Origin of the sequence: Moraxella sp. CTOTU47618, assembly GCF_032017425.1 — a bacterium.
In the GTDB taxonomy this organism is placed as follows: domain Bacteria; phylum Pseudomonadota; class Gammaproteobacteria; order Pseudomonadales; family Moraxellaceae; genus Faucicola; species Faucicola tetraodonis.
Genome location: NZ_DALZPW010000001.1, coordinates 403,701 through 461,371, shown reverse-complemented (window position 1 = coordinate 461,371; position 57,671 = coordinate 403,701). Strand labels below are relative to the sequence as shown.

48 protein-coding genes (2 of these 48 cut by a window edge) are annotated in these 57,671 nt (G+C 44.4%); 16 read left to right on the top strand and 32 right to left on the bottom strand.

Features of this window, described 5'->3' with window-relative positions:
- Together RTS09_RS02035 and RTS09_RS02030 are read left to right on the top strand one after the other, a co-directional pair.
- Positions 1-261 carry the 3' portion of an NAD(P)/FAD-dependent oxidoreductase gene (locus RTS09_RS02035; protein ID WP_312533813.1) on the top strand. 783 nt of this gene lie to the left of the window's left edge, so only the last 261 of its 1,044 coding nucleotides appear in the window; its start codon lies off the left edge, out of view; the stop codon is at positions 259-261.
- 3 nt (positions 262-264) lie between these two features.
- Positions 265-996, top strand: coding sequence for an SDR family NAD(P)-dependent oxidoreductase (locus RTS09_RS02030; protein WP_312533810.1), 732 nt, complete (start codon positions 265-267; stop codon positions 994-996).
- Between the two features lie 62 nt (positions 997-1,058).
- On the opposite strand, the gene RTS09_RS02025 is transcribed toward RTS09_RS02030, so the two are convergent.
- The 5 genes from RTS09_RS02025 to RTS09_RS02005 are packed head-to-tail and all read right to left on the bottom strand — an operon-like array spanning position 1,059 to position 6,441.
- On the bottom strand, positions 1,059-1,475 hold the full coding sequence (locus RTS09_RS02025; RefSeq protein WP_312523025.1) for a DUF2177 family protein: 417 nt from the start codon (positions 1,473-1,475) through the stop codon (positions 1,059-1,061).
- Between the two features lie 58 nt (positions 1,476-1,533).
- Positions 1,534-3,018, bottom strand: coding sequence for a class I SAM-dependent methyltransferase (locus RTS09_RS02020; RefSeq protein ID WP_282849525.1), 1,485 nt, complete (start codon positions 3,016-3,018; stop codon positions 1,534-1,536).
- Between the two features lie 29 nt (positions 3,019-3,047).
- On the bottom strand, positions 3,048-3,974 hold the full coding sequence (locus RTS09_RS02015; RefSeq protein ID WP_312533807.1) for a DUF1365 domain-containing protein: 927 nt from the start codon (positions 3,972-3,974) through the stop codon (positions 3,048-3,050).
- Between the two features lie 6 nt (positions 3,975-3,980).
- Positions 3,981-5,642: an NAD(P)/FAD-dependent oxidoreductase gene (locus RTS09_RS02010; RefSeq protein ID WP_312533804.1), complete on the bottom strand. Its 1,662-nt coding sequence runs from the start codon at positions 5,640-5,642 to the stop codon at positions 3,981-3,983.
- 49 nt (positions 5,643-5,691) lie between these two features.
- Complete coding sequence (locus tag RTS09_RS02005; protein ID WP_312533801.1) at positions 5,692-6,441, bottom strand: SDR family NAD(P)-dependent oxidoreductase; 750 nt, start codon at positions 6,439-6,441, stop codon at positions 5,692-5,694.
- A gap of 223 nt (positions 6,442-6,664) precedes the next feature.
- Between RTS09_RS02005 and RTS09_RS02000 the strand changes: the two genes are divergently transcribed.
- From RTS09_RS02000 to thiE, 5 genes are all read left to right on the top strand, one after another.
- The gene (locus RTS09_RS02000) at positions 6,665-7,264 is read left to right on the top strand and encodes a TetR/AcrR family transcriptional regulator (protein ID WP_312533798.1); all 600 of its coding nucleotides are present in this window, start codon (positions 6,665-6,667) and stop codon (positions 7,262-7,264) included.
- 70 nt (positions 7,265-7,334) lie between these two features.
- Positions 7,335-7,637 (top strand): polyhydroxyalkanoic acid system family protein, encoded by a 303-nt coding sequence (locus RTS09_RS01995; protein ID WP_007115308.1) that lies wholly within the window; start codon positions 7,335-7,337, stop codon positions 7,635-7,637.
- A 249-nt stretch (positions 7,638-7,886) separates the two neighbouring features.
- Positions 7,887-8,819, top strand: coding sequence for a lantibiotic ABC transporter permease (locus RTS09_RS01990; RefSeq protein ID WP_096488939.1), 933 nt, complete (start codon positions 7,887-7,889; stop codon positions 8,817-8,819).
- Positions 8,820-8,850: 31 nt separating this feature from the next.
- Positions 8,851-9,312, top strand: a complete 462-nt coding sequence (locus tag RTS09_RS01985) for a GNAT family N-acetyltransferase (RefSeq protein ID WP_312533793.1) — start codon at positions 8,851-8,853, stop codon at positions 9,310-9,312.
- Positions 9,302-9,964: a thiamine phosphate synthase gene (gene thiE / locus RTS09_RS01980; RefSeq protein ID WP_312533790.1), complete on the top strand. Its 663-nt coding sequence runs from the start codon at positions 9,302-9,304 to the stop codon at positions 9,962-9,964. The genes RTS09_RS01985 and thiE overlap by 11 nt, the downstream gene beginning before the upstream one ends.
- A 9-nt stretch (positions 9,965-9,973) precedes the next feature.
- On the opposite strand, the gene RTS09_RS01975 is transcribed toward thiE, so the two are convergent.
- From RTS09_RS01975 to RTS09_RS01935, 9 genes are all read right to left on the bottom strand, one after another.
- Entirely contained in the window at positions 9,974-10,879 is a 906-nt protein-coding gene (locus RTS09_RS01975) for a pseudouridine synthase (RefSeq protein WP_312533788.1), read from the bottom strand.
- A gap of 62 nt (positions 10,880-10,941) precedes the next feature.
- The gene (locus RTS09_RS01970; RefSeq protein WP_312533786.1) at positions 10,942-12,516 is read right to left on the bottom strand and encodes a hypothetical protein; all 1,575 of its coding nucleotides are present in this window, start codon (positions 12,514-12,516) and stop codon (positions 10,942-10,944) included.
- A gap of 25 nt (positions 12,517-12,541) precedes the next feature.
- A complete protein-coding gene (locus tag RTS09_RS01965) occupies positions 12,542-15,565 on the bottom strand; it encodes a penicillin-binding transpeptidase domain-containing protein (RefSeq protein ID WP_312533783.1) in 3,024 nt (1,007 codons plus the stop codon).
- Positions 15,566-15,640: 75 nt separating this feature from the next.
- Positions 15,641-17,866 carry an FtsW/RodA/SpoVE family cell cycle protein gene (locus RTS09_RS01960; RefSeq protein ID WP_312533780.1) on the bottom strand — a complete coding sequence of 742 codons (2,226 nt, stop codon included), beginning with the start codon at positions 17,864-17,866 and terminating at the stop codon, positions 15,641-15,643.
- Between the two features lie 50 nt (positions 17,867-17,916).
- Positions 17,917-18,792 (bottom strand): RDD family protein, encoded by an 876-nt coding sequence (locus tag RTS09_RS01955; protein ID WP_312533776.1) that lies wholly within the window; start codon positions 18,790-18,792, stop codon positions 17,917-17,919.
- A 41-nt stretch (positions 18,793-18,833) separates the two neighbouring features.
- Positions 18,834-21,362 (bottom strand): hypothetical protein, encoded by a 2,529-nt coding sequence (locus RTS09_RS01950; protein ID WP_312533774.1) that lies wholly within the window; start codon positions 21,360-21,362, stop codon positions 18,834-18,836.
- Between the two features lie 3 nt (positions 21,363-21,365).
- Positions 21,366-23,468, bottom strand: a complete 2,103-nt coding sequence (locus RTS09_RS01945) for a PP2C family serine/threonine-protein phosphatase (protein WP_312533771.1) — start codon at positions 23,466-23,468, stop codon at positions 21,366-21,368.
- A 64-nt stretch (positions 23,469-23,532) separates the two neighbouring features.
- A complete protein-coding gene (locus tag RTS09_RS01940) occupies positions 23,533-24,315 on the bottom strand; it encodes a vWA domain-containing protein (protein ID WP_312533768.1) in 783 nt (260 codons plus the stop codon).
- A gap of 291 nt (positions 24,316-24,606) precedes the next feature.
- Entirely contained in the window at positions 24,607-25,803 is a 1,197-nt protein-coding gene (locus RTS09_RS01935; RefSeq protein ID WP_160001820.1) for an amino acid aminotransferase, read from the bottom strand.
- Between the two features lie 382 nt (positions 25,804-26,185).
- Between RTS09_RS01935 and RTS09_RS01930 the strand changes: the two genes are divergently transcribed.
- The 3 genes from RTS09_RS01930 to RTS09_RS01920 all read left to right on the top strand — a co-directional run bounded on the left by RTS09_RS01930 (position 26,186) and on the right by RTS09_RS01920 (position 29,136).
- Entirely contained in the window at positions 26,186-26,761 is a 576-nt protein-coding gene (locus RTS09_RS01930; RefSeq protein WP_312533762.1) for a hypothetical protein, read from the top strand.
- A 209-nt stretch (positions 26,762-26,970) separates the two neighbouring features.
- The gene (locus tag RTS09_RS01925) at positions 26,971-28,227 is read left to right on the top strand and encodes a putative DNA modification/repair radical SAM protein (RefSeq protein WP_312533760.1); all 1,257 of its coding nucleotides are present in this window, start codon (positions 26,971-26,973) and stop codon (positions 28,225-28,227) included.
- An 84-nt stretch (positions 28,228-28,311) separates the two neighbouring features.
- Positions 28,312-29,136 (top strand): TIGR03915 family putative DNA repair protein, encoded by an 825-nt coding sequence (locus tag RTS09_RS01920; RefSeq protein WP_312533758.1) that lies wholly within the window; start codon positions 28,312-28,314, stop codon positions 29,134-29,136.
- Between the two features lie 11 nt (positions 29,137-29,147).
- On the opposite strand, the gene RTS09_RS01915 is transcribed toward RTS09_RS01920, so the two are convergent.
- Both RTS09_RS01915 and RTS09_RS01910 read right to left on the bottom strand, forming a co-directional pair.
- The gene (locus tag RTS09_RS01915; protein WP_062330541.1) at positions 29,148-29,495 is read right to left on the bottom strand and encodes a DUF3147 family protein; all 348 of its coding nucleotides are present in this window, start codon (positions 29,493-29,495) and stop codon (positions 29,148-29,150) included.
- 20 nt (positions 29,496-29,515) lie between these two features.
- A complete protein-coding gene (locus RTS09_RS01910; protein WP_312533756.1) occupies positions 29,516-30,571 on the bottom strand; it encodes an RluA family pseudouridine synthase in 1,056 nt (351 codons plus the stop codon).
- Between the two features lie 249 nt (positions 30,572-30,820).
- On the opposite strand from RTS09_RS01910, the gene RTS09_RS01905 reads away from it, so the two are divergent.
- Both RTS09_RS01905 and RTS09_RS01900 read left to right on the top strand, forming a co-directional pair.
- Positions 30,821-31,912: an outer membrane protein assembly factor BamD gene (locus tag RTS09_RS01905; RefSeq protein ID WP_312533754.1), complete on the top strand. Its 1,092-nt coding sequence runs from the start codon at positions 30,821-30,823 to the stop codon at positions 31,910-31,912.
- Positions 31,913-31,999: 87 nt separating this feature from the next.
- On the top strand, positions 32,000-34,234 hold the full coding sequence (locus tag RTS09_RS01900) for a DNA primase (protein ID WP_312533752.1): 2,235 nt from the start codon (positions 32,000-32,002) through the stop codon (positions 34,232-34,234).
- Between the two features lie 12 nt (positions 34,235-34,246).
- Here RTS09_RS01900 and RTS09_RS01895 read toward each other — a convergent pair whose 3' ends face one another.
- From RTS09_RS01895 to RTS09_RS01880, 4 genes are read right to left on the bottom strand one after another with little or no spacing between them, the layout of a single operon-like run.
- A complete protein-coding gene (locus tag RTS09_RS01895) occupies positions 34,247-35,560 on the bottom strand; it encodes an ABC1 kinase family protein (protein WP_312533749.1) in 1,314 nt (437 codons plus the stop codon).
- A gap of 13 nt (positions 35,561-35,573) precedes the next feature.
- Positions 35,574-36,368 (bottom strand): HesA/MoeB/ThiF family protein, encoded by a 795-nt coding sequence (locus RTS09_RS01890; RefSeq protein ID WP_312533747.1) that lies wholly within the window; start codon positions 36,366-36,368, stop codon positions 35,574-35,576.
- A gap of 55 nt (positions 36,369-36,423) precedes the next feature.
- Positions 36,424-37,278, bottom strand: coding sequence for a peptide chain release factor N(5)-glutamine methyltransferase (prmC, locus tag RTS09_RS01885; RefSeq protein WP_312533744.1), 855 nt, complete (start codon positions 37,276-37,278; stop codon positions 36,424-36,426).
- Entirely contained in the window at positions 37,271-38,869 is a 1,599-nt protein-coding gene (locus RTS09_RS01880; protein WP_312533741.1) for an AmpG family muropeptide MFS transporter, read from the bottom strand. Before RTS09_RS01880 ends, prmC begins: the two co-directional genes overlap by 8 nt.
- 322 nt (positions 38,870-39,191) lie before the next feature.
- Here RTS09_RS01880 and RTS09_RS01875 point away from each other — a divergent pair, with 322 nt between their 5' ends.
- The 3 genes from RTS09_RS01875 to RTS09_RS01865 all read left to right on the top strand — a co-directional run bounded on the left by RTS09_RS01875 (position 39,192) and on the right by RTS09_RS01865 (position 41,397).
- A complete protein-coding gene (locus RTS09_RS01875) occupies positions 39,192-39,341 on the top strand; it encodes a hypothetical protein (protein WP_157797021.1) in 150 nt (49 codons plus the stop codon).
- 57 nt (positions 39,342-39,398) lie between these two features.
- The gene (locus tag RTS09_RS01870) at positions 39,399-40,325 is read left to right on the top strand and encodes a LysR substrate-binding domain-containing protein (protein WP_144917669.1); all 927 of its coding nucleotides are present in this window, start codon (positions 39,399-39,401) and stop codon (positions 40,323-40,325) included.
- Between the two features lie 70 nt (positions 40,326-40,395).
- A complete protein-coding gene (locus RTS09_RS01865; protein WP_312533734.1) occupies positions 40,396-41,397 on the top strand; it encodes an LLM class flavin-dependent oxidoreductase in 1,002 nt (333 codons plus the stop codon).
- A 57-nt stretch (positions 41,398-41,454) separates the two neighbouring features.
- Here RTS09_RS01865 and kdsB read toward each other — a convergent pair whose 3' ends face one another.
- The 10 genes from kdsB to ppsR form a co-directional block, all read right to left on the bottom strand.
- A complete protein-coding gene (kdsB, locus tag RTS09_RS01860) occupies positions 41,455-42,249 on the bottom strand; it encodes a 3-deoxy-manno-octulosonate cytidylyltransferase (RefSeq protein WP_312533732.1) in 795 nt (264 codons plus the stop codon).
- 21 nt (positions 42,250-42,270) lie between these two features.
- Complete coding sequence (gene lpxK, locus RTS09_RS01855; RefSeq protein ID WP_312533729.1) at positions 42,271-43,374, bottom strand: tetraacyldisaccharide 4'-kinase; 1,104 nt, start codon at positions 43,372-43,374, stop codon at positions 42,271-42,273.
- Entirely contained in the window at positions 43,374-45,137 is a 1,764-nt protein-coding gene (msbA, locus tag RTS09_RS01850; RefSeq protein WP_312533726.1) for a lipid A export permease/ATP-binding protein MsbA, read from the bottom strand. Before msbA ends, lpxK begins: the two co-directional genes overlap by 1 nt.
- 63 nt (positions 45,138-45,200) lie before the next feature.
- The gene (locus RTS09_RS01845; RefSeq protein ID WP_312533723.1) at positions 45,201-45,656 is read right to left on the bottom strand and encodes an ExbD/TolR family protein; all 456 of its coding nucleotides are present in this window, start codon (positions 45,654-45,656) and stop codon (positions 45,201-45,203) included.
- Between the two features lie 30 nt (positions 45,657-45,686).
- Positions 45,687-46,310 carry a MotA/TolQ/ExbB proton channel family protein gene (locus tag RTS09_RS01840; protein WP_312533721.1) on the bottom strand — a complete coding sequence of 208 codons (624 nt, stop codon included), beginning with the start codon at positions 46,308-46,310 and terminating at the stop codon, positions 45,687-45,689.
- A gap of 63 nt (positions 46,311-46,373) precedes the next feature.
- Positions 46,374-47,525, bottom strand: a complete 1,152-nt coding sequence (locus tag RTS09_RS01835) for a ParB/RepB/Spo0J family partition protein (protein WP_312533720.1) — start codon at positions 47,523-47,525, stop codon at positions 46,374-46,376.
- 178 nt (positions 47,526-47,703) lie between these two features.
- Positions 47,704-48,504 carry a ParA family protein gene (locus RTS09_RS01830; RefSeq protein WP_312533718.1) on the bottom strand — a complete coding sequence of 267 codons (801 nt, stop codon included), beginning with the start codon at positions 48,502-48,504 and terminating at the stop codon, positions 47,704-47,706.
- Positions 48,505-48,605: 101 nt separating this feature from the next.
- A complete protein-coding gene (gene rsmG / locus RTS09_RS01825; RefSeq protein ID WP_312533716.1) occupies positions 48,606-49,253 on the bottom strand; it encodes a 16S rRNA (guanine(527)-N(7))-methyltransferase RsmG in 648 nt (215 codons plus the stop codon).
- Positions 49,253-50,947, bottom strand: coding sequence for a Si-specific NAD(P)(+) transhydrogenase (sthA, locus tag RTS09_RS01820; protein WP_253852173.1), 1,695 nt, complete (start codon positions 50,945-50,947; stop codon positions 49,253-49,255). The genes rsmG and sthA overlap by 1 nt, the downstream gene beginning before the upstream one ends.
- Before the next feature lie 93 nt (positions 50,948-51,040).
- The gene (gene ppsR, locus RTS09_RS01815; RefSeq protein ID WP_007116642.1) at positions 51,041-51,925 is read right to left on the bottom strand and encodes a posphoenolpyruvate synthetase regulatory kinase/phosphorylase PpsR; all 885 of its coding nucleotides are present in this window, start codon (positions 51,923-51,925) and stop codon (positions 51,041-51,043) included.
- A gap of 445 nt (positions 51,926-52,370) precedes the next feature.
- Between ppsR and ppsA the strand changes: the two genes are divergently transcribed.
- On the top strand, positions 52,371-54,737 hold the full coding sequence (gene ppsA, locus RTS09_RS01810) for a phosphoenolpyruvate synthase (RefSeq protein ID WP_309595911.1): 2,367 nt from the start codon (positions 52,371-52,373) through the stop codon (positions 54,735-54,737).
- Between the two features lie 105 nt (positions 54,738-54,842).
- Here the strand turns inward: ppsA and RTS09_RS01805 are convergent, their stop codons facing one another.
- Both RTS09_RS01805 and aceE read right to left on the bottom strand, forming a co-directional pair.
- Complete coding sequence (locus RTS09_RS01805) at positions 54,843-56,975, bottom strand: 2-oxo acid dehydrogenase subunit E2 (protein WP_312533710.1); 2,133 nt, start codon at positions 56,973-56,975, stop codon at positions 54,843-54,845.
- Between the two features lie 81 nt (positions 56,976-57,056).
- Positions 57,057-57,671: the final stretch of a pyruvate dehydrogenase (acetyl-transferring), homodimeric type gene (gene aceE, locus RTS09_RS01800; protein WP_312533708.1), read on the bottom strand. The gene runs 2,199 nt beyond the window's last position; only the last 615 of its 2,814 coding nucleotides appear in the window; its start codon lies off the right edge, out of view; it ends in the stop codon at positions 57,057-57,059.

Genomic DNA, 57,671 nt, shown 5'->3' with positions numbered 1-57,671 from the left:
AACCATTTGACACAAGCGGCGAGTCAACTATTGGGTATCGATTTATCGACTGCAGCACACAAAGACATACACCACTGGCGCTATGCCACAGGCGAAGCGGTTAACCTCCCATCAGGTGACCACCAGTTAGGCTATCTACTAGATAGCGAGCAAAACATCGGTGTTTGTGGGGACTGGCTACTTAAGGGTGATGTCGAGTCTGCCTACTTAAGTGGTAAAAAACTGGCAAAAGCGATGATTGAATTACTAAAAAGCGAGTAGCATATGCAACATATCGCCATATTTGGTGCTTCTGGCGCGATTGGAAAGGCATTTTGTGATTGTTTGACTATCGCCTATCCAAATGCCACCATTCATGCCATTGCCAGAAAAACCTCGGCATTTAGCCACCCTCATATCCTCCCTCATCAGCTTGATTTTGATGATGAACTGGCTATCGCCGCACTTATCAAAAAGATAAGTAGCATTCAAGCGTTAGACAGTGTCATTGTGACGATTGGGTTATTACATGACTCTAAACTCGGGGCTCAACACATTGCGCCTGAGAAATCGCTGCGTGATATCACAGCCGACCAGCTGCATCAATATTTCCATGTCAATGCGGTATTACCAATGATGATTGCCAAATACGCCTTGCCCGCCTTAAACAAATCCTCGCAATCCCTATTTGCCGTATTGTCGGCACGGGTAGGGAGTATTTCAGATAATCGCTTGGGCGGGTGGTATGGTTATCGGATGGCAAAAGCAAGTTTACATATGGGCATTAAAAATTTAAGCATCGAACTGCAACGAAAAAACCCCAACGCGATTATTGTTGCTTTGCACCCCGGCACGGTAGACAGTAAGTTATCCAAACCATTTCAAAAAAATGTAGCAGAAGGCAAGTTATTTACCGCAGCGTTTTCCGCGCAAAGTTTACTTAAGGTTTTGCATCAGCTCACACCCAAAGATTCGGGGAAAATTTGGGCTTGGGACGGCAAAGAAGTTTTGCCTTAAATCAGCCTTAAAATTGTGCCTTAGCCTTGTATTAGGGTTGTAGCTGCGTACCTAGCTTAAGGCTAATCCATCAACCAGTTTTTGTAGATGACGCCCACAATCACGCAAGTTAATCCTGTAACCAAACCGCCCCAAATAAAATCAACCAGTGCCGCAGTTTTATCATAACCTTTAAGTAATGCTAAGCTTGTAAAATCATACGTTCCATATGCCATTAGCCCAATGACCACCCCATATCCTGCCAATACTGCCAATGACGCGTGAGATTTTAGCTGCGGGTAAATGACCACCACACAAAGCGCAAAAACATAAAATAGATAAAACACGCCTGCTGCGGTCATATTGGGTGATTCACTGAGTAAATGTCCAATGCGCGGTGCATAAAAGCGTTGGGTCATGGTTTTAAGCCATACGGCATCAATACCCAAAAATACCATGACGGCGATCAGATATACCCACAGATAGTTTAATGGTGCCATTGCTAAATCCTTGTGTCCTGTTATTAATTATCATGAACCCCTTGCCGCGCGAATTGGGTTAACGGTACTGGGCTTTTTCAAGGCGTACTTGCACCACGCCAATGGTTTTTTCCAAAAATCCTGCTTCACAGTACGCAAAATAAAAATGCCACAAACGCATAAACGCATCGTCATAGCCAAGTGCCTTGAGCTGCGGTAGCGCCTGCATAAAATTATAGCGCCAATCAATCAAGGTACGGGCATAGTCATAGCCATAATCAACCAATGACGTTACTTGCATATCGGTATGGTCGCGCGCTTGGCTAAGAATTTCACTGTTAGACAATAAACACCCGCCTGGGAAAACATGGGTTTGGATAAAATCCACACTATGCAAATATTTTTGATAACCCCGATCATTAAAGGTAATCGCTTGTAATACCATCAGCCCATTATCTTTGAGCAGTCGATTACATTGGGCAAAAAAATCTGGCAGATATTCATGACCCACCGCTTCAATCATCTCAATACTGACCAGCTTGTCATACTTGCCGGTAAGCTCACGATAGTCTTGTTTTAGCAGGGTGATTTTGTCGGTTAGATTGGCAGCGGCAATGCGCCGTTTCGCTTCTTCATACTGCGCGTCTGAGATAGTTGTGGTGGTGACACGGCAGCCATATTGGGTCGCGGCATAAATAGCAAACCCACCCCAGCCCGTGCCGATTTCAATAATATGGTCGTCAGCTGTTAACTCAGCTAATTCACAAATTTTTGCCAACTTGTGGGTTTGGGCTACCGCCAAGCTTGATGAGGGTGTCGGATAAATTGCCGATGAATACATCATACGCTCATCCAAAAATAATGCATACATCGCATTGCCAATATCATAATGGGCTAAAATATTGGATTTGGCATTGCGTTTATCATTATGCCGATTGCGGTGTTGGCGGTGTTCCCAGCGTTTGGTCACATTGGCAAATTTGGCTTCGATGGTATTGATGAGGGTCAAATTGCGGGCAATCAAGCGTAAAAATGCTGTTAAATCATCGGCTTGCCACAAACCATCAATATAATCATCAGCAAAAGCAATCGAACCGCCTGTTAATAGGTGTTGATACACCTGCGGTGAATGGATGGTGAGTGTCACTGCCAAAGGATGATTGCCAATTTGTTCCCCTAGCGTTCGTTGTGTATCGCTCACTGGCGACTGTGTTACAGGCTTAGTATTCATCACGCTAACACCGAAGGTTTTGTGAGTCGCTGCCTTAGTCGCCACCTTAGTTGCTACAGGGTCAGACTGATGAAAGGTTTCAATCACGGTTAGATGACCCTGTTTGAGCTTTGATAGCAATAAAAATATTATTTGCCGCGCCGCTTTTGCCGCACTTTGTTGAACGGGCGTGAGCAGATGATCAACAATTGGGTAGGGTAGGAAATCGGTAAACGAGCGCCGCTTGGCTAAATCGGATTGACGGCGTTTAACCAAGGTCTCCTTACCTTTTGATAGGTGATTTGACGGGTGAGAGGTTGCAGTGTTTTTAGCCTCTAAAGAAGACGGTGTCATAGTCAGTTCCCATAAAAAATTTCAGTAAATTATTGGGGTAAACGTTGGTTATAAGCTTGATAAGGGACACGTTTTAGCACGTATAATTTAAAAGCCTGCCAGTAAATTCGCAGTAATGATGTGGCACTCATCCAAGGTCGGCGCTTAATCGCCGTTATCACCGAAGCCTCATCTAATTGAACGCCTGTTAGACTCACGCCTGCATTAAACACTTTGCCGCGGCTATCTGTCAGTCCAATATCAATCACAACATCAAAGCCATTTTGCTCGGGATTGTCATTTGCCGATGCATAGCGTTTAGGGTGAATCTCAACACGCCAATGATATTGCTGATTGATGGGATTAAAAGGCGATACATGAAAACCTTTGTCATGTTGGTACAAGGTCTTTTCACCTGTGAGTAAAAAACCATAGTAATGGCGTTTGTTCCAAGGGGTGTTAGAGACTTCTGCCAAAAAATGGCTTGGTTGGTGGTTCTCATCAAAGCCAATATAAAAATTGACAGGGCTAAAATACCAACCGATATTACGTAACACGACCAAAGCCACCACCTCGCCAGTCGGCTGACTGCCAGTCAATTGCTGCCAAATTTGTTGGGCTTTGACCAATAAACTAGCCGATGGCGCAGGTTGTCCTACTGAAGCGGTTAGGCGGTTATCCAAAGAGGGGTCTAATCGATTGACAGCAAAATAATCTGCTTGATGGAATTGATAAAGCGCCCAATGGTGCTGCGATAGCAGAGGAATCGTCAATGATTGTTGTAGCGATTTTTTCAGCCATTTGGGCAACCATGTTGGCACATCACTAGCGCCTATATTGACCTTAGGTAATGGATTGTCCGCTAGCTGGGTTAAATTGACTGCCCAAAACCGATAGGGGTAATGAAATTCATGATTGGTAGGGATTTGTCTGGCATGCCAAGTCACACCTTGCAGGATTTGATGGGCAAATGTCATGATGATTTACCTTTGATGGGTGTTGCACAAACCATCATGCGCTAGGTTTTGGCAAAACGCATGGTTGGTCTTGGCGGTTACTTGCCGTCGCTGCGGCACCGAGCGTTTTTTATCAGCGTGGCTCGGTAACTTTGATACGGTAAATTTTGCCGACGGTTTGCTGGGCTTAGACAGCCGTTTTATTTGAGGAGCGGTTGAGGCAGCTGTGGTATTGGTAGTGACCAAAATGTCGATATCCAACCCCAAACTTTGGCATACCCGTAAGCCACTTTTTACCCCATCTTCATGAAACCCATTAAACCAATAAGCACCACAAAAATGGGTATGCCGCTTCGCTGAAATTTCATGCCAGCGTTTTTGGGCCTCGGTCATTTTGTTGTCATATACAGGGTGGCGATAATCCACACGTTTGATAACATGCGCCTCATTAATCGGCGTGTTAAGCGTCACCAAATAGTTATGTTTTGCCGTCAATCGCTCAAGGATATTCATGTGATACGTCAATATGGGTTTTTGGTCAGCCACGCGCGCGGTGGGTTTATCTATCGCGTAATTCCAACTTGCCCAAGCCAGCGGTTTTTTGGGTAGAACTTGGGTGTCAGTATGCAAAACCGCTTCGTTATCTGTATACTCAAAAGCCCCTAAAATAGCCGATTCTGTCTCAGTGATATCAGCTAGTAGACGTCTTGCTACATCGGCATGGCAAGCAAATACAACGTCATCAAACACTTGGGTTTGACGCTTACCTTGATGAATAAATTCAATGCTAACGCCATCCTTGCCACGCGTGACCGATTGCACTGGGGTATTGATATACAGGGTTGTACCTGCTGCAACAAGCCGAGTGATTAAGGCATTGACGTATTGCTTTGAGCCGCCCACTAAGGTAAACCACTGTGGGCGATTGACCACATCTAGCAGACCATGATTATCAAAAAACTGGGCAAAAAAGAGTAGGGGAAAACGCTTGGCGTCATTCATTCCCATCGACCATATCGCAGATACCATCGGCACCAAGTAGTTGGTTTTAAACAACTCGCCATAGTCATGACTGTCTAAATAATCCCCGAGTGTTTGCTGGCTTAAAGCCGCTTGCTGCATTTTATCGGCTTGGCGAAAATTCGCTAATAGTGATTTGGTCTCGCGATTAAAGCGTAAAATCTGCTGAACAAATTGCCAAAATCGAGGGCTTAGCACATGGCGACGCTGAGAAAAAAGACTGTTTAAAGTGTGACCATTGTATTCAAAATTAATATAAGTATTTTTAACCGAAAAACTCATCTCAGCTTTTTGAAACGGCACATTGAGTTCATCAAGCAGGCGAATAAAATTGGGGTAAGTACGCGCATTAAATACAATAAACCCTGTATCGATGGCGACTTTTTCGATTGATGATCTAAACGGGTTTTTAAAAGCTGAGCGCTCGGTAACAGTGACATCCAGCGTGTTGACATGCCCGCCCAGATAATCATTGCTTTCAAACATCGTCACTGCATGACTGTCTTTGAGATAATACGCACACGTTAGCCCTGATACCCCACTGCCAATAATGGCAATCTTTGGTGGGGTGCTATTTGGCTTAGTAGGCTTGGCTGCTATAGGATTAGCCACCACAGTCTTGGGGACTGTATGAGTAGAGTGCGGGGATTTTTTTGTAAACACTGCCATGTGCGGATATACCTTTAAAGCCAAGTCAAATGATTAACAAGTCAAATGATTAAGTCGTATGAGAAAGTTTTGAACCCACAAAATGCCATACGGCATCAGGTAACTGCGCCAACAGCTTGAGGGGCTGTACCAATGTCTGCGGAAATTCAATGACATTATCATCATTGGCAATCCCTTGTTGAATAGCTTGGCTGGCTTGCTGTACGGTTTGCAAAAAAGGCATTGGAAAGTCGTTCTGCAGCGTCATCGGTGTTTTAACAAAGCCCGGTACTACCAAAACCACTTTCACCCCATAAGGGTGCAGGCTCATTTGCAAGGTTTTGCTCAGATAATGGATTGCCGCTTTTGAGCTACCATACCCCTCTGCACGCACAAAGGGCACCAAAGCAGAAGCAGAGCCGACGGTGACAATTTTGCCTTTAGTTGCCTTGAGGGCGGGTAGTAGCGCTTCGATGGCATGCACTAACGAGCCGTAATTTGCGTTCATCACCCTCATGATAGACCGCGAATCAAAGTTTGGCATGTCAATGTATTCGCAAACACCTGCTGCCGCGATGAATAAATCCAGCGTTTTAATGTCGCTAAATGCTTGCATCACGGCATCATACTCGGTTAAGTCAAGCTGAATCGTTTTTGCCCCCATCGCTGCCAACGTGTGCAAAACATCGCTGTTTCGACCCACGGTATAAACCTCATGCCCTTGGCTTAGATAATCCATCGCCAACTGTAAACCGATGCCTGAGGTTGCACCTGTAATCACGATGGATAAAGGCTTTGAGGAATTGGGGGTTGACATCATAGCGACTCAATATAGTAACTCAATACAAAATTTTGAAAACGGCTTAGCGCATACTATAAAAGAGTAGCGGATGGTTGGCAATAGTTTTTATACTATTTAGTATAAAAATATAATTATTGGTATATAATTAAATAATAAGTATCATAAAAACATTTGTAGTATAATATTAGCTAATTTTTAACCTCATAAATATTAGAAACCTGAAGAACATTAGAAACTTGTGATGAAAAAGTTAACGTTTAAACAGCGAATGATGCTAGAGCGTGAGTCGCTGATTATTGAAACGGTCAACCATTTGTTAGCCACCAAAGGCTATGACGCGATGACCGTCGATGAGATTGCTGATACAGTGGGTATTGCCAAGGCGTCATTGTATCGACATTTTCCCAGTAAAGAAGCGCTAGGCATGGCTGCGCTGGTTGATATCATGCACAAGGCGCTTGAGGTCATCAATCAGCTAAACGCGACCGACCGAATCGCCATTGATAAGCTAAAAGCGCTGACACAGTGGGCGATGCGACTAAAACTGGCGCAAAAAATGCCAAATCTGCCGAGTGAAAACTCCCAGCTGCGCGAGCTGCTAATTGCCAATGACGATTACACCAACAACTTGGTCATGTTGTCAGATAGCATCGGTGAATGGATTGAGCAAGCGCAAGCAGAGGGGAAGTTGCAAAGCAACATACCAGGACTGGCAATTTTATACACCTTATATGCCAGAGCTTGTGACCCTGTACTGGGGTTTTTACGCTCATCGCAGCTGTATGACGATGATGAGATTATCGCTATCGTGACCCGCACGTGTTTTGAAGGGCTAACCTAAATTCAGCAAACGCAGACCACTAAAAATAGACAGCTAAAACCCAAGATAGCGTAGAAAAAAGTAGAAAAGTATGAGTAATTTTGTGATTCATCGTGAGCATGGCATCAGTAAAGCGCAAGCCTTTGAGATAACCGAAGACTGGATTGTCTCAGCAGAAAAAGACTATAAAATGCATTGCGATGTAGTGCGCAGTGATGAGCAAATACGTGTCAACTTTTCTCGTGCCGGTGTGACAGGTACGTTAACAGTGGATGATAAAGTATTTGATATGCAAGCAAAGCTTGGGTTTTTATTCAAAAGTTTTTTGCCGCTGATAGAAAAGACGGTGAATCAAAATCTTGATAACGCATTGCAAGCTGTAAAAGACCGTTAGCAGACACGGTGAGCTTTGAGTGACAGTTAGCGTTTAGCTTGAATTATTTTATTTAACATAATATACATTATGCGAAATAAAAGCTATCGGCGTCAAAAATGGTATATATGGCACAGTGATTAATTTAATGATGAAATGACAATTAGCAGCAAAACCATTTGCATTTATCAATCAATAATGAGTAGTATGCTCACTCAATTATTTATTTATCGTTTGTTTGTTTATCATTAAAATCGCCAAGGATTTATCATGATTGGATTTATTGCCCGTCACAGTACGATTTTTATGCCATTGTTTGGTGTGATTGGATTTATATTTCCTGACTTGTCGCATTTTGTCCTTGGGCTTCTGCCGCAGATTTTATTTTTCTTGATGTTTTTTACCTTGTTGGGCATTGACCAAACCCAGTTAATTAGACGCATGACGACCCAATATGTTTGGGGATTTGCCATCTTCCAAAGTGCGCTGATGAGCTTGGCGATGACCTTGATTGCTTATTTACTAGGTGTCCGTGGTGATTTGTTGTTGGCTATCGCGGGTCTGTCAGCCACCGCACCGCTATTTGGTACGGGCGCTATTGTGAATGCAGTTGGTTTTGATGCGCTGCTGGCCATGGCAAAGACCATCACAGCCACGTTGGTCATGCCTGTTAGCTTACTGGTGATATTGTGGTTACTTGGCAGCAAGGACGCCCATTTAGACTTTGTCCTGTATATTAAGCGGTTATTAATTTACATTATCGCTCCCATGATTTTGGCGGTCGCAGCACGCCAATACATTCCCCGTGATACGCTCAATACTTATTATCCAAAAATTGCCAAGTTTAACATTATTCTACTGATGATGTTTCCGCTTGGATTGATGTCGGGCTTTAGACATACCTTTGACACCAATCCCATGCAGGCGTTAAGCTTATTTGGTTTGGGCACTGCCTTGTCGTTAGTATTTTACTTTTCTGCCTATTTTTTATACCGCCGCTTTGGCTATGAAAACGCCATTATCTCTGCGCTGGCTTGCGGTGGCCGCAATGTGTTATTGGCGTATACCATCACCACGCCGTTTATGGGTGCGATGTTTTTACCGCTGATTGGGGCATACCAATTGCCTTCGTTTTGCTTGCCGTTATTGGGTAAAAAAATGGTCAAATGGCATACTATCGACAGCCAAGCCAGCCTGAAATAATACTGATGTTTAATCCGTTTGATTTATTCGTATGCTAACGTTTCAACTCAATCTACTGCCACAGTTATCATCACAAGCCTTATATGGCATTTTTAAGGCGCGCTGTGAGGTATTTGTTGTAGAGCAACACTGCGCCTATCCAGAAATTGATGATACCGACTTGGTGTGTTGGCATTTACAGGGTTTTATTAATAATAATCTGGTGTGTTATGCGCGGATTATCCCAGCTGATTATCATTATTTGGGTTATGTCGCGATTGGTCGCGTGTTAACGGTTGGCGATTTTCGGGGTCACCATTATGGGCGTGATTTGATGCAAAAAGCCATTGAAATTTGCCAGCAATACTACCCTAGCCAGCCGATTTTTATCGCTGCTCAAACTTATCTGATACACTTTTATCAAGCGCTCGGCTTTTGTATACAAGGTGACTGTTACCTTGAAGACGGCATTGAGCATGTCAATATGATATTGGAAGTCAAACATGATGCATAACCGTGCTGATTATCGGCTGTATTTGGTCACAGATCGCAATTGCCTGCAACAGCAAACGCTTGAACAAGCCGTTGAACAAGCGATATTGGGCGGCGTGACATTGGTGCAGCTTCGAGAAAAAGCGATTGCTAGCAAAGAGTTCTATGAGCGCGCGCTGCGTATCAAAGCGATTTGCCACCACTATAACGTGCCATTACTGATTAATGACCGCGTCGATATCGCCCTAGCAGTTGAGGCAGATGGGGTGCATATCGGTCAAAGTGATTTGCCTTGTGGCGTGGTTCGGCAAATTTTAGGTAAAGATAAAATCATTGGGGTTTCCGCGCGCACTGCCCAGCAAGCCATCCAAGCGCAAGCAGACGGCGCAGATTATTTGGGCGTTGGCGCGATGTTTGCCACATCCACCAAACAAGATGCACAAACAGTTACCATAGCGAGCTTAACCCATATACGACAAGCGGTAACGATTCCAATTGTCGCCATTGGTGGTATCAATCACACCACCCTGCCCGCCTTACAACAATCGCTGCAAGCTGCCGAAACGTCCACTAGTGGTGTGATTGACGGCGTGGCAGTCGTTTCTGCAATTTTGGGGCAAAAAGATGTCAAACTTGCCAGTCAGCAGCTTAAAGAAATGATAAAAATTAAATAAATCAATCAGTTAGAATTTTTTTATCAGATGTAACTGGCTATCAAAACGCCTTGCTTGCTGAGTGATAGGGTCAATAAACGCAATGGATTTTGCCAGCAATTTTAACGGTTTTGCAAAATCGCTACTGCCTTGGGGCTTGACAGTGGGATAAAAATTGTCATTTAACAGCGGCATACTTAAACTTGCCATATGTACCCGCAATTGGTGTTTCTTGCCTGTCACAGGGGTTAATCGGTATAAGCTAAACGCCCCGTTATTTTCAATCAATTCAATTGTGGTATGCGCATTCGGCTCACCTTGGGTCATCTTGGTCAAAAAAAACGGCTCGCCACGCTCAAGTCTGGAATGAATGTGAAAGGGATAACATAAATCGCTGCGAGTCGGCGCTATGGCGTGGTAAGTTTTGTGTATGTGTCTATCGGCAAACAGCGCATGATAGCAAGCTCGGCTACTTGGATTAACCGATAATAACATCACGCCTGCCGTATCCTTATCCAACCGATGCAAAGGTGAAATATCATTCACGGCTAACTGCTGTAAGTCTGGATGATTTCTTAATTTGGCTAGCAGGGTTTGGCTGACATAGCGACCTGACGGTGTAACGGGTAAAAAATGCGGTTTATCGACCACCAGCAAATGTCCATCCAAATGAAGAATATTGGGCTCAAATGGAATGATAGGCTCATTCTCAACCTGCCTATAGTACAAGATGGTTTGCCCTGCCAAATAGGGCGAATCTTGTTTAAGTGGCTCACCACGCTCAAGGCTAATTAAACCGCTGTCAAATCGTCGTTGCCAGCTTGCTAAACTAATATGAGAAAAATGCGCTGCCAAATAATCGATAAGCCGCCCACCCATATACGACTTATCATGGGGTAAATATAACTTACTGTGTTTTATGCCGCGCTCTATCATGTTAAATCTATCATCTTAAAAAATCACTTTATCGATATTGTTTTAGTTTACGCCCATTTAATTTAATGGGCTAACAACAACTGCACAGTTATCGCATGATTAATGCTTAGCACATCATTGGGCAGCAAAACATCATGTTGTTTGATAGGTTGACCGTTTCGGGTAATGCTGATGTTGGGATCAATCTCATCAATCAGCAGCTGCCCTTGAGATTCGACAATCGCAAAATACACGCCACTGGCAGGCTTTAGGTCATTGGCGGCAAATAGACGTAAGGCATGCGCGATTTGCGCCTCACGACTGGCAAATACAATCGGAAACTCGTGTAATTTTTGTTGGCGCTCCCCTAGCCCATCCACAGATTTTATGGTCAAAACAATCTGCTGTAGATTTTGGTTCAACTGCGGCAGTTTGCTTTGCGCTTGGCGTGGCGCAGTACTAGCAGTACTAAAAGCGGGCGGGCTTGCTGCGATATGATGACTTGAGTTTGGCTGATTCTGATTCTGAGTCATGAATTTAACACCCAGTTTAATCTCATTGCTAAATACCTCACCTTTTTGCAAACGTGCGATATCCGTTGGCTTGGCTTGCACTTTGGCTTTTAACCCAAATTGCGCTTCGTCGGACAAGGTTACCCCAATTGTGGCAAGCTTGGGTTTTAATACTTCATAACCGTAAGATACCAAATCAATGGCATCATGCGGGGTATGGGTGGATTCGTGGGCGTGATTAAAACTGCTAAATAACTGCTCTACCATCGCAGTTGTCAGTCCATCATTGGATTTTAAGGTGATTTGAGTAATCACTTGGGATTTATCCACCCATTGTTTCGCCGCTGCCATAATCGCATCGGTCAATAAATCTTGGTACGGCTTGGCGGATTTTTGGATGTTTGGTAACACAGTTACCATCGGTTTGGGCGCAGCTGTTGGCGTTTGAACTGGCGGTTGTACCCTCGTAGGTTGTGGCTTATGTGACATAGACTCGGTATTGACCAGCGGCGACTGCATCGGCGCAACTGCAGGCACTGGATTGGGGTTTGAAGGCGGTGTTGTTGGTTGCACAGGTATTTGATAAGCTTGATCAGGCTGCGGTTGTGGCGAAACAGGCTGGGTTGGGTACTGCGGCGATACAGGTATCGGGGCTGAAGGCGCTGGTTGCCCGATAGGCTCAGGCAAGGTGATTGGGGCGCGCTCAGGGTAGAATCCCACCTCGGATTTTTCTTCAGCAAAACGTGGAATCAGTCGCCCTAACACACTTCTATACAGACTGGGGTTCTCGTCTTCGTCATCTAGCGCATAGCCGTCAAGCCGTTGAATCAGCAAAATGACCGAATTATCTGCTTCGCTGGCTATGTCGTCGTCATCCGCTGTTTGGGCGGCATGGGTTTTAATCGGCAAAATATGAATATCAGGCATGGTGTATTTGAGCGATTGGGTAAATTGTCGATAGCTTTCTGCCATTTTCTTATTGGCAGTGATATCAAAACTCGTCGGCACGGAGAGCTGAACACTCACACGTTGTAAGTCATCAATGGCGGTGGTGTATAGGCTAAAGAAATTTTCCATTTCATCAAACACATCGCTTGGGTGTTTGTCGTCAATGATAAAACGGTGATTGGTGGTGATGTAAGCCATAATTTACTCTTAATGGTGAAATTTTTTATTGATGTTGTATTTTTTTAACAGCTTGCGTAGTATCAGTCACTGGACTAGCCACTGAATCCGCCAGTGGGTTGGCGTTTGCAGGACGGCTAATCGCTGAGATTTGATACATCTGTTTGGCCAATATCATGCCGGCTTGTACCGCTCGATTAATGCCATCGCGGGGGTCATCGACCAAGCCATTTTTAGTCCAGTTACGCTCAACCAATACTGCTACCGCTTTATCCCATTTGCCATTTTTATCTTTTAACCCATAGACAAACCATTTATACGGACGAGCATAACACGCCACCGACGGTTGAGCTTTGCCTGCGCGAATGTCCGCATTGTTACACAGATTTGCCACCATACTGACGGTGACATTGGGGGTATAAAAGCTGCGACCGTTTTGGCGGGTGGGATAGTTAAAGCCGGGTGTGCCTGTTTTGCCCACCATCACGCCCTGTGTCCATGCACAGCTACCAATCGCTTGGTTACAGGCAGCAAAAGCTGTGCCGTTGCCGCCGCCCAAGCCTGTGCCTGCTAGCAGCGTACCTGATAATAAATTGAGCGCACCGCGGGCGTCAGATTGGTTGATGCCCAGAGGCATGGCGCCGAGTTGGCTAGTAGCTGTGGTCAATATCTCTTGGCTTTGGGCATCGCCTCGCCAGGCTTTAGGGCGCAGCGGAATTTGATTGACGCCCCACAAATCCTCAATCAAATGCACGCCGCGACGTTGGGTCGCGCCATTATCGGCAATCAGCAGATTGGCAAACATATCCGACACACCCAGTACCGAGGTTTTGGCATTACCTGCGCCAAACACTTGGTTCATGCTGGCATTGAGCATATCGCCCCCTTGACGACACGCCCCATTCATACGTCCGCCATTGGCTTTGACACAGCTTGCCACTTGGCTTTCGGTAAATTGTAATTGCTTGGTGGTGTAATCTTGCTTGCCATCGGTGAGCAGCACGCCTGAGAAATAGCGGCTTTGTAGCATCGGGTCGCTATTATAGGCTTTACCAAACAGTAAATCTTTAAATCCGCAATTCACTCCCCCTTTATCGGCACAATTTACACTCCAGCCCATGTCATCACTGGCTTTTTTAAAGGCGGGCATACCTGGGCAAACGCCTTGTCGGTCACGTTGCAATGACATCGCACTGGTCGTGCGTTGACAATATAAAAAATTCGCCACTTTTTCGGTAGATGAGCTTGCCATCACTTGTTTGAGATATTGCGCTTCAGGGGTTTGCATATTTTTAAAACGCGGATTGGCGCGTACCAGTGCCAATGCTTGTACGGTTTTAACGGTCGAACCTGGGTACACGGTTTGGTATAACGCATGGTTCATGAGGTTTTGCTTGCTCCAGTCTTTTTTCCACAGTATCGGGCAACCTGTGGGCTTAATCGTGGTATCGCCATTATCGGCACGGTAGCAGTTGGAGTCAGCGCTAGCAAGGGCAAGCACGCCTTGGGTTTTAACATCAATCACCGCGATACCGATACTGCGTACCAAGGCGTTCTCATACATACCATTGGCGACGTTTTGCAACGCAGGCGACAGCACGCTATCACAGTCCGTGCCATTGGGGTTATTGGTGACACAATCCGCTACTTGCTGGGCGGTGGTCTGTACAGCGGGATCCAGGGTTAACGCCATGTTGTAGCCGATTTTGATATCCGAGCCATCGATATTGATACTATTGATTGGCGGTGCCGTGAGTTTTTGCCACCAGCTGCGTTGATCATTTTTTTGTTGGTAGCTTTGATAAGCGTCCAATAACTGACGGTCAAAATGGCTGGCGTGAATGTTGGACAATTCGCTATACATCAACCCTAGATTGGTCGGTAAAGCAACCTCAGTTTTGCTGGTGGAGGCAATCCGTTTTTTCGGGTCTTGCGTGGGTTTGTCTTGTAGGGTTTGCAGCACGCCATTGGCTTGGTTTTGAACATCGTTTTTGGTTTTAGTAAAAGCATTGTTGGGGTCAGATGCTGGCGCATTGGGTAAAGTCGCCGCCCCTGTCAATGGTTTAACCGCCAAGGATTTGACCGACATCGGAATCAATCTAGGGTTATTACAAAGCTGGGTTAATGGGTCAACGTCACCTGTGTCAGTCATGGTATTGCCACGACTATCAACGTACAGATAGCCTGTTTGATTGTCTGCCGTTTTGGCGGTTTTGATGTACACACAGCCCGGTAGCCCATACCAAGGGTTGGTTTGGGTGAGCCAATTGGTTGGCATATGGGCGACATTGGGGTCGTTTTGATTGCGGCGATTGGGCTGTTGTTCTCGCCATTGTAGCTGCAACAATCGCTCAGGGCTGGCAAGCGTTTTTAAGGCAAAGGCTAACGCGTCTTCGTTGATATGTTGCTCACAGGCTTGTTGCCAAAGGCTGGCAGTTTGCAATTGATAATGATTGGCTAGACGTTTTTGCTGGTACAAGCTGAGCAGACTTTGATTGACTCGGTTGATACTGTCGGTAAAACGGGCTTGGTTTTTGGGCTGAGTTAAATCGCACGTTTTGGCAGGCGTGGCGTTGACCGAAGTTGATAAATTAGCGTTTGCACTTTGGGTATTAGTATTTTGGCTGTTGGCTTGGTTGACCACATCTGCCATACCTAGGTTATCGACGACAAGTGACACGGCGTTTTCATTCGCCTCTGCATTGTACGTAGTATTTGAGGCGGTTAAGGGCGAGAGATACCACGCCAGCCAGCCGATAAGACCGACAACAAACACCACCAAAATCACTTGTAAGTTGGTCAAAATGGTTTTGTAAAGCGCTTGAGAAACCCGAAAACTGGCAACTTTACCGTCGTTTTTGATTTTTTTGTTACTATTTTTTGTTTCACTTGCTTGCGTATTGTCGGAGGCATTGGCAGGCGTGGCTGTTTCTTCAACCTCTGTGGTTGAATCAGTGACATTATTATCTTGTGGTAAGATGTTAGAATCTATTTTTTGAACAGTTTCTAACTTGCCACTGTTCATAGTTTCTTGACTGTTTTCGTCTTTCGGGGTTTGGTTTTCGGTCATTTTGAACCTTTAATTTTTGCAAGCCTTACTAAAATTTGACGTTTCTACAATTGGATAAGTTATTGAGCATACGGTTTATGGTTTATTGCCGTCCAACATCAGCTTTGGCTGAAACAGCGCCAAACTGAGCATAATACTATTGAGCCATAAATTACTGGTGCCATAACTTAAAAACGGCAAGGTCACCCCCGTGAGCGGTAAAATTCCTAAATTCCCTGAAATGGTGACAAGTGCCTGAAACACCGTAATCACCACCCACAGCAAAATCACCCACGCCAGCAAAAAATAACCGCCCGATAACAGCCGTGATTTCATCTGCTCACTGGCAAACGCCATCTGCTGACGGGCAATGAGCGCAAGCCAAGCAAAATACACCATCATCAGCCCCACACTGGCCCCGATACCCACCACTGCCATCACCGAAGTGATGGTATAGTCACTTTGCATCTGTAGCGGTACGCCTTGACAGCCCGATAAATGATACCCGCACCACGGAATATCGCCAAATCCATAGCCAATCATCGGCACACTATCGCGAAACCAATGCAAAATCGCCATCTGATCGTTGCTCGCCACAAACGGATTGACCCACGCATTGACCCGCTCGGCAGTACGCGCATCAAACCCGCTTAAATTCACCAATACCATCATCAGCAAAAGCAAAATCGCGGTACTCGACAACACGCCCAAAATATAACCCCGTCCGCCCATTTGGAAAATTTTGTTGGATAGCGCCACGCCTACCAAAAAGGTAAACAAAAACAAAAATACCAGCATGGTGCCTTTTTCATTGGCAATACCCAGTGCGATAAACGGCAACACCACCGCAAAAGCAAGCAGTAGAGTCATTTTCTTGGAGCGAAAGAACAGATGATTAATCAAACCGCGTTGGTTAATCGCCAAAAACACGCCCAAAAACACCATCAGCCAAATTTTTGACAGTTCAGCGACTTTCGCGCTTTCACTGTGAATCAAGACTGCCAAACCCAAATAGCCCACCGCAAAGGCAAGTAGCCACACACGCGCTTTAGTCATCGCCGATTTGACATTGCCCCAACTGCTGTGTAGTAAGTTATTGGCAATGAGGGTTTTAAGCCCCCAACTAACCAAACTGCTAATCGGACGAGCCAGGCTAATAAACACAAAACACCAAAACAAATCTTTGAAATGATTGAGAAAAATATAACGCAGTGACAAATAACTACGGGTGCTTAAATCAAATAAAATCATCAAGCCAAAGGTGGCAAAGCCGACAAAGAGCGGATAAATCCACGCGGATGACAGCATGGCACGGTTATCAGGGAATTTTTCCATCAACCGACGCATGGGTGAAAAAATCGTCAATACACTCAGTAACACGCCGACGCAAAACATCACACCCCCCACCATCATCGGCAATATCACTGTATGGCTAACACCTGCAATGACCAGTCCCCACACAGTGATGGCTATCGGTAACACTTCCAGCCAGTGCTTACGCCGAGACAGCCACAGTAACCCCCACGTCACCCATGACCAAATACACACCTGCGTGAGCATTCCCAAATGCATGGGCGTGCCAATTAACGGCAGTAAATTGTTCGCTTGCAAGGCTTTTTGTTGGTTGTTATTGGCGTCATAGATACTGGCGACATCGTTTGCCGATTGATTTAACAGTTTGGCAATAGCAGGCTGATTGCTAAACAGGCGATTGTAGGCAAAACGTCGATTGCCATCGGCGACCGCAAGCATTGACACCGCAAAATTAGCTTGGTCGGCAGGGGATAATTTATCGGTTTTTACCGCCATTAGGTTGTTTAAACTATCGAGTTGCCCACTAGCGTTAAGGTGTAGCCAATCTTGGCGATTGCTGAGTTTATCGCCACCCAAATTCACTTCGGTTTCATTTTCAACCAGCTCGGTTTGGCGTTGCTGTTTGCCTTGGGCTTGCCATGCGGCCGCTAAGGCTTGTTGGGTTTTGGTAAAATGTTGCTTTGCCTCACTCATTAATTGTGCGGGCTGACTGGCTTGGGCACAGGCTTGAGTCATGCCATAATTGGGGTCATTACGGTTGTCATACAGATTAGTAATGACATTGTCGCCACAATATTTGCTGAGCAGTTGCGGTTTGGCGATGCCTTCAGTATAGCTGGTGAGTTCGAGTTGATAACGCTGCAGTTTGGGTGAATGGGCGTAATCTGCCAGTAAAAATGCGCCAATTAACAGGAGCCATACCACCGCTAAAATTATGATTTCGCTCAACGTTTGCGCTTTGGCGTTAGGTTTTTTGCTGGCTTTTGTACGACTCACTATGTTTAGCATGGGGTTTTCCAAATTGATTAACTTTTTTTATTGCTATCCATGTTTAAAAATTAATTGGGGTCATACAACACCACCGTGCGTGCGATTAAATCATGCAGCGTTTGTTTACGGGCGGTAAACCACATCAAAAAACCAAATGGCAATAAGATAAGCTTTAAGGTTTCGCGGATTAACGCATGGAAAAAATTAACCCGTTGACCCTGCATACCAAACACCCACATACCCATAATCACCTTGCCCACCGTTGCTTGTCGTCCCAAACAGGTCAATAACGTCATATAGAACAAATAAAATCCATACGCTATCAAGGCAAGCGTTTGATCGGTAAACCCACGAATGCCAAGCTGCGGTAAAATCTGCGGCAACAATAATTGATAAGCCAATCCCAATAATAAACTGACTAACGCTAAATCAAATAGATAAGCCAATGCGCGGCGCACAAAACCTGCATACAGCATGGTATAAGCAGGCTTGCGAGTCTGCAGAGCGGTCGAAGGCAGCTGATTAGCGGGCGTTGGGTATTGGCTAGGTTGCTGTGGCTGTACTGCAGGAGCGACATAAGGAGTCGCATAGTCAGTGGGTTGTGCGGGTGGATTTGACGCCTGAGCAATATCAGGCTGTTCATAGTTAGGCTGGGCATAGATTGGTTGAGCAGGTTGCTGCATGGGTTGACTAGCCTGAATAGCTGGCATATCGGTCGGTTGATAATTGCCTGCAGATGGATTTGGCGTATGACTTTGCCAAGTGGAATGTTCGGGCTGGGTCGCGTCATAGGTATTATAGCCACTTGACTGTACAAACGAATTTGCTTGCTGCGGCTGAGTATGATTATCAAATTGTTGCGCAAACTGACGACTGCCACAATTTGGGCACATAACCGCAGTTTTTGGTAATTTTTGACCACATTGTTGGCAGACAATAATCATAGATGTTTACTACCCTATTTTCATATTTTCAATTTGATAAACTAATTTGACGATCCAACGACCCAGTTGTATGGCGGCAAGCACTCAGCAGGTACAGGATTGGCGCCGCTGCTGTTTTGCTGGTCGATAATGGCTAATACTTTCTCGGCGATGGGTACCAGTTCTGGATAGGTTTGCGGATAATTTAACATGTTTTGGCAACGTTTTTGTTGATCGTCCGTGGTATAAAACTGTGCCAATAACGACCCCACTGCGCCTTTGTCATCACCCACTTGCAGTGCCATTGCCGCTGCCAATTCAATCATATAAGTATTGGGGTATTTGCTGCTATCACGCGGCGTTTGTAGCGCATAAAGCAAAAAAGATTTGCTATAAGGATAGTTATTTTTAAATAAATAATAAGCGAAATTAGCGACATATTCGCCTTGGTTGGGATTGTATTTCACTGCTTGCGCTTGAAGATAAGCGGCGGCTTTTGGGTCTTTTTTGCGCCAGTAATAGTTTTTTGCCGCTTCATTGAGTTGTTTGGCGAGCGTTTTATTTATCGGCTGCTGTTTAAAATAGCCCATATCCGCGTTGCGAAAGGCTTCAAGCGAGTATTGCTTTGTCGCATTGATATCTTGACTGTAACCCAGCTCTTGCAATTGTTTGAGCGATGGCTCGGCAAACTCACCCACCTTGACTACGTTATCAAAAAACTCCGGGCTAATACCGAGCGTATCTTGATACAGCTTGGCTACGCTAGTTTGCGACGAAGAAGAAAAAAAGCCATTTTGCTCTTTAAGCGCTTGCGTCATAGTGGCTTTTGCTGTTGGCAGCGATTTGATGATGGTAGTGTAACTATTTTGGCTTTTTGGTTTTTTTTGTGGATTGTCATCGGTACTTGCCGCTTTGGTATTATCGGACTGATTGTTAGTGGCGGATTGTGATGTTATGGGTGTTGAGGCGGATTTTAACCTTGATACGCCATAGCCACCGATTGCCACTAGGGCAGCAATCATCGCTATCAACCACCCTTTAGAGGGATTTTTGACAGATACCTCACCGGTGGCATTGGTATGCGGTGGCGTAGTGGGTGTCGCCTCTGTAATATCAGTGTGATGCGCGGGTGCTGTTATCGCATCTGCCATTGTATCTAGCATCGTATCTATCATCGCCATTGAATGAGTCGCCGGTGTTAGGGTCGCGTCATCGACTGCATTTCCTGCATTGACTACATTTGCATTGACTATATTGATGGGTTGGCTCGGTGTGCCCCTTTGACTGTTAGCCTGAGTATTGAGCGATTGCTCAAGCCGACGATTAGTTGCCAATGTTTCATCATCCATCAAACCGGTCAAAGCCGTGCTTGGCTGCTGATTTGGGTGATTTGCAGCAGTAGAAGCTACAGAAGCATGGGTGGGCGTGGTCTGCCAGACGCTGGTTGTCGCTACAGCGCTGATTGCGGGTACAGGTGTGACGGGCGTGGTTAACGGGTTATTGGGTACGGTTAAAAACAGACAGCGATGACAAGGTTTACCAACAAAATGAATGTGACTGGCGTCATTGGGATAATTTTCACACACTTTAAACTGGCGGTGTTGAACCAATCCGCGTAGATGGTTTTCCCACTCGGCGGCGCTTGGGCGATCAGTTGGATTGGTCGATAAAAACGCTTTATCAAACATTGCACGGGTTTGGTCATCCCAACACACATGAATGCTATTTTTTAGCGGTGCAATCTCTGGCTGTGGCTGCAAGCCATAAGCATATAGCCGCTCTTTGATGAATTGGTCGGTATTGCGATGGGCAGCATTTTTTAATCGGTCTGACACAGGGATAAAATAAAAAGGATGAATACCATTGTTTAAAATTTTAAACAGCTCAATCGCCAGTACAAAACGGTCGTGTTTTTCATCCAACAAACCAATATCTTTGTGTTCATGGTATTCAGGACTGGTCATTTCAGGTGAGATTACAGGACTTGGATAAACGCTGCCATCACTGCCAGTAATACGATAGCTATCACAGTCGATAAACCCAACGATAAAGCCTTTATAATCATCATCCATGCCCGTGCTTGGCTCTGGCATCAGACGTATATTGGCTTCTTTAAAATCAATAAAGGCATGCCCATGACCATGCAAGTCCGCCATCAAGGCGCTAATATTGGCACACAGCTGCACACGATAATTGAGACTCTGCTGATACGCGGTCAGTTTTGCTGCCTCTCTTGGGTACATAAAAGGATTGAGCGATAACGACCTATCAAAGTCCAGCTCTGGCATGGCATAGCCAATGAGCTCATCATGTTCGCCGACAATCAGATGTCTCACCCAAGCAAACTGGGTATACCCTACCCCATTAATCACTTCATAAATATGCTCAGGCGGGCGCGCCATCATGGCTTGTAGTTTGGCAAGGCTGGGGTTTTTGGGATCGGTGGGATTTTTAAAGATTTTTGCCACCAAATTGCCCGTGCCAAACAGATTACCAAGACGGTAGACAATGCCCATACCGCCCGAGCCGATCTCATGAGAGATAGGCAAATCAATGGTGATACGCTGATTGTTTGCAATTAAATACGGCATGGACTATCTCTTCAGATGGGCAGATGAGGTGGGTAAAGCGGCTAACTCAGTGCTAGCAGTAGCACTCATATGATTTACTGGCTCAGTAATACCCAAATAGTATAGCTGTATTTGCTGATTGCCGCTAGAATCGCTGACCGTGCTAGCAGGCAAACCCGTAGAGGCGGTAGCTGCTGTATGGCTGGTAGAGCTAGTTAAAATTTCTGCTAACCCTTTATCGAGCGTCAGACTATCCAAGATTTCCGTATTTTTGCTTAACCCCGCTATTTGGCTTATCATCGATTTGATAGGCAAGCTAATTTGGCAGTTGTAGTAATTCATGGTGGGCTGGATGGTGACCCCTAAATTTGTCAAATCATGGGTATCGGTAACTGGCAAGCAGCTTGCTTTAGCGGCAAGTTTGACAGCATGATTGTTAAATTGTGAGTCGCTCAAAGTAGCCGCCAAAGCAGCATCGGTATGTTGGTTTTGCAACGCTGTACTCGCTGCGCCACTGGCAACCGTTGCAGCCGATGGGTTTTTATTAGCGACCACCGTGGTAATAGTGGCGGATAACAATGGCTGATTCACACCATTTTTGTTTTCGTTTTTAGTGTCGTTTTTAGTTTTAGCGCTGCTTGTTCGTTTGGAGTTTTGCTCGATGACATCGATAGACTGACCTTGCGGACTGGCTACTATCACCTTTAGGATGGGATCATCGCTCGGATTGCCACTATCGGTAACCGCTGCGACTTTGCTCAAATCAATGACATAAGAATCATCCAGTGTGTGCGCGGTCAGTGGGGGCGTTATAGCCGAGGTGGGCGTTGTGCTCGCCACCGATGCCGCAGTATTGGCATTGTTGACAGTTTGCGTGGGCAGCAAGCGATCTTTATTTATCCAGCCCAATACACCTGTGCCAATGAGCATCGCGGCGCCAGCCATCATAGCAGTATTACGCCGCTGTTTAGTTGCGTCACTGACGGACTGCGAAGGGGGCAACACCTGTGATGCTGTAGCCGCTAGAGTTGCAGGAAAAGCATGTACACCACTGTCAGAATGCGGATTTGGGTTAGGCGCTACGTTATTGATGTTATTAAAGGCTATATCATCAGGCGTGCTAGTGGCGTGGGGATTTTTATGATTGACAGCATCGGCATGCCAGACCGTGGGGTTGTTTGGTGCGGTCGCTATGATTTCAGTCACTATAGTGTCATTCGCTAGGGCTTCATTTTGTACCTCAACCATCGGTTCAAGATTTTGATAATGCTGTTGATTTTTTAATAACACCACCAAGGATTTATCATCACCGGTTAATCGATAGGTCGCAGGGTTGCCAAGCGCCTGTTCAATAATCGCGCTGCCCTGCTGTGAGCTTTGACTTTGGGTTAAATTAAACAGCAAGTTGCCAAAAAAAGGGCGGTAAATTTTGGGCGTAACACTTGCGCCTTCAAATACCAAGTCCGCACAGCCATCCGACATCAGTGCAAGGCAATCCACTTGCGATAAATCAATGGGCTCAACCCTTAAAAAGGGTTGCCAATTGTCTTGGGTGATAAAATGTGTCTCATTGACGTATTCATTCTTGCTATCATCCCCGTACACTTGCAAGTTGGTGAAATAATCAATGTGAGGATGGCGGACAACAAATTGGCTAGTAATGAGAGGACTATCGCCGATTTGCACCAATAGTGCTTGATGATTAGCATCAATTAATACCCCGGTAAAGGTGGTGTGATAATCTTTTAGGCTTGATTCGGCGGTCAGCTGTGACTGCAGGTCAAGGCGTATTTGTGATAATTGCTCGATAATTTGCTGTTTGACTTGCACCAAATCAAACGCAATGCCGCTGCTACTGACACTGTGACTAATACCGAGACTGAGCAGCATTTTTCCAATTGATTGACTAAAAAACGCTGCCCCCGCTTGGCTAAATTTTGCCGAGCCTGCCCCATCACATACCACAGCCGCTATACCGTGTTCGGTTTTTTGCAAATAGATACTGTCTTGATTGGGCAGGTTGCTGTCGATATGGGATTTACCAATACTGGATGCGCCATACACCTCCCAAGATGATTGGACTGATGATTGCGATGTTTGCGCGAACAAATCCGTGGTTTGGTTCATCATTATCCCCAATTTTTTTTAGGTTTTTTATTATCATGAGCGTTGCAGGTGATTGTCTTTACCATCAACTTTGAATGGTCGCCCACGGTGAGATGCTCCCTAATTGCACGGTTTCTCCAGGCGCAGATTGTGACACGGTTTTAAGACTCGCGGACAACCACACAAAAAATTCGACAAATTTAACGGAGTTGAGATGCACGGGCGGGGTTAAAATCGATAGTTGCTTGAGCATCTTAACTTCTTGCACGACCGCATCAATGGCAATCGGATAAATAATACATTGATTATTTTGCTCGGCTTGGTGACATTGATTGATAGCCGCCTGCCACACATCTTGGCTGTCGGTGGGCAGACCATCCGTCATGGCAATGACCCAAGGACGGGTATAATTGATACCGTTGTCGCGTAGATTGATACGCTCTTGCTCAATCAAATTGAGCGCAAGTAACATACCTTGCCCGAGCGGCGTCATGCCATTTTCACGAAATTTAATGGGGAAAAAATCAATCGCATCGGTCCAATCCATCATCAGCTCTGCGGTATCATTGACCCCGCCCACAATGACAATGGCTAAACGCACACGGTTGCGGGCTGTTTCATCTTTCATCAAATCATGATAAAACGCCTCAATCCCTTCATTAAGCATATCGATACGGCGTTTGTCACCATTGCCTGAGCGTATCGCCATTGAGCCTGACAAATCCAACACCAAAACGCACAAGGTACGCTGGGCAACGTTATTGCCGTAGTCGATTTCTCGAAACTGCGGGGTGAGGGCTTGCGGGATGGATGGCGGCGTAGAATCAGTTGCGGTTTGAAAATTGGGTATGGGGTTGTGGGCGACCATAAAAGATATCCTATTTTTATAAAAATTATTGTAATCGGTATCTCAGCAAAAGCCGATACGAAAAGCAAGGTTTTTTGTGGCGATTTAATTAACAACAGTCAAAAATATTTCTACAATCTTACCAAAACGGGCTTAAATACTCCCCCACCCCGTTAATCATAAGTCATAAACCATCACTTATAAATCGTAAGCCATAAGTCATAAAAAACCCCTAACACGCGGTTAAGGGTTTTGATTGTTTAAGTATCTTAGTTTTTTAACAGGCTTATTTAATAAGCGCATTTAAAAAGCTTAGTCTTTTAACACTTCTGCCATGGCATTGGCTACATAGTCGATATTGCTAGCGTTTAGACCAGCAACTGAGATACGCCCATTAGCGACCATATAGATACCAAAATCTTTGATAATGCGCGCTACTTGCTCAGGGGTGAGACCGGTATAGCTAAACATACCGTTTTGCTTGGTGATATATTCAAAACTGCGACCCGGTAATTTGGCCTCTAAGCTGTCACGCAGTTTTTGGCGCATCTCTTTGATACGATCGCGCATCACATACACTTCTTGTACCCATTCATTGAATAACGCTTCGTCATTCATCACGATATCAACCACGTGACCGCCATGCGAAGGTGGGCTTGAGTAAATGCGGCGAATATTGAACTGCAATTGACCTTGTACCGCTTTGGCTTGTGCTTCGTCTTTACACACCACAGATAAACCGCCAACACGCTCACCATACAGCGATAGATTTTTTGAGAATGAGTTACTGACAAAGAACAACAAGCCCATGTCCACTGCTTTGCGAATCGCATAGACATCTGCATCCATGTCTTCACCAAAGCCTTGATAGGCAATATCCATAAAGGCAAGCAAGTTTTTCGCTTTGACCACTTCAAGGACTTGATCCCATTGCGCTTGGGTCAAATCAACGCCCGTTGGGTTATGACAACAAGGATGCAGCAACACCACATCATGGGCTTGCAAGGTGTTTAAAAAAGCAATCAGTTCATCAAATTTGATGCCATTGGTCGCTGCATCATAGTAGGGATATTTGCCCACCGCAAAACCAGAACCTTCAAAAATACCGATATGGTTCGCCCACGTTGGGTCAGACACATAGCATTTGGCTTGTGGAAACCAAGCATGAATAAAATCAGCCCCGACTTTGAGCGCGCCTGAACCACCGATGGTCGCTGTGGTTGCCACACGCTTATCTTTTAATACTTGTGCATCTTTACCAAACAATAGGTTTTGGCAAGCAGCGCGATAACCTGGCAGACCGTCCATTGGCAGGTAGGGACGTGGTTTTGGTGGATTAGCGATTTGTGCTTCAGCTTTTTGCACACAGTTGAGGACGGGTAATTTACCGTCATTATCAAAATATACACCCACACCCAAATTAACTTTGTCGGCACGTGGGTCTTGTTTATGCTTGTCCATCAACCCCAAAATCGGGTCACCTGCATACGGTTCTACATGTGAAAACATGAATAGCTCCTACATTTAATTGATAAGTTTGACTGCTAAAAAATTTACGCTAACGTGGCATTGCCCAAATATTCAATGTCAACGGATAAGGATAAACCTTGTAACCCAATAAAACAACCGTCACGCCTATTTTTTTGCTGGTCTAAGCGCTTTAATTAGCAAAAATTCAAGCCTATCAAAGTGTCCTGTTCAATGGGTTAATTGACCCATGTAGTTACATTTTTTCACAGCAGCTATCGCATAAATTGCAAATTTTGCGTGTTATTTACATTTATAACTTATATTTCTATCAACAATATGCGCATAATAATTTCATCAATTCGGTGTGTATTTTTGACCCCTATTTATTTTTTACCACTGTGTATTTTTGAGGAAACACAACATGATGATGACTGCTATAAAAAAATCCCAAATCGTTGCCGCGACTGTTGTGGTGATTGCCATGAGTGCTGTGGCAACACCGAGTCATGCGCGTACCGTTAAAGCCGCCGCCAAAAAAACAACAACAGTAACCACGACCCGCGTGGCGCCAAAAACCACAACGATTGTCAATCAACATAGCGATGGCACTAGTGATACAGTGATGGTTCGCCCCAATGGATTTACCATCGTTGACGGTATGCCATTTTACCCGACACAAATTGTCACCACGCCGACCTATCGCACTGTCTCTACCTCTACCTCTACGCCTGTCGTCACTACCACAGCACCTGTGGTAACAACAGCCCCTATTACAACACTACCTAGTACCACTGTAGTATCAACATCGAATGTCAATACCACCACCCCAGTGACGTTACAAACAGGCTCAGGCGCAACAGTAACCCTGTCAAAACCTGCCACGGTTGTTTCTACTACCACGACAACCCCGGTATTGCTACCGGCATCAACGCCTGCGGTAGCGACAATGACCACTGTGCCTGTCACGACTGCACCGGCTATTATCGTTAATCCGTAATCCGTAATTCGTAATTCGTAATTCATAGTCACTAAATAGCCACTAATTCGTTAATCTACCAAAAGCAAGACGTCACATGTTGTCGTCTTGCTTTTTTTTAACCGTATTTTTAGCGGCTTATAAGGTAAAATAGTCATCTTAAGTTTAATTTTGCAACCTATTTTTTATGTTTTTATCCGCTGATATATGAGATATGCAAGGTTTACGCGATGAATTATGAAAGATTGCAAGACAAATTATCCATCTTAGCCGATGCTGCCAAATATGATGTTTCCTGTTCATCGAGTGGCAGCAAACGTGACAATCATAACAAAGGACTCGGCACGGCTAACTCGGGTATTTGTCATAGCTATACCGAAGATGGCCGCTGTGTTTCCCTATTAAAAATATTATTCACCAATCATTGTATCTACGACTGCGCGTATTGTACCTCAAGGCGCAGTCACGATACGCCGCGCGCAGCATTTACTGTTGAAGAAGTGATTGATTTGACCATGCAGTTTTATCGGCGCAACTATATTGAAGGCTTGTTTTTAAGTTCAGGGATTTTTAAATCGCCCGACTATACCATGGAGCGATTGGTTCGTGTCGCCAAAACCCTGCGCCTTGCGCACAAATTCAATGGCTATATTCATCTAAAAACCATTCCGGGTGCGTCTGCTGAGTTGATGCAGGAAGCAGGGTTGTATGCCGATCGCTTAAGCGTCAATATGGAAATCCCCACCAAATCTGGCTTGGCATTGCTCGCCCCTGAAAAAAACCATGACGATATGAAAGCGCCAATGAAAGTGGTGCAAGAACAAATCGTGGTGTTTAAAGACAGTAAAAAGCAACACAAACATACCCCAAAATTTACCCCAGCGGGTCAAAGTACCCAGCTGATTGTGGGCGCAGCGCAAGAGACCGATTTACAAATCATCCGTTTATCGAGCCATTTTTATCAAGAATACGATCTAAAACGGGTGTACTATTCAGGGTATGTGCCTATGCTCAGTGACAATCGCTTGCCCGCCATGGGTACCCCTGTGCCGATGGTGCGAGAAAATCGCTTGTACCAAGCGGATTGGCTCATGCGTTTTTATGGATTTGAAGCAGAAGAAATTCTACCCGATGACCACCCGTTCTTGGATTTGGACTGTGACCCCAAATTGGCTTGGGCGATTCGTAATAAGTCACATTTTCCCGTCAATATCCAAACCGCGCCCTACAAAATGATTGTGCGTATTCCTGGTATTGGCACCCGAACCGCCAAAAAAATTGTTCAGGCACGAAAATTTTCGACTTTGACGCTTGATCATCTCAAGCAAATGGGCGCTGCCGTAAACCGTGCCAAATACTTTATCGCGCTCAAAGGTCGCAATGAGCATTTAAGTCATTTAACGCAGGATAATTTTCGCGATTATGTGCTGGCGCAGACCCAAACCAAATTCAAGGCCGAACGGCATGGTCAATTGGCGTTGTTTTAGCATTATTATTTTAGAATTAATTTTTTAAAATCAATCTTTTAAAATTAAGGTTTTAAAGTCCACTGTGCAAAAGGTCAATCATTTATGGATTTAGTGACGGCTGAGACCCCCATTTTAATCTTTGATGGCAGCTTTGAAGGGTGGCTCACGTGTGTGTTCACCATCTATGAGAACGGTTGGCAGCACACCCCGATTGTGACCATTCAAGCTGAGCATGAAGTGGTGCCCAATTTTTGGCAAGCCACTGTCACCGTTGCGACCGATGAAGCCAAAACCTTACGGGTGAGTGATAAATTAGCGCGCGTCTTTGGCAAATTTGGCAAAAACGGTATGCGGCAACTGCTATGGGGCTTTTTATCAGAATCGCCTACGGTGTATAGTCATCTGTTTGGGGTGGTACGGTTTCAATTGTCTAATCCCAACCTTGATGTGTGGGAGAATTATACCCATGCGGATGTGATGGCAGTGAGCAAGCTTATCAAAATGGTTGGGCGTGAGCGCCACCGTATGCAGGCGTTTGTGCGATTTGAACAAATGCAAATGCCGGACACCGACAAATCGGTATATTTTGCGCGCGTTGAGCCTGATTTTAATGTATTACCCATTTTGCATCAGCATTTTAAAGAACGCTATGCCGATCAGACTTGGGCGATTTATGATGTCAAACGCGGGTTTGGTATTTATTATGCTCACGATGATCCTAGCGAACAAGTCCATATCATCTGCGATGTAGATGATGAAGCACTACTGCATCCGCAGCAGTTTTATAGCAAGGCAGAACAACAATACCAAACGCTTTGGCAAAAATATTTTACCCACGTGACCATCAAAGAGCGGTTGAATCGCAAGCTGCATATTCAGTATTTGCCAAAACGCTATTGGAAATATTTAACGGAAAAAATGGTCTAATTTTGGCTTTTCTACAATAATTGAATACCAAAGTTGCTTAGTAGTCTGGCCAATAACCAAAAGATCATAACCGTCACTACGATACAAATGCCCAAATCCGCCCAAAAACCAACTTTTGGCAGCAAATATGGAAAAATTAAAAACATCGGCAAGGTGGGTATCACATACCAAAATGTGTAATAGGCGTGATTGGCGATTTTTTCGGTGGATTGATGTTCAAGATACAGCCAAACCAAGGTCAAAATCGTCACCAATGGCAACGCGGCTATAAATCCTCCTAGCTTGTCACTGCGTTTTGCAAACTCTGAAACCAATACCACCATTAATGCAGTGATGGCATATTTAAACCAGATATTCATGTGATATATCTACCATGTCTTTATATTGACTGTAAATGTTCAAGTAGCTGTTGCATATCATCGGGTAATGGCGCTTGCACTTTAATAGGCTCGCCTGTTTTTGGGTGGATAAAGCCAAGCTCATACGCATGCAGCGCCTGACGCTGGAACTGTTGTACGACATGTTTTTGGTCGTCATCCAAGGTTTTTAACAATATCGCATTTTTACGAGCAGCGCCATATAGCGGATCTCCGAGCAATGGAAAACCCAAATTTGATAAGTGTACACGGATTTGGTGGGTGCGCCCTGTTTCCAGTCGGACGCTGACCAATGAGACAGCCTCGCTTATCGCTGTGATTTTCTCAAGATGGGTGACAGCGGGTTTGCCACTACCCACCACCGCCATTTTGGTGCGCTGGGTCGGATGGCGACCAATGGGTGCATCAATGGTGCGATGGCGGGCAAGCTCAGCCGCCGACGCCAACACAATCGCTTGGTAAAGCCGGTACACGGATTTGTCTTTAAGCTGATTAATTAGATGCAGCTGGCTTTGACTGTCTTTAGCAATCACCATTAAACCCGATGTTTCTTTATCGATGCGATGTACCAATCCTGCTCTAGGTAGCGTGCGGCTGTCAGGATAATGAAAAAGTAGCGCGTTGACTAGCGTACCCGACCCATTACCTGCGCCAGGATGGACGACCAAACCTACTGGCTTATTGACGACCAGCACCGCCTCATCTTCATACAAGATATCAAGTGGGATATTCTCGGGCAAATCTTGCTGTTGAGCGGTCAAACTCGCTTTAAGCATCAGCACATCGTTGGGCTTAAGGCGATATTTGGGTTTTTGCGCTGCGCCGTTTACGGTTAGTTCGCCTGACTCAAGCCAATTTTTGATTTGCTCACGCGAATAATCGCTAAACACCAAGGCAGCAATTTTATCAATACGCTCCCCTATTTGATCAGAGTTGACTGTATAATTTTGGATAATTTGATGACTACCAGCGTCATGAGTCTGCAGATTTTGATCGCTTGGGTGTTGTGACGGATTTTCCCATTCTTCTTCGAGTTGATTGGTATTGTTTTGAGTCATAGATTCATTCATAGATTCAATGTTTGATTCGATTGGATTTGAGTTGTTCGGATTTGAGGCGATTGGCGTGGTCATAAATATTTCAGACTTAGGGTATAGGGATTTTCAAAATTAATATGCGCGGATAGGTCACAAAGTATAACGTTTCGTGATAGACTTAGTGAAATTTTTAATACAATATTTTGCATTCAGTTTTGAACAATAAGTATTATGATGGGCAAATATTTTTGCAATAGATTTGAGGTTCGTATGCATCATCTTTCCAAAGTTGTGGGTGTCACCGCAATTACGCTGGCTTTGACCACTTTATCTGGCTGTCAAACGCTAAAAAATTCAAAATTGTTGGGCGGCAAAGACGAAGTCGTCGCGACCAAAGCTGAAAAAAGCGAGCAAGGCTATTACCAAGCAGCGTCTGACAACATCAAAAAAGGCAACCTTGCTAAAGCAATTAGCCAGTTGAACGATTTACGGACTTTCTATCCTGTGGGTGATTACAGCGAGCAAGCGTTACTTGACTTGATGTATGCTCAGTACCAACATGGTGACTATTTGGATGCGATTGCCAGTGCTGATCGTTTTATCCAGTCTTACCCATCCAACCCGCAAGTTGACTACGCGTACTATGTTCGCGGTATCTCAAATATGCAGGCGGCATCAGGCGGCGTGATGAAATACACCAAGCTCAATCCTGCACACCGTGATATGGGCTATTCGCGTATTGCCTTTAATAACTTTCAGCAACTGATTAATCGCTTCCCAAACAGTGCCTATGCCCCAGACGCTGCGCTACGTATGCGTTATATCTATAACCAATTGTCAGAAAGTGAGATGGATGTAGCGCGCTGGTATATTAAACGTAAAGCCTATGTGGCAGCCGCCAACCGTGCTAAATGGGTGTTTCAGTACTACCCCCAAAGCGAGGCGATTCCAGAGTCTATTGCAACCATCGCCTATAGCTACGACAAACTGGGAATGACCGATACCGCCAATCAATATAAACAACTACTTCGTATCAACTATCCTGGTCTGATTGATGCGCGTGGCAACGTCAAACTTGATAATAGCCGTACCGGTTCAAACTGGTTAAATAAAGCCACATTGGGCGTGCTCGGTCAAAGTTCAAAAAATGCTGCTGTTCAAGGGTTAGCCCAGCAGTCGGGGCAATACTCAGGTAACACCAAGCCACAAGTGATTCAGACCTCAATTCAGCAAGCTGCGGCAATGCGCTTGCCAAGTCCGGCTACCACGGCAACCACGGCAAATGATGAAACACCGACAAGACCACGTGATACCACAATTGGTTTGGGTCTGCCACCTGACAATACCAGTCAAGTCAAATAATCTATAAACCCCGTTAACATTAGCTAGGTTTATCCTAGCTATTTTTTTTCAATCAGCTAATTTTTAACTGGAAATGCGCTTTTTACCATGAGTAACAATGCCATCATTGATCAAATCATTGCCAATGCTGATATCGTCAAGATTATTGGCAAGCATGTGGAGCTCAAACGTTCGGGCAATGAATTCAAAGGCTGTTGCCCTTTTCATGGCGAAAAAACGCCCTCATTTTTTGTCAATCCGCAAAAAGGGTTATATAACTGTTTTGGCTGTGGTGTCGCTGGCAATGCGCTCACCTTTTTAAAAGAGTATGAAAACCTCACTGCGGGTGAAGCGCTCAAAGAATTGTCCCGTCAAACAGGGATTGAGCTGCCCAAAGAACCTGTTAATAAATCACATACCTATAAAAAAACACCCGTTCCACCTAAACCTGCTGTATCGCAAGCAAGGGCATCATTGCATCAAAATTTAGCCCAAAGTCCCGCTCAAACCCTCTTTGACTCAGATGTTGCCGAGCGTCCGGCTATTACCAATACAGAGGCTTTGTGGATAGACGCTTTTGATGACTTTCAAACGTCTGATAACTTAGATGCAAGCTTTATCCCTTTTGGCGAGTATGATGATGCAAGCGTTGGCGGATTTTCACCCTTTGATGACATGGGCAATAACAGCGTGCAGGATAGTTCATCGAGTTTATACGACTTATTGACCCAAATCTGCCAGTTTTATCAGCACCAATTACAGCAAAATAGCTTTGCCCAACATTATTTGCTCAAACGTGGTCTGACGCCGCACACTATCGAAGAATTTGCCTTGGGTTTTGCCCCAAACGGTTGGCAACATCTTGAAGAAGCCTTCCCTCAAGACATTGAAGGTTTAAAAATCTTAGGATTGGTGCGCACTTCGCAAAATGGGCGTGATTTTGATTTGCTGCGCAATCGGGTGATTTTTCCCATCCGCGACCAACAAGGGCGGGTGATCGGCTTTGCCGGTCGCACCATGTCGGATGATGAGCAGCCCAAGTATATCAATTCTTCAGATTCACCTGTATTTCATAAACAAGCCGTGTTGTATGGTCTTTTTGAAGGTCGCAAAGCCAAAGCCAAAGACTGGCTGGTGGTTGAAGGTTATATGGATGTCATAAGCCTTCATCAAGCGGGCGTGTATGGTGCAGTTGCCTCCATGGGAACAGCGCTGGCGCAATCACAAATCGAAAGATTACTGCAATTTAATCCCAGACTTACTTTAAGTTTTGATGGCGATAGTGCAGGACAAAAAGCCGCTTGGCGTGCCATGGAAGTGGGATTGCCTGCGCTCACTGATGGCAAGGAATTACACTTTTTGACACTGCCAGATAATCATGACCCTGATAGCTATGTCAAAGCGCATGGTTTGTTAGCGATGCAGCAACAAATCGCCCAAGCGGTTCCCCTATCAGCGTATTTGTACTCAAGTCTGACGCGTCAATATCCTACCAATACCCCTGAAAACCGCAGCAAGATTTTGCAGCAACTCTCTGCGCTGACCCAAAAACTGCCAAAAGGCAGTTATGGCTGGTTGCTGCGTGAAGACATCAAAAACAAAATGGGATTGGGGCGAAAAAACCAAGCACGGCAAGCGCAAGATGCCCTACTCAATTTTGATAGCGAATTGACGGTACAACTACATTTGCAGCTGTGTTTTTTGTTTCAACCAGAGCTATTAGGCAGTTTGGAAAAAAACCGCATCAGCCAATCTGTCATTCGCGATATTTATCAGCGCAGCGAAGCGGCTAACGTTTTTAAACCGAAACACCCATCTACCAAACCGACAGCCCCGATTCGATTAGATGAAAATTCAACTGGCGGCACTGATGTTATCGCTGGTGTTATCGCGGATGTCATCACGGATGCGATGAATGCGCCCTGCAAAAACTATGATGAAAGCTGCTGCCTAACTTGGCAAGCCATTGCCGATGAAGAATTATTGAAGTTGATTACTTGGATTCAAACCATTCAGTCAAGATTGCAGGGGTTTGATGAACCAAAATGGTCAACTTACGATCGAATCAATGCCAAAGCGCATTTTATACTGGCGGGCTTGACATCAGATCAGCAAAACAAACTTATTAAGCATTGGGCGCGGTTTTTTAAAGAGCTCAGTCAGCGCAATATTGATGATATCTCAGACCTGGTGACAGAGTTGGTGGTTCAGCTGATGTTAGAAAGCCTACAGCGCGAACAAAAAACCCTAAAAGCAGACTTAAAGGCGCTGAGCCTATGTATCAAACACCACCAAGCGATTTTAACTTGGCTTAGAACATGGCTACAGCGTAAAGAGGATTAATTCATCGCGTGTTTATGCCATTTTAATCCGCGCATCATGAAACATATCCATCTCAGGGGCGAGTACTTTCATAAAACGGTCAAAATATAACAGTTGCTTGGTCAGTAGCGCAAAATCTCTTGGGAAGTGAATGCCATGGCGTTTACCGACTTCCACCATTTCAAGCAACATTTGATTGATTTCATCAGTATGATCTTTTAATCGGTTTGGCATGGTTTGGTCAATGGTTTTTCCCATAAACAAACTATCTTCCGCCAAAATTTTTTTCATCACTGATTCAAGATCTTGGGCAAGGACATCGACATTGACTTGCTCTCGCGCATGGGTCATATCCATTTCAACCATATAATGCGCCATGCCGCGATAGTCTTCTTTAGCAAAACTATCCATCATGCCCATACTGGCTTGCCAGGCTTTGGGTTCAAGTTTACCGACAATCCCAAAATCAATAAAGCCAATACGACCATCAGTCAACAACATCAAATTACCTGCGTGCAAATCAGCATGAAAACTATTGCACAGCATCAAGCTAGAAAACCACGTATTTAAAGTATCTGTCATCACCTGTGCTGGGTATTTGCAGTATTGACGCATGGCGGCATCATCAATCATCGACACCCCAAAGAACCGGGTCATGACAAGTACTTTTTTGGTACTGATATCATGATAAACATCGGGCGCGACTACTTTATGATTATCGGTTTTTTTTAAAAAATCTTGGAAATCATCAATGTTTTTGGCTTCTTGTAAGAAGTCTGTTTCTGCTGCCATGCGCAAACGGATTTCATCAATAATGGGTGAAATACTGGCAAATTTTAGCGACGGTGCGATACTATCAATCAGTTTAGTCAACCCAACCATCATGCCTAAATCGGTTTGAATAATGGTATCTACTTCAGGTTTTTGCACTTTTAACACCACATTATCGCCATTTTTTAAAATAGCACTGTGAACTTGGGCGATGGATGCAGACGCTAACGGTTTGACCTCAATACTTTGAAAAATATCTTCCAATGTCTGCCCATCTTTTTCCAGTTCCTCTCTTAAGACGCCTTCAATATAGCTATAAGGCATGGGCGTGGTTTGATCCAGACAGCCTTGAAATACTGTCACATATTCTCGGGGAAAGATGGACGGGGTACTGGCAATAAACTGACCGATTTTGATATAGGTAGCACCCAACTCTTCAAAGCTTTGACGCAGCAGCGTTGGGGTCATTTTTTCACCTTGGGCGATACGCAGCCCTGCTTTGCCAGCCACGGTTGCCGTCTTCCCGACCCGCTGAATGACATTTAAGGATTTTTTCAAAAAGTGATTTTTTTGCATGATTGACTCTAGTTTACATTACGTCTGTGATAGCGGATGGTTGGCTACAAATCTCGCAGTTAGCGTCTTTACGATAGTGAAGTTTTTTAAGATTCATGGTTTTGCCGTTCCATAGCAATAACGTTTGCGCTATAGGATTGATGCCCAGTCCCAAAAAACTTAAAGCCGCTTGGGCCTGAAGGTTGCCGATGATTTGGGTGGTACTGGCAAGCACGCCGCTAGTGGCACAATTTCGCTCATCATCCCCTACCCCTTGAAATAAGCAATGATAGCAACCTTGCTGCGGCGTAAATAATGCCAGTTGCCCTGTTTGCGCAATGGCGGAGGCTGATAATAATGACAAATTTGACTTGACAGCGATGGTATTAATGAGGTCTCGTGCTTTGAAGTTATCTGTGCAATCACAGATTAATTTGCTTAGGCTATTTATTTTCGCTTGTTCAACCATTTGTTGATAATTATCGGCTGTTAAACGTGCTTGTATGGCGATAACATCACAAAATGCATTAATTTGATTTAATTTAGCTTTGGCTACCAGCGCTTTAGATTGACCGATGTCGTGAGGGGTAAATAACGACTGCCGCTGCAGATTGCTCTCATCAATCGTATCATCGTCAATAATCAGTAGCTTGCCAATGCCAGCACGGCACAAGGTCTCTGCAAGTGGGCAACCTAGCCCGCCCATGCCTATAATAATTGAACAGCTATTTTTTAGCCGCGTTTGTGCTTCTATATCCCACCCTTCTAGCAATATTTGGCGGGCATAGCGTAGCATTTCTGCATCGGTTAATTCTGTTTGTTTTGACATACTAGTTAAATTTCACATATTTACTTAGGCTATTTTAGCCCATTAATTTAGTACACTAATTTAGTACACCCAGCGTTACTCGGTCATTGTGCCCATAGTCTTTGACGGTGATTACATCGCCAAAGCCATTTGACAAAAATACGTCCCTAACCTGTTCGCCCTGATCATACCCATGTTCAATTGCTAATAACCCATGAGGCTGTAAAAATTGTGGCGCAGTTTTGACAATATGACAGATATCCGCCATACCCTTATTATCCGCGATTAGCGCGCTAATGGGTTCATCGGTTAAGCCTGCCAAGTGGGGATCGTTAGGATCGATATAAGGCGGATTAGATACGATGATATCAAATTTATTGCTTTCATCTCCATGGGCTGTCATAAAGGGTTCATACCAACTGCCTTCAAAAAACGCGATATTACTAACCCCTATTCTCTTCGCATTTTGTGCTGCCACCTTCAGTGCATCAAGCGATTTATCTACTGCTTTAACGGATGAATTTCTAAATTCCTCTGCCAGCGTGATGGCAATACAACCTGACCCAGTGCCTAAATCTAAAATATTCATTGATTTGCTTAGGCTATTTTTATGGTGATTAAGCACTGCTTCTATCAACCGTTCGGTATCAGGACGCGGTATTAAAGTATGCTGGTTGACTAAAAACTCATGCTGCCAAAAACTTTGTTTACCTAGTACATAAGCGAATGGTTTACCGGCCATCAACTCATCAAGCGCAGCAAAATATTGAGTGGCTATTGCTGCAGTTACCATTTCGCTATCATGGGTAATAAGATAAGTTTGCCCTACATGAAGATATTCACCCAGCAACTGTTTGCGGATGTGTTTTTCAACCGGGCTTGGTACAGCCAACAATGATTGAATGGTGTAGAATGATGCTTGGTTATTCATGGGTAATGTTATCGCCTCTTGTCGCATCTTGGCTCATCACATGCTTATCTACCATATAAATCAACAACAGCACAGGAATGCCAATCAGTGCAGTAAAGGTGAAAAAAGCAGGATACCCCATGGTTTCTACCATCGCACCTGAGTAGCCACCTAAAATCTTTGGTGTTAACGTCATCAATGAACTAAGCAGTGCATACTGTACCATGCTAAAGCGAATATTGGTCAATACCGATAAAAAGGCGACGAAAATAGCACTTGCTAGACCGGATGCGAGATTATCAAACATTACCGCTGAGTACATGTAAAAAAAATCATGTCCCTTGCCCGCTAAAATCACAAACAATAAATTACTGGCTGACGCTAAAATAGCACCAATCAACATAGCGTTCATGATTTTAAAACGCTCGGCAAGCAAGCCGCCTAGAATACCACCCACAATTGACATCCCCATCCCAAAGGTTTTGACCGCCAAGGCGATATCGGTTTTGCTAAAGCCTAAATTAACATAAAACAAGTTTGACGTCGTACCTGCCACAATATCTGAAATACGATACAAGCCTATCAATAAAATCAGCCATATGGCTTTTTTCCCATAACGAATGAAAAAGTCTTGAATCGGTGCGACCCACATGTCAACCGCGACTTGCTTTTTGATGATTTTGGCTTTTAATAACACTAAAGCGGTGCTAATGGCGATAACCACAGCGCCAATAAATTTAATGCTCTCATAAACAAAGCCCAAAAATTTTGACTCAGTCTCTGGAAGCACATGACCGATGACAATAAAACTGGCAATCAACGCAATCACTGAAATTAAAAATAGTAAAAACAATTGAAAATAATCCGACATCGGGCGTTCATGCTGCTCACGGGTGACGGTGGGTTCTTTAATCAAAAGGGTGGTGACAACCCCTATTAGCATCAAGGATGCCATAATATAATAGGTTTGTTGCCAAGCAGCGTAGTTGTAAGTGGCTTTGGTCGAGCCAAAATATTCTGCCAAGAACAGCGCTCCCGCCCCTGCGACAATCAGACCGATTCGGTAGCCTGCCATAAACATACCAGAGAGTACGGGCTGCATAGATTTTTCAGCAATTTCAATGCGATAAGCATCAATCACAATGTCTTGTGTCGCCGCTGAAAAACCTAACAACACGGCAAAAAATGCCATGTAATCAAGTACAACATCACTGGTGGGATTAAAACTACCAAGCATGAAAATTGCAAAGGCAACCACAATTTGTGCCACAACTAGCCAACTACGGCGTTGGCCTAGCATTTTGGTTAACAGTGGAATCGGCACGGCATTGACGAGGGGCGACCAAACAAACTTAAACGAGTACCCCAGCATCGCCCAACTAAACATGGTGATAATTTTGATATCAAACCCTGCTTCTTTGAGCCAAATTGACAAACTAGAAAATATCAATAGATAAGGCAACCCTGAAGAAAAACCCAATAGCAACATCACCCAAGCGCGCTTGTCCATATAGGCTTTGATGGCTTCGCCCCAAGACTTTTTTGTGCCTGCTGAGCTTTCGCTTGGTAGCGCCGCTTGGTCGTTTGACACAGGTTGTTTTGATATTTGCATGTTACCTCTCACTCATCACGCACGATTTACCACAAAACTTCATTAAAATCTTGCTATTGTAGCGGTTTTCTAGGTGTAGACAAACTAAAATTATTATAGATGTCTGAAACGTTGATATCTGAAACAAGGCGGCACTGCAATCAAGTCGATAACCGAGTCAATGTCTACAGACTTGTCATATTTCAATTTTTTAAATTTTAAGTCTATTAAATAAGCCTGACTTAAGCAGCTAGGTTTTGAACCTGCTATTTTATGGTAATATGCTATACTTGACACCCTGCGATGACTTTCAACCTTTTTGTTAGCAGCTTTGAGGCAAATTATGCAATACCCGATTGCTATCTATCAGCAAAATAATGCCTATCATGTCACGGTACCTGATATTGAAAGCATATCTGTAGTCGATAGTAGCATGGCAGGCGCAGTGTCTAATACACGTATGGCGGTAATGCCTAGTTTTGTTAATATTTAAGTTTAACCAAGCTCCTATAGCGAGCATTTTATTTCGTTTTTTTATTAAGGTCATTTTATGGCAATCAATGTTGTCATCAATCAACGTTATTTACAAATCCAACTCAAACAACTTGAAACCGTTTGGCAGACTGTGATTAATAATTACAATCTGAGCCAAGCCGCCAAAGTATTACATACCAGTCAATCCAGTCTTAGTAAGCATATTGCCGCGCTCGAAAGTCAGCTTCGGGCAGAAGTTTTTGTGCGGCAGGGTAAGCGATTGGTGGGTCTATCCCCTATCGGTGAGCTGCTACTACCGCATATTGAGAAAATATTTGTAGAAGTACGGTCGATTGAAAATTTAACTTTAGACTTTCAAAATCCCCATCAGGGTGAGTTGTCAATTGCCACGACGCATACCCAAGCACGTTATGTGTTGCCTTGGGTAATACAGCGCTTTAAACAACAATTTCCCAATGTTCATCTGATTTTACATCAAGCTGACCCCGAGTCGATTGCCAATATGGTGGCACAAGGTCAAGCCGATATTGGCATCGCAACTGAATCGCTGCTTGCGCACGATAATCTACACTGTATTCGCTATTATGATTGGTATCATCATGTGATTGTGCCCGTGGGTCATGAGCTTGAAAATCGCACTGAGATTGATATCCAAACCTTAGCAAATTATCCGATTATCACTTATCACGGCGGTTTTACGGGTCGTGGTGCGATTGATAGAGCCTTTAGCGCGGCACAGCTGACCCCTAATATTGTACTTACTGCTTTGGATGCCGATGTGATTAGCACCTATGTCGGTATTGGTATGGGCGTGGGCACGATTGCTGAAATGGCATTTGAAGGTCAGCATTATCGCAATCTTGTCAAAATTCCAACGAAAATTTTTGGAAAACATGTGACATGGATAGCCACCCGTGCCGATGGCGATATCCGTAATTTTGGCAAAGCTTTCATTGATATTTGTCAGCAACAATTTGGGTGATTGATTTTTTTGGATTCGCCATTATAAAGAGACTACTATTCTTTTTATGATGACTATAATGATGACAAAAATGACCAAACAAATCCCTATTTCATTTTTAGACCTTGTTCCTGTACCTGAAGGCAGTGACGCCAAAAACGCGCTTAAGCAAGCGGTGACTGTTGCCCAAACTGCCGAAAAAGTAGGTTTTAACCGCTATTGGCTGGCTGAGCACCATAACATGCGCGGCATTGCCAGTACCGCAACCAGTGTGTTGTTAGCTCACATTGGCGCTCACACCTCAACCATACGGATTGGCTCAGGCGGTATCATGCTGCCTAACCATGCGCCGTTAGTGGTTGCAGAACAGTTTGGTACGTTAGCCACTTTGTATGGCGAACGTATCGATCTTGGCGTGGGCCGTGCCCCTGGGACGGATGGGGCAACCTTCCGTGCCTTGCGCCGCACCATGAATGATGCCGAAAACTTCCCGCAAGATGTGCAAGAGCTGATGCATTATTTTGACCCGCTCGATGGTCAGACAGTGACTGCCATGCCGGCTAATGGCTTAAATGTGCCTGTGTGGATTTTAGGGTCGTCTTTATTTGGCGCCAGTCTCGCTGCTGCATTAGGCTTGCCTTATGTATTTGCGTCGCATTTTGCGCCGCAGATGTTATCGCAAGCGGTGACATTGTACCGTGAGAATTTCAAGCCTTCTCGCTACTTGCAACAACCTTATGTGATGGTAGCAAGTAACTTGCTATTGGCCGACACCGATGAGGAAGCCGCTTACCAATTCACCTCAGCGCAGCAAAGTTTTGTCAATTTGCGCCGTGGTAAACCCTCACAAATGCCAAAACCGATTGAGAATATTGATGCTTTTTGGACATCTGCAGAGAAATACATGGTTGAATCGTCGTTGGCAATCTCGTTTGTCGGTACACCTGATAGTGTCAAACCAAAACTTGACCATTTTCTTGAGACTATCCGCCCTGATGAATTGATTGTCACTTGTAATATTTATGACCAACAAGCCCGCCTCAACTCCTTATCTTTGGTGAAATCGCTTGATTTATTTAGCTTAAACAGCTAATCAAAACCATAAAAACGCAAACCACAAAAAAGCCCAAGATTAACTTGGGCTTTTTTATTATTTCAATAATTCTGATAAAGCCAACTCATTGAGCCGATCCAAATCCTCTTGCGTGTCTACACCGGGCGGCAACAATTCTGAAGCGATATCAATGGCGATACGCATGCCTTGCTCCAAAATACGCAATTGCTCCAATGATTCAAGCTGCTCTAGCTCGCCTTGCTGCCAAACACTAAATTGCTGTAACAAACTGACCCGATAAGCATAAATGCCTAGGTGTCGGTAAGCGTTTTTTGGCGCGCTATTTTCATCACTGATTGGCTGGTCAGTCAACAATGCTGTATGGCGATCGCAAGGAATCGGCGCTCGGCTAAAATACAAGGCTTCCTTGTGGGCATTTTTGACAACTTTGACCACCGATGGCCGTAAAAACTCTTCAACGCTTTGGATGGGTTCAGCCAAAGTCGCCATCACGCAATCTTTTTTTTGTAGCAGAAGCTCAGTCACTTGTTTGATGAGTGCTGCAGGCACGAGTGGTTCATCGCCTTGCATATTAATCACGATATCTTCAGTTGACCACTGCTTAAGTCTAGCTACTTCAGCAAGCCTATCCGTGCCAGACGCATGATTGGGGTCAGTCATGATGACATTTGCCCCATAGTCTTGACACAGTTGAGCGATGCCATCATCATCGGTTGCCACAAAAATATCATCGGCAATTCCCGCCGATTTTACCGCATTGGCACGATCAATCACCCATAGAATCATCGGCTTACCATGAATTTCTAATAGCGGTTTGTTGGGCAGTCGGGTACTTTTTAGACGGGCTGGTATGACCAAATGTTTTAACATAGTGTATTTCCTACAAGTTTTTTAATTGTCAGCATTGTCAGCTAGGGCAACCAATTTACCGATTTGTCGGTCGATTAACGCATAAAAGGCAGGTGATAATTCAGCTTCTACCGGTAACACCCAGATGTTTGTTACAATATCATTTTTCTCATGACCTTGGGCGAACATAACACGCAATTTGACCGCATCCTTATCGGTGACGATAATCGGTAACTTTGGCAAGTTGGCAAAATCTTGCAAACTATAAGTGTGATGGTCATTTAGTGGCATCGGTATGATGTCAAATCCTAATTGGCTTAGGCTATTAAAAAAACGCTGCGGCAAACCAATCCCCGTCATGGCAATCACTTGTTGGGCAGGTAAGCTATTTTGCGAATAGGTTTTAAATAAAGGCGCTTTAAATAAAGGTACTAGCGGTTTTTGTAGCAAACGCATACGAATATCGGGTGATATGCTATGATAATTTTTGCTTAGGCTATTTGAAAAATGGGTTAAAGCCTGAGTATCCTGCCAATCACTTTGATGAAATATGACGGTGGTATTGGGCTGATACAGGCGTTTAATCGGTTCGCGCAGAAAGCCTGTGGGCAATAGCTGGCGGTTACCAAAGCCGCGATCGGCATCGACGACAATCCAGTTTTCATCCCTATCTAGTGCAAAATGTTGCAGTCCATCATCCGCCAAAATAAGTTGAATGCTTGGGAATTGCTCAAGCAATAACTCAATTGCCTGCCTGCGATTTGGACAAACTGCCATTGGCACACCTGTACGCTGCACAATCAGACATGGCTCGTCACCGACGTCGCTGGGCTTTGAATTCGCTGTCACGATACAAGGCATCAGCTTGGCTTGTCCGCCATAGCCACGACTGATGACGCCGACTGTCAGCCCTTTTTGCTGCAGGTAGGTTACCACCGCAATGATTAGCGGCGTCTTACCGCTACCGCCAACCGTGATATTGCCCACTACAATGACGGGCACGTTGGGATAATAAACGGGTTTTAGCCCTAATCGATACATAGTTTTATTGAGCCAAAAAACCAATCCATACAACCAAGACACGGGCAATAACAACCATAGCCAGAGGGATTTGTTGCGCCACGCCTGTAGTAGAGTTTGTTGCATTAGCTTGACAATATATCCTCTTCAAAATGACGCTCATACAACTTGGCATACGTACCTTGCGCGGCTAGCAAACTGTCGTGAGTACCGACTTCAATAATTTCACCGTTATCCATGACCACGATTTTATCGGCATTTTGGATGGTCGTTAATCGGTGCGCGATAACGATGGTGGTTCTGCCATGCATGACGCGCTCCAGCGCTTTTTGGATATAAAATTCTGATTCGTTATCTAGCGCGCTTGTGGCTTCATCCAAAATCAAGATAGGCGCATCCTTTAGCAGGGCACGTGCAATGGATAAGCGTTGGCGTTGTCCGCCAGATAACTGCAGACCCTGTGAGCCTATCTTTGATTGGTAACCCTGCGGCAACTGCATAATAAAATCGTGCGCAAAGGCTGATTTTGCGGCATCAATCACTTGCTCCGAGGTTCGGTTAGATAATTCGCCATAGGCGATATTGTTGTGGATAGAGGTATCAAACAGTACCACTTGTTGGTTGACACTGGCAATCTGACTACGCAGTGAATGTAATGTCAAATCTTCGATAGCGACATCGTCAAGATAAATATTGCCCTTTGTGGGTTCTAGCGCGCGCATCAGACAGTTGACTAGCGTGGTTTTACCTGCGCCACTTCTACCGATTAACGCCACGGTTTCGCCGGGATTGACCACCAAATTTACGTTGTTGAGCGCTTGTTTGCCATCCTCAAAAGTGACGCTTAGGTCGTTAAGTACTATTTTACCACTCAGAGTTTTTTCAACCTTGCCTGTGTCTTTTTCTTCGGCTTCATCGAGCATCTCAAATATAGAATCCGCCGCCGCCAAACCCTTTTGCAAGCCTTGGTTGATATCGGTCAACGAGCGCACGGGTTTGCTCAGTAGCCCTGCCGCACTGATATAAGCGATAAACTCGCCTGCGGTGGTATCACCTAATACGTTCGGTCTTAATGCAATCCATACCACCACAGCCATCGCGCACGCCATCAATAATTGAATTAATGGGGTATTGATGCTATTGGTCACCACCACCTTTAGGCCTTGTTTAAGATTGGTTAAAGAAGCGTTGTTAAACCGCGTCAGCTCATTTTGCTGACCGCCATAATTTTTGACCACTTGGTAGCCTGTGATGACTTCATTGGTAATATGACTGACCTCGCCCATGGATTTTTGAATACCGCGCGACAGCTTGCGAAAGCGTTTACTGGCTTTACCGACTAACAATAAAATCGGCGGCAATACCACAAACAACGACAGGCTTAATTTCCAATTACTGTAAAGCAAAAACGCTAACAATCCAATCACGGTCAAGCCATCGCGTAACAAGGTTTTGAGCGTATCAGTACCCGCCGCAGTGACTTGCTCGACATCAAAGATTAATTTTGCAGAAATCTGACCGGCATTGTGGCTCAAATAAAATTGGCTAGGTAATCTGAGCAATTTTGAAAACACTTGCATACGCAGCTGATAGACGACATTTCGTGAAATCACTGCGCTAAAGTAATTACCCAAAAATGAGCTAAGTCCGCGCAGTACAAACAATAATACGATTAAAGCTGGAAAAAGATTGATATGCGCTTGATCACGATCATTAATCGCATCAATAATGAATTTGACCAGTTTGGCAATGCCCACTTCGGTGCCTGCATTTAAGGTAAAGCCAATGACGACTAGCGTCATCGCCCACCAATACGGCTTGAGATAACCTAGCAATCTTCGATAGGTCTGCCAACGTGGGTGAGCATTGGAAGGTTTTGAAACGGTCATGGCATCTCAATATATAAAAGAACGACTTAACAGCTATTGTATCAGTAAATTGAACAATAAAAATTATTTGGCATCTGGCGCTGGGGCAATATTACTATCGAGCGAAGTGGCGGGTATCACGGTACTGATATTTAAATTCATAAAGCCCATTTTACCCGCTATGTCCATCACTTTAACCACCGATTGGTGACTGGTATCGGCATCAGCAGAGATAACAAATAGCTGCTTTCGCTCTTCACCCGCTTCTTGGCGGATCATCGCTGTCAATTCAGCTTCGCCATTACCAGATAAAGCAATACCATTGACCAAATAGCTACCATCTTTTTGCACCGCGATTTCAATGCGTTTGCTTTTCTCAGTAATCGGCACGCCCTCTGCTTGCGGCAAAATGATATTGAGTTTACTAAAATGGTTAAAGGTGGTCGACAGCAGCAAAAAAACAATCAAAAACAGCAAGCAATCAATCATCGGGGTAAGATTGATTTCTAAAGGTTCGACCGTGGGTTTACGAAATCGCATGGTTTGACTCTTATACGCAGCTATACGCCATTAATGAGGCGTAATTAGACCATTGTCCAGTAATTCTTGCATCATCAAACCCGCTTCTTGTTCAAACGCCGCATTGATATCAATGATACGGCGCTGAAAAATACGGTACGCCATCACAGCAGGTATCGCAACCAGCATACCCCCCGCTGTGGTAATCAGCGCTTGTGATACGCCAGCTGCCAGCATGGTCGGATCTTGCATTGCACCTTCAGTAATGGCTAAGAAGGATGAAATAATCCCCAGTACGGTACCTAACAGACCCAACAATGGGGCGATAGCACCGATGGTACCCAGCATATTGATATGTTTTTCTAATTGGTGAATGGTGATACTGGCGCGGTTTTCCATATGCATGGTCATTGAATCAATCCCATGCTGGCGATTCATGAGTCCTGCAGCAAGGATATCACCCAAAGGCGAATTGAGTTTGACATTCTCAAGCGATTCTCGATCAATATCGCCCTGCTCAATCAAATGCTGCATCAATTGTTCACGCAGATGGGCGGGTGTCACTGTACTGACTTTAAGTTTTATCGCGCGCTCAATAATGATAATCAACATCAAAATCGAACATAGGACAATGGGCCACATCAACCAACCGCCTGCTTTAACTAATTCCCACATCGGTTATACTGCCTTTGCATGTCAATGACTAATAAATTGAGAAAACTAATCTAATGCGCAAGATTAATGCTCAAGTTGCGACTGGAACTGCACAATCAAAGCTTGTAATTCCTCTTCATTGTGAAAAAATATCTCAATACTCCCCTTTCCTTTTGAAGAGCCTTTGATTTTTACCACGGCACCGAGTTGTTCAGAGAGATGTTGGTTCAGTCGCAGCCTATCATAATCAATTTCTTGGCTTTGTGTCGGCGCTTTTGGATTTAAAATGTCTTTGACTAAGGCTTCAGTCTGACGAACGGTCAATTGACCCTGTATAATTTTTTTGGCAATAACAGGCTGCTGTTTGGGTGACAGCGCCAATAATGCCCTGGCATGCCCCATATCCATTTGCCCTTCATTTAACGCTTGTTTGACATCGTCATGTAATTGGTTCAAACGCAGCAAATTAGAAACCGTTGTTCTAGCCTTACCGACCACATCCGCAATTTGCGAATGACTCATGCCAAATTCATCATGAAAACGCTGCAATGCGGCAGCCTGTTCCATGACGCTCAAATCTTCCCGTTGGATATTTTCAATCAATGCCAAAGCGATGGCCAAGTCATCTGACATGGGGCGCATGATGGCGGGTATATGGGTTAAACCTGCAATTTGCGCCGCACGCCAGCGACGTTCACCCGCGATAATTTCATGGGTAATCGGGGAATTGGGCAATACTTTGGCTAAAGGTCGAATCACAATAGGCTGCATCACGCCATGCTGCTTGATAGACGTTGCCAGCTCTTGCAAGGCATCTTCGTCCAAATCAATGCGCGGCTGATACTTGCCACGCTGCAAATACGCGACATTGATATGCATCAAATTTAAGCCAGCCACATTACTATTATCATTGGCATCGTTATCTATAGATGCGTTATGGCTACTGGACTTTAGTGTTTTGGTGGGTTTTGGAGTGAATGGTTTGGTGGTTATCGCAGCTGTAGGCGATTTTTTGGCTACAGCTATAGTGTCGCGAGCTTCGGCTGATTCGGCATCTGAGACATTTTGCCCATCATCGGTTGATTTGGCATTTAGTTTTTCAGCACTTTTCGCGTCATCGACAGAGGCTCGAACACTCGCATCGATTAGATTACCGGTAATCAATTTTTCCGTTTTGATTGAGCCGAGTAACGCATCAAGTCCTCGATTTGATGCCAATCCACGCTTTTTAACCATGTCGAAATTCCCAATGCCATTAAATAGTTAAAAATGACTGATAAAAAATTAAACCAATGCCGCCATTTTTGAACTGGCTATTTTAGCAGATTCGCTATTGCTTGAAAAATAGTTTCATTGCTTTTGCCAGTGCGCACTCGCCATCAAGTTAACAAAAAAAGTGCCTAAACAGTTTAATTTAGGTAAGTTGGAATTGGCGACTTTGCTTGATAATTTCATTGGCAAGGCGAATATACGCTTGTGAGCCCTTTGAATTCATCTCATAATCAAGCGCAGGAATGCCGTGCGCCGGGGCTTCTGCTAGACGAATATTACGGGGAATAATGGTATTAAATAAAATCGGACCAAAATGCTCAATCAATTCCATAGAGACATCATTTGCCAAGGTATTGCGCGGGTCAAACATGGTTCTTAACACACCGCGGATATGCAGTTTTGGGTTTAGCGACTTCAAACGCTCAATGGTTTGCGATAAATCCGCCAATCCTTCCAATGCAAAATATTCACATTGCATCGGGATAATCACCCCTGATGTGGCACACATTGCATTGATGGTCAGTAAACTTAAACTCGGCGCGCAGTCAATCACGATAAAATCATAAGGTTTCGGCGCGCGGCCGTTTTTGGCAGGCATATCAGCGAGCTGCTGCATAGCTTTTGACAAAATTGCATGATTCTCAGGCTTTTGACTTAAATGCAAATCACTGCCTGACAATTCATTGTTGGCACCGACAATATCAAACCCATTCGGGGTTTTGACAATCGCTTCATGGATTGGCAAATCATCTAATAGCACATCAGCAATGCTGTACTCTAACTCGCGTTTATCCAGCCCTGATGCCGTAGTCGCATTGCCTTGGGCATCCAAATCAATCAGTAAAACTTTTTTGCGGCGATGTGCCAGCGCACTTGCCAAATTAACCGCGGTGGTGGTTTTGCCCACCCCACCTTTTTGATTAGCAATGGCTAAAATATCCATGAACTGTCTCGCAATGTGTTGATAAAAAGGTTGAAAATTGTAGTCAAAAACAGCCAGTCTTTCAAACCCTAATACCGGTAAAACTGGCTGAAATGAGGTGTTTATCTTTGCAAATAAATCAAATGGCGTGATTCATAGAGCTCTGGCACGGTTAACACTTGGGTGTTAATTTGCCACTCATGTTGAAGCGCTTGAATCTCGTCAACAGGTTCAACCCCCTTCATGGCACAAATGATACCATTGTCTGCCAATTTGCTTTGACTATGGGTGACAAAATCCACCAGCGACGCAAACGCCCTTGAGGTAATGACTTGATAAGTACCTGCATGTGCCTCAATACGACTGGCAACCGGTGTTAGATTTTTTAACCCCAATTCACTGGCGACTTGTTTGATAAAGCGAATTTTCTTTTGATTACTATCGAGCGCTGTCACTGCACGTTGTGGCTGACAAATGGCAACTATCACCGCTGGCAAACCCGCACCCGTCCCAATATCTAGCAAATTACCGGCTGGCAAAAATGGTACAATCGACAAACTATCAAAGATATGTTTGATTAACGCTTGTTGGTCATCTTTGATAGCGGTCAGATTATAGGCTTTATTCCAAAATAACAGCTGCTGTAGATAGTACAGTAGCTGTAATTGCTGCTCATCCGATAGTGGCAATTTTAACTCAGAAAGCGCTTGTTGCAACTGCGGTTGTAATTTTACGTACTGGGGTTGTAGCTTTACATTAATTTGCGCCATTAAAACACCCGATTAAGACCATTGAGTGCAGCAACGCGATAGGCTTCTGCCATCGTTGGGTAGTTAAAGGTAGTATTGACAAAGTATTCTAGCGTATTGCTGCCCTTACTTTCCATCACTGCTTGTCCGATATGAATAATCTCAGAGGCGTGATTGCCATAGCAATGGATACCTAAAACCTCTAAGGTTTCACGGTGGAACAGTATTTTTAACACCCCACTACGCTCACCGATGATTTGTGCGCGGGCAAGGTGTTTGAAGAAAGCTTGCCCCACTTCATACGGCACTTTTTCGGCGGTTAATTCCTGTTCATTTTTACCAATACTTGAAATTTCAGGAATGGTATAAATACCCGTTGGCACACTGCGAACAGGTTGTGCGTTTTCGTCGCCCACCATATAAGCAGCGGCGCAGCGTCCCTGGTCATAAGCTGCCGATGCAAGCGATGGCCAGCCAATCACATCCCCTGCTGCATAAATATTTGGGATATCGGTTTGGTAATGCTCATTGACTTTGAGTTGACCCCGGCTGTTTGCGGTGAGTCCGATGGCGGCAAGGTTGAGACTGTCGGTATTACCTGAGCGACCGTTTGACCATAAAATAGCATCTGATTTGATGCGTTTACCACTTTTTAGATATAAAATCACGCAGTCATCATAAGTTTCTAGCCGTTCGATTTCTTCTTTGTTGCGAATCAATACGCCAAATTGTCTAAAGTCATGCGACAATGCGTCAGAAATCTCATCATCCAGATAGCTAAGCAACTGCTCTTGGGTATTAATCAAATCTACTTTATAGCCAAGACCGGTAAAAATAGACGCATACTCACAGCCAATCACGCCCGCACCATAAATGATAATACGCTGTACCACATAATCCATTTGCAAGATTTTATCGGAATCAAACACACGAGGATGGCTAAAATCTAACAAATCAGGACGATAAGGACGGCTACCCACAGTAATAATGGCTTGTTCAAAGGTAATGTCCTGCTCGGTACCATCACTCATATCAACATGAATGGTATGGGTATCTTTAAAACTTGCCCAACCATTAATTAAGTCAATTTGGTTGCGCTCATAGAAACGAGTGTGGGTTTCTACCTGGTTACGTACCACTTCGCGCGCTTTGGTTAATACTTTATTGAGTGGGATTTGATGATAGTCAATCCCTTGGTTTAAGATAGGATCGCGGCGATTACCGATAATATTAAACACTGACTGACGCAATGCTTTACTTGGAATCGTGCCTACGTGCGTACAGTTGCCCCCCACTTGTTTGCGTGGATCAATCACGGCAACTTTTTGCCCAGATTTGGCGATTTTCATCGCTGCTGCTTCACCCGCGGGTCCTGCGCCAATCACGACAGCATCATAATCATAGGCATGGCTAACGGCATCTTGACGCTTGTAACGCTTTAAATTGATGCGGGTGTTATCTAGCGGGCTAATTAAATCAAAATGCACCGATGCATCATCAAAATGTTTTACCTTATCGTCGTCTTCACTGATACTGACGGTATTGGCTTTTTTATCAGAATCCGAAATTTCAGTTTTGGTTGGTTTTGCCAAAATTTCGGTAATATTTTCTTGGGGTTCAATAATTGACTGTGTGTTGGAATCACAGATGTTTTCGTTGTCATTGTTTGTAGGGGGAATTTGAGTAACTTTGTCATTAATCCGTTTTTTTGGCATATTAGCTCCCATATTTTAAGCCTTGATAATGAATAAAAAATTTTTAAATGAAATATAAAATACGATAAATTAACCGTATGTTAAGAAATTACATTAACCAATTCGACGTTTTAACCCCGTCATCTGTAAAATACGCGTCGCGATTTCTTCAATCGACATCGTGGATACATCAATATTTGGAATCCCTTGAGAAATATAAATACCTTGAATGGCGCGCAACTCCTGCTGACATTGCTGATAACTTGCATAGCGACTACCTGCACGGCGCTCGTTACGAATTTTTACCAGTCGATCGGTGTCAATCACCAAACCAAACAGTTTGTCACGGTAGGGCTTTAACGCTTTGGGCAACGAATTTTCATATAAATCATCTTCAGTCAACGGATAATTCGCCGCACGAATACCGAATTGCAACGCTAGGTATAAAGAGGTGGGCGTTTTGCCCGAACGTGACACCCCAATCAAAATAATATCTGCCGCATCATAATGGGTGGTACGCGCGCCATCATCATTATCTAAAGCAAAATGCACCGCATCAATACGTGATTTATAGTTCTCAGAATCGACATCCCCATGCGCATGACCGGTATGCGGTGCAGGTTGTACTTTGATTTCATCGGCAATTTTACTAATTAAGCCTTCATAAATATCCAAGTTAAAGGCATCTGCACCGTTGATTCGCTCACGAATCACAGGGTCAACGATTGTATCAAAGACTAGCGGCTTTACCCCATCACGTTGGTGGGCAAGATTGATTTGATTGACCGCTTCATCGGCGCGATCAAGGGTATCAACATAAGGAATAACCCGAGTCTCAAATGGTACCGTGGGAAATTGGCTTAAAATAGAACGACCTAGGGTTTCAGACGTAATCGCGGTACCATCGGAGATAAAAAACACACTTCGCAACGACTGCGAATTTGCAAAATTTAACGCGTCTTTATTTTGAATCGTGGCTTTGATTTGCTCAATGGTCATGAAAAATTATCCAAAAAAATGACAAGCAGCGTCCATACTAATTTAAATTAACACTGGTTTAAACTCATACTGATGGTCAACCTCACACATTAACTGCGTTTTTGGCAGTGAATGTCCTCTATTAATGTCGTTATCAGTGCCGACACTATCGTTTGTCTTACAGGTCGAGAGTTTGTTATTATACGTGACTTGTAGGCTTTAATCTAACAAATCGATGCTTAATTTGCCTTAATTAGCCATCAGTTATTGTCATTGAAGGCTTATCTACGTTTTTTTCACCTTAGACTCAACGACATCCAAGCAAAGTTTTAGTTGAATTGTTGATCGCTGACAGTTTTTCTAAAATTATAATTTTTTTGCTAGAAAATCATTTTTTAAGATGAATTTTCTACGAAATACCGTTATAATCTTTTCAAAATAATCTTTATTTCACGGAGTTATCACCTTGAACGCACAAGTTATCTCACTCGACAAGTTAGGCAAAAACGACATTGACAAAGTAGGCGGTAAAAACGCTTCATTAGGTGAAATGATTAGTCACCTAACAGATTTAGGGGTAAGCGTACCAGGTGGTTTTGCAACAACGTCTGAAGCTTTTAACAAATTCTTAATCGGTACAGGTCTTCAAGACAAAATCAAAGACGCGCTTCAAGGTCTGGATGTGGATGATGTGGCGGCTTTAACTGCCACGGGCAAAAAAATCCGCGACATGATTATTGAGCAAGAGTTGCCTAAAGATTTGGAACAAGAAATCCGTGATGCTTTTGCCGAGATGAGCCAAGGCGAGGACATCGCTGTTGCGGTTCGTTCATCAGCGACTGCCGAAGATTTACCAGACGCCTCATTTGCTGGTCAACAAGAAACTTTCCTCAATATCCGTGGTATTGACAATATCTTGATTGCTATTAAAGAAGTCTTTGCTTCTTTATACAATGACCGCGCCATCGCTTACCGCGTTCACAAAGGTTTTGAGCACGCAGGTGTTGCCTTATCAGCTGGCGTACAACGCATGGTACGTTCAGAGACAGGCACTTCAGGTGTGATGTTCACCATTGATACCGAAAGTGGTTTTAATGACGTGGTATTTATTACCGCAAGCTATGGCTTGGGTGAAATGGTCGTGCAAGGTGCGGTGAACCCTGACGAATTCTACATTTCAAAAGCCTTGTTAAATGCCGGCAAACCTGCGGTTATTCGCCGCAACCTCGGCAGCAAACAACAAAAAATGGTTTATGCGGACGAGCACTCAGCCGGCAAATCAGTCAAAATAGTCCCAGTAGACAAAGCGGAACGCAACCAATTTTCACTGAGCAATGAAGAGTTGGTTGAACTTGCCAAACAAGCATTAATCATCGAAAAACATTATGGTCATGCGATGGATATCGAATGGGCAAAAGATGGTGACAGTGGCAAATTATTCATTGTGCAAGCACGCCCAGAGACAGTAAAAAGCCGTGAAAGCCAAAATGTCATGGAGCGTTACATCCTTAAAGAAAAAGGCGATGTCATCTGTGAAGGTCGTTCAATTGGTCAACGTATCGGCGCAGGTACTGTACGCGTGGTCAACTCAATCCATGAAATGGATAAAGTACAAGAAGGTGACGTCCTTGTGTCTGATATGACTGACCCAGACTGGGAACCCGTCATGAAACGTGCCGCTGCTATCATCACTAACCGTGGTGGTCGTACCTGCCACGCGGCAATTATCGCGCGTGAATTGGGCGTCCCTGCCATCGTGGGTTGTGGTAACGCCACTGACCTATTGACCGATGGTCAAGCAGTCACTGTATCTTGTGCAGAAGGTGATACCGGTTATATTTACGAAGGTCAATTGGACTTTGAAATCCAAAACAACTCAATTGAGTCAATGCCAGACTTGGCATTTAAAATTATGATGAACGTCGGTAACCCTGACCGCGCATTTGGATTTGCCCAAATCCCTAATGAAGGGGTGGGTCTGGCGCGTTTAGAATTCATCATCAATCGTATGATTGGCGTGCATCCAAAAGCACTACTTAACATGAACACCCTACCACGCGAAATCGTACAAGCGATTCAAGAGCGCATGGCAGGTTATGCTTCACCGATTGATTTCTACGTTGATAAATTGGTTGAAGGTATTTCAACCCTAGCCGTCGCATTCAAAGATAAGAAAGTTATCGTACGTATGTCTGACTTTAAATCGAATGAATATGCAAACTTAATCGGCGGTAAACTATACGAGCCATCTGAAGAAAACCCCATGCTCGGTTTCCGTGGTGCCAGCCGTTACGTATCAGAAAACTTCCGTGACTGTTTTGAATTAGAATGTCGTGCATTAAAACGTGTTCGTGATGAAATGGGCTTAACCAACGTTGAGATTATGATTCCATTCGTACGTACCACAGAAGAAGCGCGTAAGGTACTAGAACTGCTTGAGAAAAATGGTCTTAAACGTGGTGAAAACGGTTTACGCGTCATCATGATGTGCGAGTTGCCAACCAATGCCTTATTGGCGGAAGAGTTTTTACAATACTTCGATGGTTTCTCAATCGGCTCAAACGATTTAACCCAGTTAACGCTTGGTCTTGACCGTGATTCGGGTATCGTATCTCAATCATTTGATGAACGTGACCCAGCGGTTAAAAAACTACTTAAAATGGCTATTGATGCCTGTAACGCACAAGGCAAGTATATCGGTATCTGCGGACAAGGTCCTTCTGACCATCCAGACCTAGCGATGTGGTTAATGGAACAAGGTATTACTTCTGTCTCACTGAACCCTGATTCGGTGTTAGATACTTGGTTCTTCTTAGCAAAAACCGAAAAATAAGCTTGTTGGCATTCATAAAGCCCTTAGTTTTGACTAAGGGCTTTTTTTGGTGTCAAAAAAAACCTAGCATGGATATAACACGCTAGGTTCTTTTGATGCTAAAAATTATAACAACACGCGGCGTGGATCTGCTAATAATTTTGCAATATATCGGGTAAATACCGCAGCGTCCGCACCATTGATCACACGGTGGTCATACGACAATGACAATGGTAGCATTAAGCGTGGCTCAAACTCGCCTTTAGTCTCATTCCAACGTGGCTGAATGCTAGATTCACTGACGCCTAAAATCGCAACTTGTGGCCAATTAACCAGCGGCGTAAAATAAGTACCACCAAGATTGCCTTGACTTGAAATCGTAAACGACGCTCCTGTTAACTCTTTGGCAGATAGTTTTTTATCACGCGCTTTTTTGGCAAGCTCACCGATTTCAATCGCTAGTTGCTTGATACCTTTTTGCTCTACACGTTGAATGACAGGGACAGTTAAACCATCCTCGGTTGCTACAGCAAATCCTAAATTCACGGATTTACGGATGATAATTTGGGTATTGTCATCGCTTAAATGGCTGTTAAATTTTGGGTGTTGCATGAGCGCATAAGCGGTCACTTTCATGATGAAAGCCAGAATAGTTAGACTCACGCCTTCTTTTTTCATCTCATCTTTTAGGTCACCACGCAATTTTTCAACATCGGTAATATCTGCCAAATCAAACTGGGTGACTTGTGGCAAATAGGTATTGTAATTAAGCTGCGGAATTGAGACTTTTTGTAGACGGGTCAAATCTTGGCGCTCAATTTCTCCCCAAATTTCCGTTTTACTCATATCGGGTAAATTAGGTAATCCTGAGCGAGCCGCTGAAGGCGCAGAGTCCTTGTTTGCAGCGGCTGGCGTGCTAACTGCTTTTATTGTATTTTTGACATAAGCAAACACATCTTCTTTGACAATACGCCCATTAGCGCCCGTGCCAGTCACCTCACTGACATCAACACCCAATTGGCGCGTAAGTTTGCGCACCGCAGGACCTGCATAAACTGCGGCATTTTTGGCATTGATTTGCGATTCAGACAGTTTTGACTGTGAATTTGACTGGCTAGCTGTTGTGGTTGACTGGCTAGCTGTTGTGGTAGCGCTATTAGTTGAAGTTGACGCGGTATTTTGCGTTTTAGCGACTTCTTGCTGAGTAGTATGGGTGGTCGCTTGCGGCTGTGATGCTGAACTTGACGCTGATTGCACTGACCCCGCCGCTTCAATCACAACAAAGTCTTGACCATTGGTGACGGTATCGCCAGGGTTAACCAGTAATTCAACCACTTTACCTGCGACTGGCGAGGGGACTTCCACCGAGGCTTTATCGGATTCTACCAACAACAAGGGTTGTTCTGCTGTGACCTCATCGCCTACTTTCACCATCCATTCACTAATCTGTGCCGATTCTACCCCTAAATCGGGCAAACCAAAGGTTTGTTTACCAGCGGGGGTGGATGATTGAGGGGTAGATACCGTTTGAGCGGGTGGCTCATTTTGATTTGTCGCTGAATTGGCTTGACTAGCGGCTTGTTCTGATGGGTCACTAGCTAATGGCTGTTGCGTAGCTGATTGGGAGGCTATCACGATAAAATCTTGACCATTGGCGACCGTATCCCCTGCATTGACTAAGAATTTGACAATTTTTCCACTGACAGGTGCCGGTACTTCGACCGATGCTTTATCGGATTCGACCAATACCAGCGGTTGTTCAGCAGTGACAGTATCACCTTCTTTGACCAACCACTCACTAATTTCTGCGCTATCCACACCCAAATCTGGCAATGTATAGGTTGCTTCAGCTGATGTAGATGTGGGCTGTGATTGGTTTGACGCAGCCATAGACGGCGCTTGCGATGAAGTCGCATTAGCCTCTTTAGTCTCTTTAGCCTCTTTAATTTCTCCAGCTTCGTTAGATTGGGCTGCTTGTTGGTCTGTCTGTTGCGCAGATTGCTCTACGGGTGTAGTGTTGGATTGGCTATTGTCTACACTATCGATGGTGAGAATCACATCACCTTCTTTGACCTTATCGCCGATTTGGATACTAATCGCTGTGATAGTCCCTGCTGATGTCGCAGGTACTTCCACAGAGGCTTTGTCAGATTCTAATAAGACAATGTTATCGTCCACATTGATGACATCGCCGACTTTGACCATAATTTCGCTGACTTCGGCGCTATCAACGCCTAAGTCGGGAACTTTGATTTCCATGGGTTTATCCTTAAATTTTTATTTTTACTAAGTGGGCAATCAGCCGCTAATACGTGGCTGATTACCTACTATTGATTTCTATTATTCAGGTTTGTCGTTAAGAATTGGCGCATCGGCTTTATCTTCTGCTTTGCCGTCTGCTGAAATCGCTTCATCATCCTCTTCAACCAAGGTTGGTACAGGTTTTGGATTCGCGCCTAAAATCGCTGGTGCATCTGGGGATTGGTCGATTTGTACTTGAGGATGCCAAGCCGGTGAAGCATCGGCATCAATACCTAGGCTACTAATCGCATCTTTGACCAAACGCGCATCAACTTCACCTTCATCTGCCAATAGTTTAAGTGTTGCCACCACAATGTGGGCGGCATCTACTTTAAAGTAACTACGTAATTGGCGGCGACTATCCGAACGACCAAAACCATCGGTACCTAAGGTGGCATACGGACGACTGTCTGGTAGATAGGCGCGGATTTGTTCAGAGAAAATGCGCATGTAGTCGGTGGCGGCGACTACGATACCTTCATGCTGTGCAAGTTGTTCAGTAACCCAAGGTGTACGCTGTTCATCTAATGGGTGCAGACGATTGTACTCATCACATGCCATGCCTTCACGAGTGAGTTCATTAAAGCTTGTGACACTCCACACGTTGGCATTGATGTTAAATTCTTCAGCTAGAATTTGTGCGGCTTTTTCAAC

Bases quoted from the DNA above. Each gene is read 5' to 3' on its own strand.
- RTS09_RS01890 (WP_312533747.1), bottom strand. From the start codon at position 36,368: ATGTCAAAACAAACAGAATTAACCGATGCAGAAATGCTACGCTATGCC.
- rsmG (WP_312533716.1), bottom strand. From the start codon at position 49,253: ATGGCGCAAATTAATGTAAAGCTACAACCCCAGTACGTAAAATTACAA.
- msbA (WP_312533726.1), bottom strand. From the start codon at position 45,137: ATGACCGTTTCAAAACCTTCCAATGCTCACCCACGTTGGCAGACCTAT.
- RTS09_RS01845 (WP_312533723.1), bottom strand. From the start codon at position 45,656: ATGCGATTTCGTAAACCCACGGTCGAACCTTTAGAAATCAATCTTACC.
- ppsR (WP_007116642.1), bottom strand. From the start codon at position 51,925: ATGACCATTGAGCAAATCAAAGCCACGATTCAAAATAAAGACGCGTTA.
- RTS09_RS01840 (WP_312533721.1), bottom strand. From the start codon at position 46,310: ATGTGGGAATTAGTTAAAGCAGGCGGTTGGTTGATGTGGCCCATTGTC.
- RTS09_RS01955 (WP_312533776.1), bottom strand. From the start codon at position 18,792: ATGATTATTGTCTGCCAACAATGTGGTCAAAAATTACCAAAAACTGCG.
- RTS09_RS01920 (WP_312533758.1), top strand. From the start codon at position 28,312: ATGGATTTAGTGACGGCTGAGACCCCCATTTTAATCTTTGATGGCAGC.
- RTS09_RS01930 (WP_312533762.1), top strand. From the start codon at position 26,186: ATGATGATGACTGCTATAAAAAAATCCCAAATCGTTGCCGCGACTGTT.
- RTS09_RS01945 (WP_312533771.1), bottom strand. From the start codon at position 23,468: ATGAACCAAACCACGGATTTGTTCGCGCAAACATCGCAATCATCAGTC.
- RTS09_RS02010 (WP_312533804.1), bottom strand. From the start codon at position 5,642: ATGGCAGTGTTTACAAAAAAATCCCCGCACTCTACTCATACAGTCCCC.
- RTS09_RS02030 (WP_312533810.1), top strand. From the start codon at position 265: ATGCAACATATCGCCATATTTGGTGCTTCTGGCGCGATTGGAAAGGCA.
- RTS09_RS01880 (WP_312533741.1), bottom strand. From the start codon at position 38,869: ATGCAAATATCAAAACAACCTGTGTCAAACGACCAAGCGGCGCTACCA.
- RTS09_RS01865 (WP_312533734.1), top strand. From the start codon at position 40,396: ATGACCAAACAAATCCCTATTTCATTTTTAGACCTTGTTCCTGTACCT.
- RTS09_RS01910 (WP_312533756.1), bottom strand. From the start codon at position 30,571: ATGACTCAAAACAATACCAATCAACTCGAAGAAGAATGGGAAAATCCG.
- kdsB (WP_312533732.1), bottom strand. From the start codon at position 42,249: ATGTTAAAACATTTGGTCATACCAGCCCGTCTAAAAAGTACCCGACTG.
- RTS09_RS01875 (WP_157797021.1), top strand. From the start codon at position 39,192: ATGCAATACCCGATTGCTATCTATCAGCAAAATAATGCCTATCATGTC.
- lpxK (WP_312533729.1), bottom strand. From the start codon at position 43,374: ATGCAACAAACTCTACTACAGGCGTGGCGCAACAAATCCCTCTGGCTA.
- RTS09_RS01975 (WP_312533788.1), bottom strand. From the start codon at position 10,879: ATGATAGAGCGCGGCATAAAACACAGTAAGTTATATTTACCCCATGAT.
- RTS09_RS01935 (WP_160001820.1), bottom strand. From the start codon at position 25,803: ATGTTTTCACATGTAGAACCGTATGCAGGTGACCCGATTTTGGGGTTG.
- RTS09_RS01925 (WP_312533760.1), top strand. From the start codon at position 26,971: ATGAATTATGAAAGATTGCAAGACAAATTATCCATCTTAGCCGATGCT.
- RTS09_RS02015 (WP_312533807.1), bottom strand. From the start codon at position 3,974: ATGACATTTGCCCATCAAATCCTGCAAGGTGTGACTTGGCATGCCAGA.
- RTS09_RS01995 (WP_007115308.1), top strand. From the start codon at position 7,335: ATGAGTAATTTTGTGATTCATCGTGAGCATGGCATCAGTAAAGCGCAA.
- RTS09_RS01905 (WP_312533754.1), top strand. From the start codon at position 30,821: ATGCATCATCTTTCCAAAGTTGTGGGTGTCACCGCAATTACGCTGGCT.
- RTS09_RS01805 (WP_312533710.1), bottom strand. From the start codon at position 56,975: ATGGAAATCAAAGTTCCCGACTTAGGCGTTGATAGCGCCGAAGTCAGC.
- RTS09_RS01950 (WP_312533774.1), bottom strand. From the start codon at position 21,362: ATGCCGTATTTAATTGCAAACAATCAGCGTATCACCATTGATTTGCCT.
- RTS09_RS02005 (WP_312533801.1), bottom strand. From the start codon at position 6,441: ATGATGTCAACCCCCAATTCCTCAAAGCCTTTATCCATCGTGATTACA.
- RTS09_RS01895 (WP_312533749.1), bottom strand. From the start codon at position 35,560: ATGCAAAAAAATCACTTTTTGAAAAAATCCTTAAATGTCATTCAGCGG.
- RTS09_RS02020 (WP_282849525.1), bottom strand. From the start codon at position 3,018: ATGACACCGTCTTCTTTAGAGGCTAAAAACACTGCAACCTCTCACCCG.
- RTS09_RS01990 (WP_096488939.1), top strand. From the start codon at position 7,887: ATGATTGGATTTATTGCCCGTCACAGTACGATTTTTATGCCATTGTTT.
- RTS09_RS01830 (WP_312533718.1), bottom strand. From the start codon at position 48,504: ATGGATATTTTAGCCATTGCTAATCAAAAAGGTGGGGTGGGCAAAACC.
- RTS09_RS02025 (WP_312523025.1), bottom strand. From the start codon at position 1,475: ATGGCACCATTAAACTATCTGTGGGTATATCTGATCGCCGTCATGGTA.
- RTS09_RS02000 (WP_312533798.1), top strand. From the start codon at position 6,665: ATGAAAAAGTTAACGTTTAAACAGCGAATGATGCTAGAGCGTGAGTCG.
- thiE (WP_312533790.1), top strand. From the start codon at position 9,302: ATGATGCATAACCGTGCTGATTATCGGCTGTATTTGGTCACAGATCGC.
- prmC (WP_312533744.1), bottom strand. From the start codon at position 37,278: ATGAATAACCAAGCATCATTCTACACCATTCAATCATTGTTGGCTGTA.
- RTS09_RS01835 (WP_312533720.1), bottom strand. From the start codon at position 47,525: ATGGTTAAAAAGCGTGGATTGGCATCAAATCGAGGACTTGATGCGTTA.
- RTS09_RS01900 (WP_312533752.1), top strand. From the start codon at position 32,000: ATGAGTAACAATGCCATCATTGATCAAATCATTGCCAATGCTGATATC.
- RTS09_RS01870 (WP_144917669.1), top strand. From the start codon at position 39,399: ATGGCAATCAATGTTGTCATCAATCAACGTTATTTACAAATCCAACTC.
- sthA (WP_253852173.1), bottom strand. From the start codon at position 50,947: ATGCCAAAAAAACGGATTAATGACAAAGTTACTCAAATTCCCCCTACA.
- RTS09_RS01960 (WP_312533780.1), bottom strand. From the start codon at position 17,866: ATGCTAAACATAGTGAGTCGTACAAAAGCCAGCAAAAAACCTAACGCC.
- RTS09_RS01970 (WP_312533786.1), bottom strand. From the start codon at position 12,516: ATGGCTTACATCACCACCAATCACCGTTTTATCATTGACGACAAACAC.
- RTS09_RS01940 (WP_312533768.1), bottom strand. From the start codon at position 24,315: ATGGTCGCCCACAACCCCATACCCAATTTTCAAACCGCAACTGATTCT.
- RTS09_RS01985 (WP_312533793.1), top strand. From the start codon at position 8,851: ATGCTAACGTTTCAACTCAATCTACTGCCACAGTTATCATCACAAGCC.
- RTS09_RS01915 (WP_062330541.1), bottom strand. From the start codon at position 29,495: ATGAATATCTGGTTTAAATATGCCATCACTGCATTAATGGTGGTATTG.
- RTS09_RS01965 (WP_312533783.1), bottom strand. From the start codon at position 15,565: ATGACCGAAAACCAAACCCCGAAAGACGAAAACAGTCAAGAAACTATG.